This window comes from Winogradskya consettensis (assembly GCF_018332715.1).
GTDB lineage: Bacteria > Actinomycetota > Actinomycetes > Mycobacteriales > Micromonosporaceae > Actinoplanes > Actinoplanes consettensis.
The window spans coordinates 54,100-110,060 of record NZ_BOQP01000006.1 but is presented as its reverse complement, the minus strand read 5'-3'; the positions used below and the strand labels follow the sequence as shown (position 1 = coordinate 110,060).

Sequence of the window (55,961 nt, the reverse complement as noted above, 5' to 3'; positions counted from 1 at the left end):
GCTCGTCGGCCGAGGCGGAAGCGGTGGCGGCGGCGGAAGGCTTCGGCAGATTGGGTGGCTCGCCCGCCACATCGGGGTCCGGCGGGCCGAAGCTGCACGCGGTGGTCAGGAACAGCACGGAGCCGAGAGCAACGGCACACGTGCGGGCGCGGCGACTGCGCACGATCACACGACCTCCTCGTTCACCAGACCAGGGTAGCCGCGCCCGCTGGGAAGCCCTGGCCGGACTAGTTTGTAGGGCGTGAAGGTGTGGATCGCACATGAGAAGGGCCGCGGGCTGCTCGGCGAGCTGCCCGCCGGCGTCGAGGTCGAGGTCTGCGAGGACGCCGGCACCTGGCCGTCCGATCCCGGGGAGGTCGACTTCTGGGTGCCGCCCTTCCTCTCGACGGCACGGGCGGCCGATCAGCTGCCCAAACTCGGCGCGCTCAAGGTCGTCCAGTTGCTGTCCGCGGGTGCGGACGCCTGGGTCGGGCAGGTGCCCCCGGGGGTGACTCTGTGCGATGCCCGAGGCGTGCATGACAAACCCGTCGCTGAGTGGGTGGTTGGTGCGGCGATCGCTGCGCTGCGTCAATTCCCTGATTTTGTACGCGCACAGCAGCGCGAGGAGTGGTCATTCAGCTCCTTCACCCCCACGCGCGAACTGACCGGCAAACGGGTCCTGATCGTCGGCGCGGGGTCCATCGGCCTGGCCGTCGAGGAGCACCTGGCGCCGTTCGGCGTGACGATCACCCGCGTCGCCCGGACAGCGCGGCCCGCCGAGGGTGTGCACAGCGTCGACGAGCTGCCCACCCTGCTCCCGGACGCCGAGATCGTGGTGCTCCTGGTGCCGCTGACCGAGCAGACGCGGGGCTTGGTCGACGCCGCGTTCCTGGCCGCGATGCCCGACGGGGCGCTGCTGATCAACGCCGCCCGGGGCCCGGTCGCCGACACCGCGGCGCTGCTCACCGAGGTCGCCACGGGCCGCATCTCCGCCGCGCTCGACGTGACCGACCCGGAGCCGCTGCCCGAGGGGCACCCGCTCTGGAAGCTGCCGAACGTCTTCATCACGCCACACACCGGCGGCTCGGTGGTCGGGTTGCTGCCGAGGGCGTATGCGCTGGCCGGCGATCAGGTGCGCCGCTTCGCTGCGGGGGAGCCGCTGATCAATCAGGTGTCGGGGGGCTACTGACTTCCTGGCTCCCGGTGTTCAGTTCCTGACCACCCGCGGCCAGGACCTCGGGGAGGTTACCTTCGGTGACCCCGGTCAGCGCCAGGACCTTACCGTCGGTGAGCAGCGCCGAGATCCGGCCGCGCCGGTCGGGCCCGAGCTCGGCGACGCGGGACCAGGGCACCTCGGTGCTGCCGAAGAGCGCCCGCACCCGCAACCCCTCGGTGGTGACATCGGTGCCGGCCCGGAACGCCCAGATCAGCACGAAGAGCGGGATCAGCAGCAACGGCGCCAGCACCCACTTGCCCCCGGCGAACGGCACGGCGCTGACGAACGCGATGAAGGCGGCGAGGACCAGGGCGCCAGATCGGCGTACGCGGAAAACGGGCTTCTTGCTGCTCACGTTCCCCATCCTCCCATCGGGTATCAGCCGGATTTTTGTCGGACCCCGGGCGGATACTCCCAGCCATGACCGCGACGCTCGCCATCGGCACCAGCAAGGGCCTCTTCCTGGCCTCCAGCGACGACGACCGGCGGAGCTGGCGACTCAGCTCCGCGCATTTCCCGGGCACGGCTGTCTACGCCGTGGCCTTCGACACCAGCAGACCCGTGCCGCGCCTCCTGGCCGGCATCGACAGCTCCCACTTCGGCCCGACGGTGACCGTCAGCGACGACTACGGCGCGACCTGGCAGGAGCCCGACCACGCGCCGCTGGCCTTCCCCGGTGACACGGGGGCGGCAGTCGAGCGCGTGTGGCAGATCACCCCGGCCGGGCCCGTCGTGTGGGCGGGCACCCAGCCCTCGGCGCTGTGGCGCTCCACGGACGGCGGGCTCACCTATGAGCTGGTCCGCGGCCTGTGGGACCACCCGCACCGCCCCGACTGGGGAGCCGGCTTCGGTGGCCAGGCGATCCACACGATCCTCCCGCACCCCCACGACAGCCGGAAGGTCCTGGTCGCGATGTCCACGGGCGGTGTCTACCGCACCTCGGACGGCGGCGAGACCTGGGCACCCGCCAACCGGGGTATCAAGGCCTACTTCCTGCCCGACCCGTGGCCCGAGTTCGGCCAGTGCGTGCACAAGGTCGCCCGGGACGCCGCCGATCCGGACAGCTACTACGCCCAGAACCACCACGGCGTCTACCGCACCACGGACGGCGGCGACTCGTGGCAGTCCATCGCGGCCACGCTGCCCGCCGACTTCGGCTTCACCATGGTCACCCACCCGGCCCGCGGCGGCACGATCTGGAGCTTCCCCCTGGTCAGCGATGGCCGGCGCGAGCCGGTGGACCTGCGCTGCCAGGTCTTCCGCTCCACCGACGCCGGCGATACCTGGCAAGCCCAGCACCAAGGCCTTCCCGACGACCCGTATTACCCGGTGGTCCTGCGCGACGCCATGTGCACCGACAACGCGACGACGGCCGGGGTCTACTTCGGCAGCCGCGCCGGCGACGTCTACGCGAGCCGCGACGAGGGGGAGACCTGGTCCACCGTGGCCGCCCACCTGCCGGATGTGCTCTGCGTGCGCGCGGTGACGTCGGGAGGGGTGGGTCACTGATGCCGGTCGTGCTGGTTCCGGGCGCGCTGCGGGCCGAGGCCGGGGGTGAGGGGCGGCTGAACGTCGAGGCCGACGGGTCGCTGCGGGCGGTGCTGGACGAGATCGGGCAGCGATGGCCGCGGCTCGAGCGCCGGTTGCGTGACGAGACCGGGGTGCTCCGGCGGTATGTGAACGTCTATGTGGACGGTGAGGACTGCCGGCGGTCGGGTGGGCTGGACACCCCGGTGCCCGCCGCGGCCGAGATCCAGGTGCTGCCCTCGGTCGCCGGCGGCTGAGGTCTGAGCGCTGCGGGCTGAGGACTGCGGGCTGAGGGCGGGGGCTGCGGGCTGAGGGCGGGGGGCTGGCGGGTGCAACGCCTGGTCAGGCGGGCCGCGCGGAGTGCGTACCGAGAAAAGCAGGATGATCGGCTTGTCCATAACAGACGTTCCGCGAGTGCGAAGGGGGTCGGGCCGCACGTAACCTGTCCGGGGGATGGTCGTTACCCGCAGTGGGAGCCTCCCCTCAGCGCCCGCAAGCCCCTCGAGCTTTCAAGGATCCCGACCACCGTGGCAGTGTCGCCCCTCGCGCGCCCCACCTCGCGGGTCAGCACCCGTGTGGCGTTTTTGCTCGCCCCCGTCGTGGCTGCCGGTGTGCTCGTTGCCGGGTTGGCCGGGTTGCTGCCCGTGCTCGTCTCGCTTGCCGCCGGTGTCGGCATCGCCGCGGTCTTCGCGACCGGGGTGCTGTGGCGCACCGCGCTGGCCATCCATCACGACGAGCGGGGTTTCGCGGCGTGCCGGGGTGCGGGGCTGATCGGGGTCGCCGCGTTGCTGACGGCCGTGACCTGCGGTGTGCTGGCGCTCGACGATCCTGGCGCCGACTGGTTCGTCTCGGTGGGCGTCGCGGGCGTGGCGACGTTCTTCGTGCTCGGCACCATGCTGCTACCCGGTGCCGCCGCGACCGTCGCCGTGCGGTTGCGGCGGATGTTCGACGGGTTGGGGCTGGGTATCAGCCTGGGGTTCGCCGCATACCTCGTCACGACGATGCGGGAAACCCCGTATGCCGCGCTGGCCTGCACGCTGTGCGCCGCTTCCGGCATCTCGATGGTCACGGTGATCGTGTTGCGGGCGCGGATCCACCGGCCGGCGGCGTTGCGGTGTGGTGCGGGGGCGATCGTGCTGTTGATCGCGCTCAGCACCGTGGCGAACTTCGTGCTGTCCGACATCGGCGGGTGGGGGATCTCGCTGTGCGGGCTGGCGATCGTGGGCGGTCTGACGCTGACCGCCGAGGGTGGCTCGCGCCGGCACCTGCCCGAGCGGATCACGCCACGCGAGCCCGACCAGTATCTGTCGAGCTATCCGTTGCTCGCGGTCCCGGCCGGGGTCGGCGTGGTCGCCGCGCTCTACCACCTGATCTTCGTGGGGGACTTCGACACCGTCGGGGTGGTCCTCGGCATTCTGATGGTCGCCGTGCTGACCATGCGGGAGCTGCTGGTCGTCAGCGACATCCGGTCCTACACCGGGCAGCTGGCCACGAAGGAAGCCCACTTCCGCTCCCTGGTCGCCGGTGCCACCGACCTCACCCTGGTGCTCGACGACAAGCTGACCGTCCGCTGGCAGTCGCCGGCCGCCGCGCGGCTGTTCGGGCTCGCGGACTCCGAGGTGATCGGGCGGACCTTCCTCGACCTGATCCATCCCGAGGACGTCCGCGGGGCACAGGCCGGCATCGAGGCGCTGCTCGCCGGCGAACACGGCGACGGGCCGCCCGCGCTGCTCAACGCCCGGCTCTGCGACGGGCACGGCGTCTGGCGCGACACCGAGTCCACCGTGGCCGACCAGCGGTCCGTGCCGGAGGTCGCCGCGCTCGTCGTCCATGTGCGGGACGTCGGGGAACGGCGACATCTGGAACGTACGCTGCACAAGCTCTCCTACACCGACCAGCTCACCGGCCTGGCGAACCGCCGCGCCCTGATGCGGGACCTCCTGGAGTTCCGTCGCCGCGCGGGCCAGCAGGGCACCCTGCTCGTGATCGATCTGCACGGCCTCGCCGAGATCAACGACACCCGGGGCCGCGAGACCGGGGACGCCGTCCTCATCGAGGTCGCCCGTCGCATCCGCGCGCTGCTCGGCCCGGACGACGTCCCGGCGCGGCTCGGCGGCGACGAGTTCGCGGTGCTGACCACGGACGGGGCAGTCCTCGCGTACGCCCTGGCCACCCGCATCGTCACCGCCGTGGTCGAGCCCTACCAGCTCCCCGGCGTGATCGTCGAGCTGCGCACCAGCATCGGCCTCGCGGAACTCTCCGGCGGCAAGGACTCCGACGAGGTCGTCCGGCACGCCGACCTGGCCCGCAGCCGCGCCTTCCAGCTCGGCAGGGACCGCGTCGAGTGGTACGACACCGACGTCGAGATCCAGCTCCACCGCCGCATGGACCTCGAACGGGAGCTCCTCGGCGCCCCCGACCGCGGCGAACTCGACCTCGTCTTCCAGCCGGTCCTCAACCTCGCCGACGACCAGCCGGTCGGCGTCGAAGCCCTCCTGCGCTGGCGCCACCCCACCCTCGGCACCATCCTCCCCGCCGAGCTCCTCCCCATCGCCCGGGCCGTGGGCTGCGCCGCCGAACTCGACGAATGGGTCCTCGAAGCCGCCTGCCGCCACCTGGCAGGCTGGTCAACCGGCGACACCGACTTCTGGCTCTCGGTCAACATCGCCCCCCGCGAGCTCCTCACCGCCCGCTTCCCGGAACACGTCGCCGAAATCCTCGCCCGCTACGCCATCGCCCCCGAACGCCTCGTCATCGACGTCCAGGAAACCTGGATCGCCGAAGACGTCCCCGCCATCGTCGCGGCCCTCTCCGGCCTGCGGAAACTAGGCGTCCGAGCCGCCCTCGACGACTTCGGCGCCGGCCAGGCCTCTCTGGCCCACCTGCGCCGTCTCCCGGTCGACATCCTCAAACTCGACCAGTCCCTCATCACCCAGCAACTCCCGCACCCCACCACCCCCGCGGTCATCGACGTCGTGGTCAGCCTCGGCCGCCGCCTCGGCCTCCAGATCGTCGCCAAAGGCCTCGAGACCCCCGAGCAGATCGACCGCGCCCGCCAGGCCGGCTGCCACTTCGGCCAGGGCTTCAAACTCGGCCGCCCGGCTCCGGCCGAGCGCATGGAAGCCTATTTGGAAACCCACCGAGGATAGGTACGCCCACAGTGCCGCACGCAGGCCATCGGCTGACGGTTCAGTCGCTGTAACGGAGGCCGGGGGTGTCGATGACGCAGCAGGTGCCGTTCAGGATTTCGAGGAGTTCGTCGCGGGTGCGGGCGATCTCGTCCTCCGGGATGTCGAGCTGGAGTTCGTGCAGCGTCGGGAAGCCCAGCTCCGTCGCCGCGCGCTCGCCGTATTCGAAGGTGAGATCGCCGCCGCGGAGCGTCCACGATCGGATCGGGCCGAAGACCACGGTCCCGGCGCCGTGACCACCTCTTCCGCCCCGCGGTCCTCGAGCCAGCGGATCTGGAGGATGGGTACGCCGGCCGCGGAGAGGGAGACCAGGGAGTCCTGGACGTGTACGCCGTCGATCTGGGTCACGTACCGATTCTCCTCGTGATCCGGGCGTTTTCCAGGCGCGGTAGCGTGGGAGTCTGTGCTCTGGGAGGCCTGCAGTGAAACGCCCCACTATCGCCGACATCGCGCGGCGTGCCGGCGTGTCCAAGGGTGCGGTCTCGTACGCGCTCAATGGTCAGCCCGGTGTTTCCGATGCCACGCGGGAGCGCATCGTCGCCATCGCGCGGGAGATCGGCTTCAACCCCAACAGCGCGGCGCGGGCCCTTTCCGGTGCGAGTTCCCGGGCGATCGGGCTGACACTGTGCCGGCCGGCGCGGATGCTCAGTGTCGAGCCGTTCTTCATGGGCCTGATCAGCGGGTTCGAGCAGGTGCTGGCCGCCCGGTCGTACGCGCTGATGTTGCAGGTCGTCCCCGACCCGGAGACCGAGATCGAGGTCTACCGCCGCTGGTGGGGTGAGCGCCGGGTCGACGGCGTGCTCGTCACGGATCTGCGCGAGAACGACATTCGCATCCCCGTCCTCGACGAGCTGCAGTTGCCGGCGGTGGTCATCGGGGGTCCGGGTGACACGGGCCGCCTGACGCAGGTCCGCTCCGATGACGCCGGCCCGATCCGGGAGGCGATGGCCCATCTGATCGGGCTCGGTCACCGCCGGATCGCCCGGGTGGGTGGGCCTCCGGAAATGCTGCACACGCGTACGCGTACCCGGGCATTCGACGAGGCCTGCCAGACGCTCGGCCTGCCGGAAGCAGTGACGGTCTCCTCCGACTACACCGGTGAGGAGGGCAGCCGCGCGACCCGTGACCTGCTCGCCCGCCCGGACCGCCCCACCGCGATCATCTATGACAACGACGTCATGGCAGTCGCCGGGCTCGCGGTCGCCCAGGAGATCGGCCTCTCCGTCCCCGCGGACCTCTCCATCGTGGCCTGGGACGACTCACCGCTCTGCTCACTGGTCCACCCGCCCCTGACCGCCCTGACCCGCGACGTCCCGGCCTACGGAGCCCACGCCGCCCGCCAGCTCCTGGCCGCCATCGCCGGCGAACCGGTCTCCGACGCGGAGGAGCAGTCCGCGCACCTCACCCCGCGAGGGAGCACGGCCTCACCCGCTGCGCGCGTGTAGTCCGGCGAGTGCCGCGTCGAGGATCGGCTGCCGGTATTCCGGGGTGCCGGGGATCTTCGCGATCGCCATCACGAGGTCGAGGATCTGGTCGAGGTCGAGCTCGCCGGCGATCTGATGGGCTTCCTGGGCGGCGGTGAGCAGCGGCCGCCCGGCGGTGAGCATGCGGCCCCGGGTGTCGAAGACGGGATCGGTCCTGTCGGTGTGCTCGAGCAGCCCGATGACGACCGGCCGCTTGGTGGTGACGTACTGGAAGAACCGGCGCAACCAGGCGGTGAGCCGGTCCCTCGGGGTGTCGCCCTCGACCGTCGCGGCGGCGGCGCAGACCTCATCGACCTCGTCGACGAGCAGTGCCTCCAGGAGCTCGTGGCGGGTCGCGAAGTTGCGGTAGAGCGTCGCCGGGCCGACCCCGGATCTCCGGGCGATCTCGGCCATGGACGTCTCGGTGCCGGTGGCGGCGAAAGCGGTGCGGGCCGCGTCGAGGATCCGCTGGCGGTTGCGGGCGGCGTCGGCTCTCCTGGCGGGCGGATGGTCAGGCATGCGATCGTCCTTGCATAAGTGGATAGGGTCTCCGTATGGTGATGTGAACACCCTCTCCGTTTCATCGGAGACTCTACCGACCCGTCCGAGGATCCGCCATGAGTGCACCGACAACCACCCCTGTTCACCGCCGGCTGGTGCTGGCGATCTGCTGTCTCAGCGTGGGCGTGACCGGCATCGACCTCACGATCGTCAACGTCGCGCTGCCGTCGATCGGCAGGGACCTGCACGCTTCCGTCAGCGCCCTGCAATGGACGGTCGACGCGTACTCGCTGGTCATGGCATGTCTGCTGTTGCTGTCCGGCTCGATGGCCGACCGCTTCGGCCGTAAGCGGATCTTCCAGCTCGGGCTGGCCCTGTTCTCGCTCAGCTCCGTGGTGTGCGCCCTGGCACCCAGCGTCGGGTGGCTGATCGCCTTCCGCAGCCTGCAGGCGGTGGGTGGCTCGATGCTCAACCCGGTTGCGATGTCGATCATCGTCAGCGTGTTCACCGACAGGCGGGAACGGGCGCGAGCGGTCGGCGTGTGGGCATCGGTCATCGGGATCACCATCGCGGCTGGCCCCGTACTCGGCGGCGTGCTGGTCAGCGGGATCGCGTGGCAGTCGGTGTTCTGGGTCAACGTCCCGATCGGGATCGCCGCCATCGCGCTCACCCAGCGGTTCGTCCCCGAGTCCCGGGCGGCCCGGGCCCGCGCGTTCGACCCGGTCGGCCAGGCGCTGATCATCGTCCTGTTCGCGTCGATCATCGCCGCGACGATCGAGGGCCCCCGTCTCGGCTGGACGGACCCCCGGATCGCCGGGCTGGTCGCCCTCGCCGTCCTCGCCCTCACCGGGATCCTCGTCGTCGAGCCCCGTCGCTCCGAGCCCCTGATCGACCTGCGGTTCTTCCGTAGCCCGCCGTTCTCCGGCGCGAACACGATCTCCGTGGCGATGTCGGCCTGTCTCGGCGGGTTCTTCTTCCTCACGACCCTCTACCTCCAGGACGTCCGCCACTTCAGCCCGCTGCGCGCCGGACTGATGATCATTCCGCTGGCCGTGGGGCAGGCCGTCGCCGCCAATCTCTCCGGGCGGCTGGTCGCTTCCCGGGGTGCCCGCCTGCCCCTCACGCTGGGCGGCGCGCTCCTCGCCACCGGCGCCTTCCTGCTCGTACCCGTGACCGGGCACACGGGGAGCGGCTATCTCCTGGCCGCCTACGCGATCTTCGGTCTCGGCGCGGGCCTGGTCAGCCCGCCGGTCACCACCACCGCCGTCTCCGGGCTGCCGCCCGACCAGGTCGGTGTCGCCGGCGCGCTCGCCGCCAGCGCCCGCCAGTTCGGCATCTCCATCGGCGTCGCCGTCACCGGCTCGATCGTGGGGAGCGCCGACTTCATCGCCGCCGGCCACGTCGCCTGGGCCATCCTCGGGGCCTGCGGACTCGTCGCGCTCACACTCGGCTTCATCTCCACCAGCTCGTGGGCCAGGGCCGCCGCCGCTCGCAACGGTGAGCGGCTGGCCGTCGCGCCGATCGCTGAATCTGAGGGGCTGCGGAGCCCGGTTCGGCCGATGGGTGGCTAATGTCGGTTGGTGACTGGTGAGGGGTGGCTTTCCGATCGGGCTACGGCTGCTGAGCTGGAGACCGGGACGACGTTCGACCTGGCGGAGTGTGTCCGGGAGCCGATTCACCGGCTCGGGGGTGTGCAGTCTTACGGCGCGCTGGTTGCTCTCGAGGGTGATCGGGTGGTGGTGGCGAGTGCGAATGCCGCGGGGATGCTCGGGGTCGGGTCGCTTGTCGGGGCGCCGGTGGGGTTGTTGCTGAGCACCGAGCAGGTGGGTGCGCTGACCGGGCTCGCTGACGCGGACACCGGGCAGACGGCGATGATGCCGATCGAGCTGGCGACCGGCGACGGGCCCCGGCGGTTCGATGTGACCGTGCATCGTTCCGACGGGATGCTGGTGCTGGAGTTCGAGCCGCCGGCCCGGGAGCCGGCCAACGAGTTCATGGCGTTCTATGCGCCGATCCGGGCGGCGCTGGTGCGGCTGCAGCGGGCCGTGACCGTCACCGAGGCGTGCCAGGCCGCTGTGCAGGAGATCCGGGCGATTACGGGGTACGACCGGGTGGTCGCCTATCGCTTCGAGTCCGCCGACGGGCCGGGTGAGGTGATCGCGGAGGAGGTCGTGGGGGACTGGGAGCCGTGGCGGGGGTTGTGGTTCCCGGCGACCGACATCCCGCCGCAGGCCCGGCTGCTCTACGAGCGCAACTGGATCCGGGTCATCGCGGACGTCGAGGACACCACCGCGCAGTTGGTGCCGCCGGTCCTGCCCGGGAGCGGTGAGCCGTTGGATCTGTCGCTGTCGGTTCTGCGTACGGTCTCGCCGTTTCATCTCGAGTATCTGCGCAACATCGGTGTGACCTCGTCGATGTCAGTTTCTCTGCTGGCCGGCGGCCGGTTGTGGGGGCTGATCGCGTGTCACGGCCGCGGGGTGCAGCCGCTGAGCCCGCAGCTCCGGGCGGCGTGCGAGTTCTTCGGGGTGGCGCTGTCACTGCACCTGGCCGCGTTGCGGGAACGCGACGACACGGCTGCGCGCGAACGGTCCCGCACGGTCATCGCCCGGCTGATGGAGCGCGTCGCCGCGGACCTGCCGACCGGGTGGGCGAGCGGGCCGGGTGGCCTTGAGCAGGTCGTGGAGAACGATGCGGTTGTCGTACGCACGAACGGCCGCACGATAGTGCACGGCACCGACCCGGGACCCGAGGCGATCACGGCGCTGCTCGCCGAGCTTCCAGAACTGGCGGCCGGGCAGCTCTGGCACAGTGACCGGCTCGCGGAGGAGGTGCCGGCGCTCGCCGCGTTCTCGGGCGTTCTCGACGGCGCTCTGGTGCTGCCGCTCAGTGCCACGGGCGACTGCATCATCTGGGTACGCCGCGAGCGTACGGTGCAGAGACGCTGGGCGATCGATCCCAGCGCACCCGTCGTCCTGGGCCCGCACGGCACCCGGCTGACCCCACGCGGCTCGACCGCGGTCTTCCTCGCCTCGGTGCGCGGCCGCAGCGTGCCGTGGTCGCCGACCGACCTCGCCATGGTCGCCGAGCTGGGCCGCGCGATCATGGAGATCGCGGTGGCGCACGCCCGTCAGCTGGCTGTCCTCAACGCGGAGCTGAGCCGTAGCAACGTCGACCTGGACTCGTTCGCCCACGCCGCCGCGCACGACCTCAAGGAGCCGTTGCGCGGCATCGCGAACACCGCGACGTTCATCGCGGAGGACGCCGCCGACACCCTGGACCCGCAGACCACCCAGCGCCTCGAATCGATCCAGCGCCTCGCCGTACGCATGGACGAGCTGCTCAACGCCCTGCTCTACTACTCCCGCCTCGGCCGCACCGACCTGCGCCGCGAACCGGTCAACCTGCGTGCGGCAACCCTGCGTGCCCTGGAGGTGGCCGGCCCGCGACTCGAAGCGGCCGAGGTCGAGGTGGAGCTGCCCGACCCGGCGGCCATGCTCGCCGCGGATCCGGTGCTCTTCGACGAGATCCTGGTCAACCTCCTCGTCAACGCCGCGAAATACGCCCACCCCACGGGCCCGCGCCGGGTGAGCGTCTTCGCGGAGCCGGCCGGCACCCTCAACGTCCGCGACAACGGCGTGGGCATGCCGCCTCACCTGCGCGAACAGGCCTTCCAGCTGTTCCGCCGCCTGCATCCCAAGTCCGCACCCCGCGACGGGTCGGGGGCGGGCCTGGCGATCGTGCGCCGCATCGTCGAACGCCACGGCGGCCAGGTCTGGGCCGAGGACGCCCCGGGTGGCGGCACGACGATGCGGGCGACTTTTCCTAGCTGACGTCCGGGAAATCGGGCTGCTCCGGGCCATGGGGAATGTCGATGCGGGCCTCGCCCGTGCGCAGGGCGCGGAGGATGACGCGGCCGACGTACTCGGAGGACTGCGGGACCAGACCGCCCGGCCGGACCACCGTGCGGTCCTGGAACATGCCGCCGCCGAACTCCGTCGCGGTGATCGACGGCAGCAGCAGCGTCACCTGGATGTTGTCGTCGGCGAGCTCCAGCCGGGCCACGTCGCTGAGCATGTTGACCGCGCACTTGGTCGCGGCGTAGCTGCCGACGCCCGGGGTGACCGCGCGGGTGCTGCCCGAGCTGACGTTGACGATCCGCCCGCCGCCGGCCGCGCGCAGATGCGGCAGGACGGCCTGGATGCCGTTGACCACGCTCACGACGTTCAGGTTGAGCAGGCCGAGGTATTCCGCCGGGTCGATCTCCTCGATCCGCCGGTGGTAGCCCGCGCCGGCGTTGTTGACCAGCGCGTCCACGCGGCCGTGCCGGTCGGCGGCGGCGGTCGCCAGCGCGTGCACCTGGGCCGGGTCGGTGACATCGGTCGTCACCGCGAGGGCACCGCCCAGCTCCTTGCTCAGCGTCTCGAGACGGTCGGAGCGGCGGGCGGCCAGCACCGGATGGGCGCCGGCTTCGTGCAGCAGCCGGGCGGTGGCCTCGCCGATCCCCGACGACGCTCCGGTGACGATGACGACCTTGCCGGTCAGTGAATCGGTCATTGGTGGCTCCTGAACCAGTCGAGCATGGGATCGGGGCGGCGCTGGAATTCAAGGTAACCGTCCCAGCGCGCGGTGCTGCCCTCGATCCACTGGAGCTTCTTGTCGGTGAGGGGGATCGCGTCGTACATGGCCCGCACGTCCGACGGGTCGGTCAGCACGTCACCGCGTACCTGATAGAGAAACGTGGGGACGCGGACGTGCCGGGCCCATTCCACGGGTACGCGCTGGGCGATGCCGAGACTCGCTCCGGCCCGCTCGACGACGAGCTCCTCGAGCCGCCCGAAGTGCTCACCCAGCTCCAGCGCGGCCAGTCGCCGGCCCATGATGACGCTCGCGGTCACCGGCTGCGGGGCTACCAGCGCGGACACCCCGTCGAAGGCTTCGGGAAACTGCGCCATCGCCGCGAACGTGGAACTCGCCCCCATGCACCGGCTGAACAACCCGATCGTCATGTCCCGGGTGTCGGGGCGGTGCCGCGCGTACGCCAGTGCCCCGGCCACGTCCCGCGCCTCGAGGATGCCCCCGGACACCACGCCGCCGTGGGCCGCGCCGCTGAGTCCGTGATTGCGCAGGTCGTAGGCGAGCACGGCGTACCCTGCGTCGTGCAGGATCCGGTAGTCCGGGATGAAGTTCACCTCGAAACCGTTGCCGCTGCCCACCCACGCCGAGTGCCACGGCTCCAGGTGCGTCGGCATCCCGGAGCGGGTGAAACCCATCGGATGGTTGGCGATGATCAGTTTGTCGGCGCCCGGCGCGGGGATGAACCACCCTTCGAGGGGTACGCCGTCCCGCGCCGAAAACGTCACGTCCTCGTATTCGAGCCCCGCCTCGGACGGCAGGTGCAGAACCGGGGAGCGCGGCGTGAACACGAACCCGTCGGCGAACCGGGCCAGCGTCTGCTCGACGTCAGGCATCGACGGCCGGCTTCAGGATCTCGGTGCACCACTCGCGGAACGTTGTCGGGGTGCCGGCTTCGGGCGTACGCGTAACGCCCTGGTCGAGGCCGTTGTTCTTCGCCACGGCCATGTCGAGCAGACCCTGGGCCATCGCCTCGGACATCCCGTTGCCCATCATCCTCGCCTTGAACGCGTCGCCGGGGATCTGCTGGTAGCGCACCTCGCGGCCGAGCACGTCGGAGATGATCGCGGCCATCCGGTCGAAGCTCAGATCCTCCGGTCCGAGCACCGGGACCTCGTCGAAACCGGTCCAGGTGCCGTCGAGCAGCAGCCGCACGGCGACGGCTGCGATGTCCCGGGTGGCGACCGTCGGCACGGCCAGGCCGGGCAGCGAGGGGCCGTAGAAAACGCCCTGCGCCTTGATCGGACCGGCCTGCCGCAGCGTGTTGTCCATGAAGGACGGCATGGTCAGAGCCCGGTACGGTACGCCCGAAGCCGCGATCAGGTCGTCCATGGCCAGCGTCGCGGTGACATACCCGGCCTGCCCCGAGACCGCGGTGCCACGACCCAGCGCGGAGACCCCGACCACCCGCCCGACGCCCTGCTCACGGAACGCCTCGATGCCCGGCCGCGCGAATCCGGAGTACGCCGCGTCGACACTCGGCGCGGCATGGCCGGCAGGCACGAGCCAGAAGACCGCGTCGGCACCCGCGAACGCCTCGGCCACGACCGCCGGGTCACTGTGGGAGCCCCGGACCACCTCGACGCGCTCGGCGACGCCCGCTGCGAGCCGAGCCGGATCCCGGACCACGACACGGACCGGCGCACCGGCATTGAGCAGGCCCGCAACGACCTGGGACCCGATGTTCCCGGTAGGGGAAGTAACAACAATCATGCAATGAGTCAACGTCCGCAGCACCGAGAAGGGAAAGACCGGCTCCCTCTCGGTTGATACCGCACGGATATCAATAACCCCTAGGTCAGCCGGAGGACGCTCGCCGCGGTCGGCGTGAAGCCGCAACGCTCCAGGTAGAAATCAACCTCGAACGCTATCTGTCACCTTTGCCGCGGCCGGCTCGTCAGGTTCGTGACGGAGTTCGCTCGGGGAAGGTGGCGACATGACCGGGACGGCCTCGGAGCTGGCGGAGGCTTTTGAACTGCAGCGGGGGCGACTGGTCGGGGTCGCATACCGGGTGCTCGGGTCGCGGGTGGACGCCGAGGACGCCGTGCAGGAGGCGTGGCTGCGGCTGGCTCGGCAGGACGCGGACGGCGTCGACAATCTGGCGGGGTGGCTGACGACCGTTGTCGGGCGGATCTGCATCGACATGCTGCGGTCACGGAAGGCCAGACCCGAGGTTTCGTACGAGGACCGGCTGCCCGAGTTCGTGGTGACCGAGGATCACGGCTTGGACCCCGGGGAGGAGTCGGTGCTCGCCGAGTCTGTGGGGCTGGCGCTGCTGGTGGTGCTCGACACGCTCAGCCCGGTCGAGCGGCTGGCGTTCGTGTTGCACGACATGTTCGCGGTGCCGTTCGACGAGATCGGAGCGGTGCTCGGCAGGTCCACCGATGCCACGAAGATGCTGGCAAGCCGGGCCCGCCGCAAGGTGCAGGACCCGCGCGGTCCCGCTGAGGAGTCGCGGCAGCAACGCGCCGTCGTCGACGCGTTTCTCGCGGCGGCCCGGGAGGGGGATTTCGACGCTCTGGTGCGGCTGCTGGACCCCGAGGTGACGTGGCGGTCGTACACCGCGCGCCGGATGATCTCACTGCGCGGAGCCGAGGAGGTGGCCGACCGTGCCCTGCGTGGGGCCCGGGCCACGGCGACGTCGCGGCGGGTGCTGGTCGACGGCAAGCCCGGGGTCGTGTCGACGAGTGCCAAGGGCAAGCTGCTGGGCGTGCTCGCGTGCACCGTGGCCGACGGCCGGATCGTCGAGATCGTGTCGACGACCGACCCCGCGCGGATCGCGCCGTTACGTTCCTGACTGCCGTCTCGTCGTAGTCGTAACAGACCCTCGATGAAGGAGTACGTCATGCAGGCTCGGCTCAACCCGTTCGGTACGGACCTCGCGCCGAAGATCGTGAAGGCCCTCGTGTCGGCGAACAAAATGCTGGTCGACTCGACGCTGCCGACGGCGACCCAGGAGTTGGTGAAGATCCGGGTCAGCCAGATCAACGGCTGCGGGTGGTGCCTCGACATGCACACCAAGGACGCCGCAGCGGCGGGGGAGACGTCGGTGCGGTTGAACCTGGTAGGGGCGTGGCGGGAGGCGCCGGTCTTTACGGATGCGGAGCGGGCCGCCCTGGAACTCGCCGAGCAGGGCACCCGGCTCGCTGACGGTGCCGGGGTCGGCGACGACGTGTGGGCGAACGCCGCCAAGCATTACGACGAGGAGCAGCTGATGGCCCTCGTCGCCTCGATCGCCCTGATCAACGCGTTCAACCGGATCAACGTCATCACCCGGCAGCCGGCGGGGGACTACCGGCCGGGTCAGTACGCATGACCAACAGATCCAGGTGATCGATGACCGGGCCGGTCGTGGTCTCGGCCGCTGCGCGCAGCCGTTCGAGGCCGGTGGCGTACTCCTCGTCGGTGATCAGTTGAAGTGGGGTGTGTGCCTCGCGGCGCAGCGTCGCGACGATCTCCTGCAGCGAGGACGCGGTGTGCTGCGGGACCTTGGAGAGTTTGACGGTACGGAACCCCGCAAACGCCTCCTCGATGTCGGCGACGCTGGGGTAGGTGTCCAGCACCCGCACAGCCTCGGTGAAGTACCGGAACTGCGTGATCCCCTCGGGCCGGCCCGCGAACGCCGACCGGATCAGCACCACAGCGCCGGGCCGCAGCACCCGGCGCAGCTCGGCGGCGGCCGCGGCCAGGTCAGGCACGTGGTGGATCACGGTGGAGATCCACACCGCGTCCACACTGGAATCCGGTAGCGGGATCGCGGCGGCGTCACCGGCCAGGATCGGCTGGAACACCGACAGGTCCCGCATCGCGGCCGACGGCTCGACCGCGACCACCTCGACACCGGGAAACCACTCGGTGAACGTCCTCGACCAGCTGCCCGTGCCGGCGCCGAGGTCCAGCAATCGGCTGCCCGGCTTCGGATCGAAGTGCTCGACGATCGCGGCACGCCAGGACGAGGCGTCGCCGAGGTGCCGGGTCGCCGCGAAAGCCTGGGCATCCGTGTGGTTGTAAGCGATGCGCGCCATGCTGACAGAATTGCCGACGTGATCAACGTACGTCAATTCCAATGGACCGACTTCGATGCGGTGACGGCGGTGTGGGAAGCGGCGGGCCGCGACGTCGTGACCCGCCCCGAGCTCGAGGCCAAGCTGACCCGCGATCCCGAGCTCTTCCTGGTGGCAGCGTCCGATGACGAGGTGGCCGGGGTCGTGCTCGGCACCTACGACGGTCGCCGGGGCTGGATCCTCCGGCTGGCCGTCCACCCCGGACACCGCCGCAAAGCCATCGCGAGTCAGCTGGTGAAGGAGCTCGAGGACCGCTTCGAACGCATCGGCTGCCCCCGGGTGAACCTCCTGGTCATGCCCGACAACGAGAGCGGCCTGCGGTTCTGGCAGGCCCTCGGCTACATCCCGTATCCCGACGTGCTCTGCTCAAAGCCCCTGCGCTCCGGCGTCTAGGAAACCGCCGGACTGACGGGCCCACAATGTCGCGTAGAGGCCACCCTGATCGAGCAGCTCGCGGTGGGTGCCCTGCGCGACGATCCGGCCCGCGTCCAGCACGACGATGCGGTCCATCCGCGCGATCGTGGAGAGCCGGTGCGCAACCGCGAGGACCGTGCGACCCGCCATTACGCGGTCCAGTGACTCCTGGATGACCGCCTCCGCCTCGGAGTCGAGCGCCGACGTCGCCTCGTCCAGGACCAGGATCGGGGCGTCGCGGTGCAGGGCCCGGGCCAGCGCTATCCGTTGCCGCTGACCGCCGGAGAGCCGTACGCCGCGTTCGCCGACCTGGGTCGCGTACCCGTGGTCAAGGTCTTTGATGAAGTCGTCGGCTGCCGCTGATCGGGCGGCGGCCGCGATGGTCGCGTCGTCGCCGGAGCCGATGTTCTCCCGGATCGAGCGGTGCAGCAGCATCGCCTCCTGGCTGACCATGGCGATGCGCCGGCGCAGGCTCTGCTGGGTGACCCCGGTGATGTCCTGCCCGTCGATCTCGATCGTGCCCGCCTCCGCGTCGTAGAAGCGCAGCAGCAGGTTGACCAGGGTGGACTTTCCCGCCCCGGACCGACCGACCAGACCGACCCGCTCGCCAGGCCCGATCCGCAGGGACAGCCGGTCGAGACCGCCGGCGCCGCGACCGTAATGGTGGCTGACCGCCGTGAACGTGATCGAGCCGCCGGACACTGCAAGCTCCTTGGCGTCCGGGCGGTCCGCGACGGCGAGCGGCTGGGCGATCGTGACGAGTGCGCGGCGCAGCGCACCGATCGAGCCGAACAATGCCGACACGGCGTCCAGCAGCCACTCGGCGAGCGAGGTAATGCGGAAACTGAGTGCTAGTGCGGCGGCGACGAGGCCGATCGGGGCGGCACCGGAACGCCACAGCACGATGCCGTACCCGACCAGGCCCGCCAGCAGGATGCCGCTGAGTGCGGTCATGGCGCCGTTCATGGTGACTTCCAGCCGCTGTACGCCGAGCTGAGCCCGCCGTGCGTCAGCGAAGACCCGGCGGTCGGTGCGTTCCTCGGCGTCCCGGTCGGCGAGCAGTGCCAGCGTGTCGGCGTTCGCGTACGAGTCGACGAGCAGCCCGGTCAGCGCGGAGTTCGCCTCCTGGTGCGTGGCGGAGGCGCGACGGTAGCGGGGAATCACGTATCCCATGAGGGCGGCGTAACAGGCGAGCCAGATGCCGAGCGGGAGCAGCAGCCGCGGGTCGGTGGCCGCCATCAGCCAGGCCGAGCCCACTATGTACGCCGCGATGAAAGCCAGCGCGTGCACGGTGTTGTAGACGCAACTGGTCGCCGCGGCACCACCGTCGCGTACCCAGGTGGCGGTCCGTCCGGCCAGATCCCGGCGGAACCAGCCGACCGGTTGCAAAGAGACGTACCGGTGGGCGCGCCACGTTGCCCGGGTCAGCGCGTTCGGCTTGAGGACGAGGTCGTCGATCGCCTCCCGGACCAGGTGGACCAGCGGCCGGGCGATCAGGACCAGCGCCGCGGCGCCGAGCAGCTCCCGGCCGTGGTCGCGCCACAGGTTGCCGGGGTCGGTCGCGCCGAGCAGATCGACGAGGCGGCCTGCGTACGCGATCAGCCAGACCTCGATGCCGGCACTGATCGCCGCGAGCACAACACTGGCCGCGATCACGCCGCGCAGGGGTTTGACCTCATGCCACAGGTACGCGCCGACGGTGGCCGGCGGGGTAGCTGTTACATCCTCGGGAAACGGGTCGATGCGGAACAGGGGAATCCTCCAGGCTGGATCGAAACGGGGGCCGGCGTCGCGATCTGCCTCATGATTCGATCTCCTTCGAGTCCCGGGTCAACGCCTGGACCGTAGCGCCTCCGGGGGTGGCACGAAACCGTGATTTCCGGGGGGCGGTGAGTCTCTAGATTTCTTCTCAGGAGCCGGGCCCTGGTGGTCCAGCCGGTCGAGGGGAACAGAACGATGCGCGTACGAGTGCTGGTTGTGACCGCGGTGGCGGTTGTGTCCGCGGTGGCCGGCAGTGCGCTGGCGCTGCACAACCCCTCCAAGGCCGAGGCTGCGGCCCTGGGGCCATGCGCCATCGGGAACCTGTCGACGACGGCCACCGATGAGGAGATGTTCGAGAAGGGCGGCGAGTTCTTCGAGAACGTGCGGCTCACCTACACGAACAAGTCGGCTGCCACGTGCATCCTCTCGGGCAACCCCGTGGTCGCGCTGACCGGCCCGACGACCGGTGGCTGGAAGCAGACCGTCAACCTGCCCGGCACCGGGAAAGCGACGACGCTGACGCTGGCGCACGGTGAGTCGGCGCACTCGACGATCCGCGTGCGGCTGCTGCCGGAGGAGGAGCACATGTGGCAGCCGGCGGCGCTGCGGGTCCGGTTGCAGGGCACCGCGGCCGCGGCGAGTGTGGCGTGGCCCGAGGGGCTGACCATCCGTCAGGAGAACAAGACGCTGCCCGGGCTCGGCCTGCCGAACAGCATCGGGGCACCGGTTCTCGGCGCCTGATCCGCTGTCAACCGCGGGAGCGCCAGTAGTCCAGCGTCTGGTGCAGGACCGTACGGAACAGTGCGAAGTTGATCGGCTTGAAGATGTAGCTGTCCGCGCCGGCCGCGTAGCAGGCGTCCGCCTCGGCCTGGTCCTCCGATGACGTGAACACGACGAGGATCAGGGCGCTCACGGCGGGTTCGGCGCGGATCCGTTTGATCACGTCGAGTCCGCCCTCGCCGGGCATGTTCAGGTCGAGCAGGACCATGCCGGGCAGGGTCGCACCGGCGGCTGTCAGCCGGGGCATGACCTCGGCGCCGGAGCGCAGGAATTCCAGTCTCACCTGGGGGTGGGAGCGCCCGATGGCCCGCCCGATCGCCTCGACATCCTCGTCCGAGTCCTCGACGACCAGCACCAGGTCCCGGTCGGTTTCACCCATCGTGATGCTCCTCAGCGCGTACGGCCAGCACGGCGATGTCGTCGGCCACCGCGCCGCCGAAGATGGCGGAGGCCTGGCTCAACTCGTGGACGAGCGTCTCGACGGGGGCGTCGCGCAGCCGGTCGAGAGCCTGCCACAGCGCCGCGTGGTCGAACATGACGCCGTCGGCGTCGCGGGCCTCGGTCAGCCCGTCGGTGAACATCAGCAGGGCGTCGCCCGGGGCGAGCAGCAGCCTGGACCGTCCGATGGTGGCCTGCGGGAGCACCCCGAGCGGGATGCCACCGCCCCGGGCCGCCTGCGCGGAACGGCCGCGGCGCAGCACGATCGGGGCGGGGTGACCGGCGGAGTTCCACTGCACGGCGAGGCCTTTCGCGGCCGGGCGCAGCATGGCGACCCCGGCCGTGACGAACCGCCAGGAGCCGTCGCGGCGCAGGCCGGTGTTGAGCCGCCCGAGCGCCCGCGCGGGCGAGACGCCCTCGGTCAGCAGGGTGCCCAGGGTGTGCCGGGCCATGCCGGTCAGGGCCGCAGCCTCGGGCCCGCGCCCGCAGACATCACCGACCAGGGCCGCGACCACGCCATCCGTACGCGTCACCACGTCGTAGAAGTCGCCGCCCACCTCGGTGACCCGGTCACCGACCGCATACGAGGCGGCGATCGCGATGCCCGGCACGACCGGCAGCCGGCTGGGGAGCAGATGCTGCTGCATGGTCACCACGTCACGCCGCCGCTGCTCGTAGAGCTCGCCGTTGTCAATGGCCAGCGCCGCCCGGTAGGCGAGGTCGCGCAGGAAGTCCGGCGGCGGGATCCGGTCGTCGCCGCGGTCGAAGAGGAAGAGCAGCACGCCGAGCACCCGGCCGCGGGCGCGCAGGAGCTGCGGGTGAATGGTCCGGGTGCCGGCGCTGTCGGTATCGCCCGAGTGCACCCGCTCGGCGTTGCCCGCCACGGCCCTGCTCGCCAGGTCGGACAGGCATGCGGCGTACGCGGGGTTCGCCAGCGCCGTGTCGAGGCGGCGCATGTCGACGTGCACGGCGCTGCGCAGGAGCAGTTTGTCATCCTCGAGGACGTAGACGAGGCAGCCCTCGGCGATGGCCGGCACCGCCATCCGGGCCGCCCGGTGCATCGTCTGCGTGGTGTCCAGCACAGCGTCCATCTGCAGCGACGCCTCCGCGAGCAGGGCGTCGCGCATCTGCTGCTCGTCCTCGGTACGCCCGGCCAGGAGCCGGCGGATCGCCTCCCTGGTCACGTCGACGATCTGCGCCAGGCAGGCCTGCAACCGGGGCAGATCGGCATCGGCGCCGGCCACGACGAGCATGCTGCCGGCTTCCGCGCCGGGAACGTCGAGCCGGGCGGAGAGCACCTGCCGGGCGCCCTGGGCCCGCAGACTCTCCAGCTCCGGACCGATGGGGGCCACCGGCAGCTCCCGGGCCGCGATCTTTTCCGCCTCGGCGCGATCTTCCTGCCGCAACGGCAGACCAGCCCATCGGTACGCCGAAATGCCGCCGGCCGGATCGTGCCGCAACCCCCACACGGCGAGCACCCCGGGCTCGGTGAGCAGCGGCGGTAACACCAGATCGGCAAGTTGATCACGCGCAGTGATAACGGTGACCGAGCTCCAGAGCCGATGCAGCGTCGCCGCCCACCCGAGTTCGACCCCGACCACAGCCACCTCCCGAACGACCACCTACGCAGCGTAACGGTGCTGCGGGCCCGGGCAAGTATTCACTGATCGTTGCACTACGGCAAGTATCGACCCGCCGCATACTTCCTGACGTGCGCAGATCCATTCTCATCGTGCTCGCCGCGGGCCTCGCCGGGCTGGCGGCAGGTCTCATCGCCCCGGGAAACGGGCTCAGCGGCGGTGGGCAGCTCGCGCTGCCTCAGCGGATCTCCACGCCCTATCCGTGGACGCCCGGCCTGGACCAGGCGCCGCTGCGGTCGGCCTCGGTGCTGGTCGACACCGGCGACATCGACAACGCTGGCAACGCGGGCAACAGCGGCAACGCCGGCAACACCGTGGGCGTCGTCGGCGACTCGTACCGGCGGCTGTCGTTCGCTGGGCCGCCCGGTGAAGGAGCGCTGCTGTCGCCGGACGGCACCCGCATCGCCTACCGGGTGCTCGGCGCCCTCGTCATCCGAGCGATCGACGGCACCTCGACGCGGGTGTTCCCTGACGGCAGCGGGGGCGGCGGGCCCCGGGGGTGGTCCGCCGACGGCACGCTGCTCGCCGTTGACCGCGGCACGCAGCTGGGGCTCCTTGAACCGGGCAGCGGTCAGGTCCGGGCGGTGGGGACGGTGCCCGCGGAATGGGACGGGCCGGTCGCGTTCACCCGGGCCGGCGATCGGTTGGCGTATCAGGTCGGGCAGCGGATGGTGATCGCCGGCACCGATGGTGCTCAGGAATCCGAGTTCGCGGTGCCGGCGGGGATGGTGCTTTCAGGGAAGGGCGCTTGGACGCCGGACGGCGCGTCGCTGCTGGTCGGCGGCTTGGCGGGGGACGGCTGGCAGTTCCGGACGTTACGGGCGTCGGACGGGTCGGTGGATCCTGCTCCGGCGCTCGGCGTGTTGCGTCACGCCGTTGCTGGGCGGGCTCTGGGGTGGCGGCCTGACGGGACGCTGGTCGCCGTGGCTTACGAACCCGCCGCGGCGTTCCCCGGTGCGGGACCGCTGGTTTCCGGATCGGGCAGCGTGTCGTCCGGGACGGTGGCGGGGGTCCGCGTGGTGGGGCTGGTCCGTGGGGATGCGGCGGAGCGTTTGCTGATGGAGGTGCCGGAGGGGGTCAGCGGCGTCGACGTCGCGGGGCAGGCTGTGGTGCGGTCAGGGCCGGCCGTGGGGGTGGCGGTATGGCCGGTCGCGCGGTGGTGGCTTGCCGGGGTTGTTTTTGTGGTGCTCGCGGTGGCCGGGTTGTGGCGGTTGCACGGGCGTGGCCTGCCAGAACGCCTACGGCGCGCGCTGGGGACGCGGGCGGCGCGGCGGGCCGGCAAGAAGCGTGGGCCGGGGGACGGTGGGGAGGTGCGGGTGAGTGGAGGGGAGAACCCGGCGGATGCGCGACCGGCCGGGCCACGCACGGAGATCCGCGAGTGACTCGGCCGGTCGGTGGTGCGGTTGTTGCGCGCCGTCGGGCGTAATTACAGCGACGTGAAGTAGGTCGTTGCGAAAGTGACTGACGGCCACCGGCACTGACCAGCTGGGTTTATTCGGGGACCTTGCGGTAGGCGCCGTCGCTGGCGCTGGTGGCCATGGAGGCGTAGGCGCGCAGGGCGGCGGAGACCGGGCGGGTGCGGTCGGCCGGGGTGTAGGGCTTGGGGCGGCGTTCCTGCTCGTGGCGGCGCTGGGCGAGGTCCTCGTCGGTGACGTTGAGGGAGATGGTGCGGCCGGGGATGTCGATGGTGATCTCGTCGCCGGTTTCGACCAGGGCGATGAGGCCGCCCGAGGCTGCCTCCGGGGAGACGTGGCCGATGGAGAGGCCGCTGGTGCCGCCGGAGAAGCGGCCGTCGGTGATCAGGGCGCAGGCCTTGCCGAGGCCGCGGCCCTTGAGGAAGCTCGTGGGGTAGAGCATTTCCTGCATACCGGGGCCGCCGCGGGGGCCCTCGTAGCGGATGATCACGACGTCGCCGGCCACGACCTGTTTGCCGAGGATGCCGGTGACCGCGTCGTCCTGGCTCTCGAAGACGCGGGCCGGGCCGGTGAATTTCCACAGGGTCTCGTCGACGCCGGCGGTCTTGACGACGCAGCCGTCCGGGGCGAGGTTGCCGAAGAGGATCGCCAGGCCGCCGTCGGCGGTGTAAGCGTGCTCGAACGAGCGGATGCAGCCGGCCTCGGCGTCGGTGTCGAGCTTGGCCCACCTGTTCTCGGTGCTGAACGGGAGCACGGTGCGCACGCCGCCGGGGGCCGCGTGGAAGAGCTCCAGCGCCTGGTCGGTGGGCTGACCGCTGCGGATGTCCCAGTCGTTGAGCCACGAGGTGAGGTCGGGGGAGTGCACCGAGCGGACGTTGGTCTTCAGGGCGCCGCCGCGGTTCAGCTCGCCGAGCAGGGCGGGGATGCCGCCGGCGCGGTGGACGTCCTCCATGTGGTACTTCGGGCTGTTCGGGGCGACCTTGGCCAGGCAGGGCACGCGGCGGGAGATGGCGTCGATGTCGGCGACGCTGAAGTCGAGCTCGGCCTCGCGGGCCGCCGCCAGCAGGTGGAGCACCGTGTTGGTGGAGCCGCCCATCGCGACGTCCAGGGCGACGGCGTTCTCGAAGGCGTCGCGGTTGGCGATGCTGCGCGGCAGGACGCTCTCGTCGTCGTTCTCGTAATACTGCTTCGCGATGTCGACGATCAGCTCGCCGGCCTTCTCGAAGAGCGCCTTGCGGGAGGCGTGGGTGGCCAGCGTCGAGCCGTTGCCGGGCAGCGCCAGGCCGATCGCCTCGGTGAGGCAGTTCATCGAGTTGGCGGTGAACATGCCGGAACACGAGCCGCAGGTCGGGCACGCCGAGCGCTCGATCGTGTCGAGCTGCTCGTCGGTGACGTTCTCGTTGGCGCTGGCCGACATGGCGTCGACGAGGTCGAGCTTCTCGTGCACGATGCCCTCGATGGCGACCGTCTTGCCGGCCTCCATCGGGCCGCCGGAGACGAAGACCGTCGGGATGTTGAGCCGAAGCGCGGCGATCAGCATGCCGGGAGTGATCTTGTCGCAGTTCGAGATGCAGACCAGGGCGTCGGCGCAGTGCGCGTTGACCATGTATTCGACCGCGTCGGCGATCAGCTCGCGGCTGGGCAGCGAGTAGAGCATGCCGCCGTGGCCCATGGCGATGCCGTCGTCGACCGCGATCGTGTTGAACTCGCGGCCGATCCCGCCCGCCTCGAAGATGGAGTCGGCGACGAGGCCACCGAGATCCTTGAGGTGGACGTGCCCCGGTACGAACTGGGTGAAACTGTTGGCAATCGCCACGATGGGCTTGCCGAAGTCGTCGTCGGTCATGCCGGTGGCGCGCCAGAGGGCGCGGGCGCCGGCCATCGTCCGACCGTGTGTAGAGGTCCGGGAACGCAGCTCAGGCATGAGCCCATAGTGCCACCGCCGGTAAGGACCGGCCCCGTGTCAGGCACCACTAAGTCCATAGGTCGGGACACCCAACCCTCGATTAAAAGATCCGAATGCGGCAGAGTGTTCCCGTGCACTCACCGTCCGGCGTGGAGCTGGCCGGGCTGGCGAGCCTCGTGGTCGCGGTCCCGGCCGTCGCTCTGCTGGCCAACTCGGGGCGCAGGCACACCGGTGCCGCCCGCCGAGCCCACCTCCTGCTCGCCGCCGGTGCCGCCGTCGCGACCGCGGCCGCGCTGGCCGGGGCGCTGAGCGCGATCTCGTACGGCTCCAGCCGCACCCTCGGCCAGGCGGTGGCCGCCGCGACGGCACTGGGCACGCTCACCCTGCTGATCGGGACGCTGATGCTGCCGGGCGCCGCGGAGAACCGCCGCGCCGGGCTGCGTCACCTGCTCGACGGGCTGATCATCGCCGCGGCCCTGTGGTTCGTCGGCTGGGTGCTCGTCGCCGAGCCGACCCGGATCCTCGGCGGCCGTACCCCCGTGCAGTGCCTGTCGATCCTGCTCCCGGCCGGGGTCGTCGCCATCGCCGTAGGGGTGACCGCGATGCTCGCCATGCACGCGCACCGGCCCCGGCACGTCACGGTCCGGGTCGCTGCCGGGGTGACGGTCGTCGCACTGGCCGCCACCGCGCTGTCCAGCGGGATCTGCCAGGGCAAAGCGGACGTCGTGCTGGTCGGCGCGCTGCTGCTGCCGGCCGGGCTGCTCGTGGTCGCCCACGCTGTGAAGATCGCCGACCGCCCGGTCACGGTCACCGGGGACATCACCCAGCGCGGCTCCGGGTACGCGTTCGTCCCGATGGCCGCCATGATCATCGCTGGGACGTACCACATCCTGGCCGGTGGCGAGTTCACCGGACTCGGCTTCCTCGGCGTCAGCGTGGAGGGGTTCGCGCTGGTCAGCCGGCAGTATCTCGCGCTGGGCGACGTGCGGAACTACACGCTGCAGCTGCGGCACCGCGAGGCGCACTTCCGCGAGCTCGCGCACACCGACCCGCTGACCGGGCTCGCCAACCGCCGTGGCCTGGTCCGGGCGCTGCGCGAGCGGTCGGCGACGAACCGCACCCTGGTCAGCCTCGATCTGGACGGCTTCAAGAACGTCAACGACATGCGCGGGCACGACGTCGGCGACGCGGTGCTGGCCGAGGTGGGCGATCGGCTGCGCGTGAACCTGCGCGACGGCGACGTGGCCGCGCGGCTGGGCGGTGACGAGTTCGCGGTGCTGATGGCCGCCTCGCCCGAGGAGGCGCTCGCGGTCGGGCAGCGGCTGCTGACGGTGCTGTGCGAGCCGTACGGCACCGGCGACGGCCCCGTCTTCCTCTCCGCGAGCATCGGCGTCGCGGGCTCACCCTCACCCGGCGACACCGGCGAACTGATGCGCGACGCCGACCTCGCCCTGCGCTACGCGAAGCAGCGCGGCAAGAACCGGGTCGAGAGCTACCAGAAGCGCTACGACGAGCTGCTGCGCCGGCACAGCGTGCTGGAGAACGAGCTGCGGCACGCCATCGACCGCGATCAGCTGAGACTGGTCTTCCAACCGGTGGTGGCCCTTCCCTCGGTGCGCCCGGTAGGCGCCGAGGCACTGCTCCGCTGGACCCACCCGGAGCTCGGCTCGGTCCGGCCCGACGAGTTCATCCCGGTCGCCGAGGAGTCCGACCTCATCTGCGTGCTCGGCACCTGGGTGCTCGACCAGGCCTGCGCGCAGCTCGCCAAGTGGCTGACCGCGGGGCACGACGTGTGGGTGTCGGTGAACCTGTCACCCAAGGAGCTGCACGCCGCCGACTACGCGGGACGGGTCGCGGCGGTGCTGCGCAAGTACGGCGTGCCGCCACAGCGGCTCGTGCTGGAGGTCACCGAGCACGCCGTCGCCACCGACATGGACGAGCTGATCCGCCGGCTGGTCGAGCTCCGGTCGACCGGGGTCCGGATCGCGCTGGACGACTTCGGCGCCGGCTACTCCTCACTCGGGCAGCTCCGCAACCTCCCGGTGGACATCCTCAAGATCGACCGTGCGCTGGTGGCCGAGCCGGAGTCGCGGACCGGGATGGCCGCGCCGCTGGTCGACGTGGTGGCACGGCTCGGGCACAGGCTGGGGCTGGAGGTGCTCGCCGAGGGCATCGGCACCCCGGCGCAGCGCGAGGTGGTCGAGGAGGCCGGGTGCCGGCTGGGGCAGGGCTCGCTGTTCGGCTGGGGCGTGCCGGCCGAACATCTGGAGACCCAGTTGCGTACGGCCCGGCAGTCCGGGGCCCGTCCGGTGCCCGCGGCGCGGAGCCGTCCCACGGTTACGAACAGCGCACCGGCGCGCAGTCAGATCATCATGCTCGGACCCGGGATGCGCCAGGTCAGAGCGGTTCTGCCGACCGACCCCGCCTTTTCGAGTGACCAAGATGTGAGATCAGTTGACGCACCACGTGAGATGGGGCAGTCTTAGCCGCATGTGTTCGACGTTTCTCGTAGTACTTAGTTGAGCGCGCTGCCTCACCAGATTCTCTGAGGGCAGTGCGCTAGGTCCCGTGCGAAAGCACGCGGGCCTTTTTTGTTGCTCGGGAACGCCACAGCTGATCCCACCCGCAGCGGAAAACTGAACACAAAACCTCGAAACGAAGGCCTGAACTGCCATGACGAAACCCACCCCCGAGACCCTCGCGAACCGCGCAAACCCGGCCACCGTCGCGGCGGCCGCCGTCGCCCCAGCCGTAATCACGGTCCCGCCGACCCCCGCCACCGGGGCCGGCTCGCTCGTGCGGTCGCTCGAGGCGCTCGGCGTCGAGGTGGTCTTCGGCATCCCCGGCGGCACGATCCTGCCGGCCTACGACCCGCTCTACGACTCGTCCATCCGGCACATCCTCGTCCGCCACGAGCAGGGCGCGGGTCACGCCGCCACCGGATACGCCCAGGCCACCGGCAAGGTCGGCGTGTGCATTGCCACCTCCGGGCCGGGCGCCACCAACCTGGTCACCGCGATCGCCGACGCCTACATGGACTCGGTGCCGATCGTGGCGATCACCGGGCAGGTGTCGCGTCCCTCGATCGGGACGGACGCCTTCCAGGAGGCGGACATCCAGGGCATCACCCTGCCCATCACGAAGCACAACTTCCTGATCCAGACGCCTGAGGAGATCCCTGAGGTGCTGGCGGAGGCATTCCACCTGGCGTCGACCGGACGCCCGGGTCCCGTGCTCGTGGACATCCCCAAGGACGTGCAGCAGGCGCAGACCACGTTCGCGTGGCCGCCGGTGCTCGACCTGCCGGGTTACCGCCCGACGCTGCACCCGCACGGCAAGCAGATCCGCGAGGCGGCCCGGCTGATCGCCGCCGCCAAGCGCCCGGTCCTCTACGTGGGCGGCGGCGTGCTCAAGGCCGGCGCCACCGACGGGCTGCGCAAGCTGGCCGAGCTCACCGGCATCCCGGTGGTCACTACGCTGATGGCGCTCGGCGCGTTCCCCGACTCGCACCAGCAGCACCTGGGCATGCCCGGCATGCACGGCACGGTCCCCGCGGTCTACGCGCTGCAGAAGTCCGACCTGCTGATCGTGCTCGGCGCGCGCTTCGACGACCGGGTGACCGGCAAGCTCGACTCGTTCGCCCCGGACGCCAAGGTCGTGCACGCCGACATCGACCCGGCGGAGATCGGCAAGAACCGGCACGCCGACGTCCCGATCGTGGGCGACGCGCGGCACGTCATCGACGAGCTGATCGCCGCGATCAGTGGCACGGCGAGCGGCGCCTCCTCGTACGAGCCGTGGTGGTCCACCCTCAACGACCTGCGCACCCGTTACCCGCTCGGCTACGACGAGCCGACCGACGGCACGCTCGCCCCGCAGTACGTCATCCAGCGGATCGGCGAGCTGGTCGGCCCGGACGCCGTCTACGTCGCCGGCGTCGGGCAGCACCAGATGTGGGCGTCGCAGTTCATCAACTACGAGAAGCCGGGCACCTGGCTCAACTCGGGCGGCGCGGGCACCATGGGCTACGCGGTGCCCGCCGCGATGGGCGCCAAGGTCGGCCTGCCGGACACCGCGGTGTGGGCGATCGACGGCGACGGCTGCTTCCAGATGACCAACCAGGAGCTCGCCACCTGCGCGCTGGAGGGCATCCCGGTCAAGATCGCCGTCATCAACAACGGCAACCTCGGCATGGTCCGGCAGTGGCAGACCCTGTTCTACGAGGGCCGCTACTCCAACACCGAGCTGGGCACCCACAAGCACCGGATCCCTGACTTCGTGAAGCTGGCCGACGCGCTGGGCTGCGTCGGGCTGCGCTGCGAGTCGAAGGACGACGTGGACGCCACCATCAAGGCGGCCATGGAGATCAACGACCGGCCGGTGGTCATCGACTTCACGGTCGGCAAGGACGCCATGGTCTGGCCGATGGTGGCGGCCGGTACCAGCAACGACGAGATCATGTTCGCCCGGGACGTGCGCCCCGCCTTCGAAGAGGACGACCTGTGAGCACCCAGAACAAGCACACGCTCTCCGTGCTGGTCGAGAACAAGCCCGGCGTCCTCGCCCGGGTGAGCGGACTGTTCTCCCGGCGCAGCTTCAACATCGACAGCCTGGCGGTCGGCGAGACGGAGAACCCGGACGTCAGCCGCATCACGATCGTGGTCAACGCCGACTCCTCACCCCTGGAGCAGGTGACCAAGCAGCTCAACAAGCTGGTGAACGTCCTGAAGATCGTCGAGCTGGACCCGCAGCAGTCGGTTCAGCGCGAGCTCCTGCTGGTCAAGGTGCGCGCCGAGCGCGCCGTGCGCGGCCAGGTGCTCGAGACCGTCGAGCTCTTCAGGGCCAAGGTGATCGACGTCGCACCGGACACCCTCACGATCGAGGCGACCGGCAACCCCGACAAGCTGGACGCGTTGCTGCGCGACCTCGAGCCGTTCGGCATCAAGGAGATGGTGCAGTCCGGTCTCGTGGCCATCGGCCGCGGTTCCCGTTCCATCACCACGGGCCCCGCGTTGCGCGCGGCCTGATCAGCATTCATTTTTGAAAGGGAAGTCATGACCGCGGAAACGTTCTACGACGACGACGCCGACCTGTCCATCATCCAGGGGCGCAAGGTCGCCGTCATCGGGTACGGCAGCCAGGGCCACGCCCACTCGCTGTCGCTGCGCGACTCGGGCGTCGACGTGGTGATCGGTCTGAAGGAGGGCTCCAAGAGCCGTGCCAAGGCCGAGGAGCAGGGCCTGAAGGTGCTCACCCCGGCCGAGGCCTCCGCCTGGGCCGACGTGATCATGGTGCTGGCGCCGGACACCGCGCAGCGCAAGATCTACACGGAGTCGATCGAGCCCAACCTGACCGCGGGTAAGGCGCTCTTCTTCGGGCACGGCCTGAACATCCGCTTCGAGCTGATCAAGCCCCCGGCGGACGTCGACGTGGCGATGGTCGCCCCCAAGGGCCCGGGTCACCTGGTCCGCCGCCAGTACGTCGACGGCAAGGGCGTGCCCGCCCTGATCGCCGTGGAGCAGGACCCGACCGGTGGCGCCCAGGCGCTCGCCCTGTCGTACGCGAAGGCGATCGGTGGCACCCGCGCCGGCGTCATCAAGACGACGTTCAAGGAAGAGACCGAGACCGACCTCTTCGGCGAGCAGGCGGTGCTCTGCGGTGGCACGGCGGCGCTGGTGCAGACCGGCTTCGAGGTGCTCACCGAGGCCGGTTACGCCCCGGAGATCGCCTACTTCGAGTGTCTGCACGAGCTGAAGCTGATCGTCGACCTCATGTACGAGGGTGGCATCCAGCGGATGCGTTACAGCATCTCGGACACCGCGGAGTTCGGTGACTACACCCGCGGCCCGCGCGTGATCAACGCCGGGGTCAAGGAGGAGATGAAGAAGATCCTCTCCGAGATCCAGTCCGGCCAGTTCACCAAGGAACTGATCGAGGATGACGAGAACGGTGGCCCGCTGCTCAAGAAGTACCGCGAGCAGGGTGCGGCGCACCCGATCGAGATCACCGGTAACAAGCTGCGCGGCATGATGAGCTGGGTGGACCGCCCGATCACCGAGACCGCCTGATTATCGATGACTACTACGGGTCATGAGGTCTCCGGACCTCATGACCCGTGATGTTAATCGGAAACGTGGCCGTTACGTGCTGCTTACCTGTCCGGCGTCGTCATCGAATTGTGCACTGTTCAAGCACTGGTGAGTGGCATTGAACAGGTAGCCTCGCCGCATGCGACTGGCTGATTCTTTCCGGAGTGAGCGCTTCGGCGCGGTCCGGATTCATGAGCTCCAGAGGGTGATCGAGCTCGACTCGGGCGCCGTGCACGACACCGGTCAGGCGAGTCTTTCGGCTGGTAGCCGCGTCGTCCCGCCGGATGCAATGCGCGCCGTCGAATCGCAAATGGTAATCGTCGTTCCCTGCATGAATGAGACACGAAGCGTCATCGAAGGCGTGCTCTCCGGAATTCCCCATGACTGTCTCATTGTGCTCGTCTCGAACAGCGACAGGCTTCCGGTAGACCGGTACGAGATTGAGGCGCAGACCCTCGAACAGTTCTGCCGGCTCGCCGGGAGATCCGCGATCTCGATCCACCAGAAAGACCCCGGGCTGGCCGCGGCATTCAAGGCCGCCGGCATGGAAGAGCTCATCGGCGACGATGGACTGATCCGTAACGGCAAGGGCGAGGCCATGCTTGTCGGCATGGCGGTGGCGGCTATGTCCGGTCGCCGATACCTCGGCTATGTCGACGCCGACAATTACGTCCCCGGCGCCGTCAACGAGTACTGCAAGGCGTATGCGGCGGGGCTGCACCTCGCCGACAGCCCGTACTCCATGGTCCGCATCTCGTGGCACTCCAAGCCCAAGCTGCGTGACGGCCGGCTGTTCTTCAGCCGCAAGGGCCGCAGCTCACAGATCACCAACGAGTGGCTCAACAGATTCCTGGCGGAGTATTCGGGCTTCGGCACCGAGGTGATCGCCACGGGCAACGCCGGGGAGCACGCGATGAGCCTCGACCTGGGTCTGCGGCTGCGCCTGGCGGGCGGTTTCGCGGTCGAGCCGTACGAATACATGGATCTGTTCGAGCAGTTCGGCGGGGTGCTCGAGAGCAGCGACCGGGACGTCATGGCGGGCTCGGTGCCGATTCTGCAGATCGAGACCCGCAATCCGCATTTCCACGACAACAAGGGCGAGGAGCACGTGCAGGGCATGCGCATGCAGGCCCTCAACGTCATCTACCACTCGCCGGTGACCCTGCCGTCCGTGCGGAAGGCCATCGTCGACTTCATGGTCGCCCAGGGCGCGCTCGAGCCGGGCCAGGAGCCGCCGAAGGAGCGGGTCTACCCGCCCGTGGGCAGTCTCGACCTGGAGCTTCTCTACGACGGACTGGACGCGGAAGCGCTGACCTTCCGCCAGTTCGACGGCCGGGCGTCAGCGGGCCTGCCGCCGTCGCCACCGATCGCGCGCGCCTCGATCCCGCGCCAGAAGGTCTGATCACCGCAACCGGTCGGCGTGGCGGCGCCCACCGGTTCTCTCACTTCTGCAGAGCTCACTTCTGCAGGGCCCGCAGATATCGCCCGGTCATGTAGTCCTGAACCATGGTCGCCACCGGCCCGCCGACCTTGGTGAGCAGCGTCGCCGGCCGCGAGAACGCCCTGATCCTGGCGCGCACCGCACCCTCGGCGGTGCGGTAGACCTCGAAGGCTTCCTCACCCTGTTCGGGATGGCCGGCGAGCGTTCCGTACGCGAACCCGCGCCGATCCGGCTCGTCGAGCACATAGACCACCCGGCACGGAATCCTGACCACGAGCAGGTGCAGCGTCACTTCCACGCCGGGCGCCGCCCGATCGGCACCCGCGGCGACCCGCAGCCCGGCGTCCCGGTGCATCTGCCAGGTCATCAGTCGTTCCGCTGCCTGATCCAACGATCCATCGACCGCGACGTCACGGTCGACATGGCGATATCCGGCCGGCATCTCGGCATCACGAGTGGCACCGACATTGACGTACGTAAACGGCTGCATGCGATTTCGTTTCACCTATGAGTCGGCTGTAACCGTATGATGACATCCCGTAGTTGGGATGGAGACGTATGACGCCCGTCGTGCTGATCGCTGAGGAACTCGCCCCCGCCGCCCTCGACGTCCTCGCTTACGACTTCGATGTGCGCCACGTCGACGGCACCGATCGCGCTGCCCTGCTCGCGGCGCTGACAGAAGCCGACGCCCTGATCGTACGCAGCGCCACGCACGTCGACGTCGAAGCCGTAGCCGCCGCGCCCCGGCTCAAGGTCGTCGCCCGCGCCGGGGTCGGACTCGACAACGTGGACGTGGCCGCTGCCACCGCGCACGGCGTCATGGTCGTCAACGCGCCCACCTCCAACATCGTCTCCGCCGCCGAACAGGCCATCGCACTGCTGCTCAGCGTCGCCCGTAACACCGCCAGCGCGAGTGCGGCACTGAAACGCGGCGAGTGGAAGCGGTCGCGTTACACCGGGGTCGAGGTGCAGGGCAAGATCGTGGGCGTGGTCGGGCTCGGCCGCATCGGGGTGCTGTTCGCCCAGCGCATGGCGGCCTTCGGGACCCGGCTGATCGCGTACGACCCGTACATCCAGCCCGCTCGGGCGGCGCAGCTGGGCGTACGCCTGGTCGGCCTCGACGAGCTGCTGCGGGAGAGCGACTTCATCTCGGTGCACCTTCCGCGCACCCCGGAGACCCTGGGCCTGATCGGGGAGAAGGAGCTGGCGACCGTCAAGCCGGGCGTACGCATCATCAACGCCGCCCGTGGTGGCCTCGTCGACGAGCAGGCCCTCGCCGACGCTCTGACCGAGGGCCGGGTGGCCGGTGCCGGGCTGGACGTCTTCGTCACCGAGCCCGCGACCTCCTCGCCGCTGTTCGGCTTCGACAACGTCGTGGTGACGCCGCACCTGGGGGCCTCGACGTCAGAAGCACAGGACAAGGCCGGGCTCGCCGTGGCCCGCAGCGTCAAACTCGCCCTGCAGGGTGAGTTCGTGCCCGACGCGGTGAACGTGCAGGCCGGCGGCGTGGTCGACGAGGACGTGCGGCCCCTGCTCGGGCTCACGGAACGGCTCGGCAAGGTCTTCACCGCGCTGGCGGGCGGGATCGCGGCCAACGTCACCGTCGAGGTGCGCGGCCAGATCGTGTCGCACGACGTGGCCGTGCTCAAGCTCGCCGCCACCAAGGGGCTCTTCGCCTCCGTGGTGGAGGAGCGGGTCACCTACGTGAACGCGCCGCAGCTCGCCGCGGACCGGGGCGTCGAGGTCGAGCTGGTGGTGAACCGCGAGGTGTCCGACCATGACAACCTGGTCACCGTACGCGGCGTGCTGCCGGACGGGCGCAGCGTGAGCGTCGCCGGGTCGGTCGCCGTCGTACGCGGCCGCGAGCTGCGCAAACTCACCCGGCTGGACGAGTTCGAGCTGGAGCTGGACGCGGGCGGGGTGCTGCTGTTCTTCCGCTACTCGGACCGGCCCGGCGTGGTCGGCCGGATCGGCTCGATCCTGGGCGAGTCCGGTGTCAACATCGCAGCGATGCAGGTGGCTCGCCGGGAGGCCGGGGGTGAGGCGCTGATGGCGCTGACCGTGGACTCGTCGGTCGACGCGGATCTGCTGTCCACGGTCGCCGCGGAGATCGGGTCCGCGCGGGGCAGCATCGTCGATCTGCGCGAGGAATGATCAGCGGGCCCGAACCGGCGGCGGGTAGACCGTGCCGTCCTGCAGATCCAGCAGATCGAGGTTCAGCTCACCGGCGAGTCGCTCGATCGTCTCCAGCACCGCGTCGGGGCAGTTCTCGTCGAGCCGCATCGTGATGTGGTCCGCGGCCGCGTGCAGCGGTGCGGCCGCCCAGGGTGAACCGGTCAGCGTCGCGCGGGGACCGCGGTCCGGGTATGTGCTGGTCAGGGAGTTGTAGAAGGCGACTACGCGGGGGTCTGCGGGGCGTTGCGCGTGCTCGCCACGGGCACAACGCGCATTAGCGGCCCGCACGTCGTCCGGCCGGTCGGCGTTGTCCATGGCCCACACCACGAGGTCGAAACTCACCGGCGCATGGTGCCATAAAGGTGGCCGCTACATCCCATTGTCGCGCCGACACGCGGGGGATGCGTCTTGCGCGACATTAGTCCGCATCGCTAGCGTTGGTCCTTGCCACGCGGGCGTGGCGGATTTGTCTTCGGGTGACGACTCCGTTGCTGTCCCGTGTGGTGGTTGCACCCCCGGCGGGCGCGAAGCCACGCGTTTTCGTCGTGACGGCCCCCGTGAGATCGTTGCCGCGATCCCGCGGGGGCTGTTCGCTGCCTGAACGCCTCCCATCCACAATCTGAGACCGCCGTACCGAAGATCGGGACAGCGAGATACGGTGGGCCTGGTCTTGTCTAGGTGAGGGAGTGCTCGTGAGCGTGGCGCGGATCGCGGTGGTGGCCGGCGACGGCATCGGGACCGAAGTGACCGCACAGGCTCGCAAGGTCATTGAGGCCGTCCTCCCCGGCGCTGAGTACAACGAGTACGACCTCGGCGCCCGCCTCTACAACCGCACCGGTGAGGTCCTCCCGCAGGCGGTCCAGGACGAGCTGGCCGGTCACGACGCCATCCTGCTCGGCGCCATCGGCGACCCCAGCGTGCCGCCGGGCGTGCTCGAGCGCGGCCTGCTGCTCAAGCTGCGCTTCGACTTCGACCAGTATGTGAACCTGCGGCCGTCACGGCTCTGGCCCGGGACGGTCAGCCCGCTCGCCGGCATCAAGCCCGGTGAGATCGACATGGTGGTCGTCCGCGAGGGCACCGAGGGCCTCTACGTCGGCGCCGGCGGCGTCCTGCACAAGGACACCCCCGCCGAGATCGCCACCGAGGAGAGCCTCAACACCCGCTACGGCGTCGAGCGGGTCATCCGCGACGCCTTCGCGCGGGCGCAGAGCCGTGAGCGCCGCCACCTGACGCTCGTGCACAAGACCAATGTGCTCACCCACGCGGGCGGGCTCTGGGCGCGCACCTTCAAGGCCGTCGCCGCCGAGTTCCCCCAGGTCACGACGGAATACCAGCACATCGACGCCGCGAGCATGTTCATGGTGAGCAACCCGCAGCGCTACGACGTCGTGGTGACCGACAACCTCTTCGGTGACATCCTCACCGACATCGCCGCTGCCGTCACCGGCGGCATCGGCATGGCAGCCAGCGGCTCCGTCAACCCGGAGCGCAAATACCCGTCGACGTTCGAGCCGGTGCACGGCTCCGCGCCCGACATCGCGGGTCAGGGCATCGCCGACCCCGCCGCCGCCATCCTCTCCGCCGCGCTGCTCCTCGAGCACCTCGGCCACCCGGACGAGGCCCGCCGAGTATCCGAGGCGGTCGCGGCCGAGGTCGCTTCCCGTGCCCCGGGAGCCTCGCTGCGCACCGCCGAAGTCGGGGACCGGGTCGCCGCCACCGCGGCCGCCTGATCCACTCGTCGCCCTATCGGGCGTTCTCTCCACCCCGAATCCCCTCGCCTGAGCGGGGGGACGGTCAAGCCTGACATCGGCTTTGAACGACCGTTCGGGGTAAGTTCATGGGGCCCTACGGGTGCTACCGCATGTCTTGAATCAGTCTTTTCGACAGAAAGCAGGTCTCTGCCATGAGTGGTGGTGACAACCTCGATTTCGAGATCCGTCCGAACCCCGCGCCCGTAGGCGACGCGGACCGGTCGGCACTGCTGACCAACCCCGGTTTCGGCAAGATCTTCACCGACCACATGGTCACCATCCGGTACGCGGAGGGTAAGGGCTGGTACGAGCCCCGCGTCGAGGCCCGCGCCCCGATCCCGATGGACCCGGCCGCCGCTGTTCTGCACTACGCCCAGGAGATCTTCGAGGGGCTGAAGGCTTACACGCTGCCCGACGGCGGCGTCGCGATGTTCCGCCCGGATGCCAACGCCACGAGGTTCGCCCAGTCGGCGCAGCGGATGGCGATGCCGTCGCTGCCCGTCGACACGTTCATCGAGTCGCTGCACCAGATGATCAAGATCGACCGGTCGTGGATCCCGCCGAGCGAGGACGGCTCGCTCTACCTGCGCCCGTTCGCGTATGCGTCCGAGGTCTTCCTCGGGGTGCGGCCGGCCATGGAATACCTCTACCTGGTCATCGCGTCCCCGGCCGGCGCCTACTTCAGCGGCGGCGTCAAGCCGGTGACGGTGTGGGTGACCCCGGACTACACCCGGGCCGCGCCCGGTGGCACCGGCGCCGCGAAGTGCGGCGGCAACTACGCGGCCGGTCTCTCGGCTCAGGCCGAGGCGATCGAGCACGGCTGCGACCAGGTGGTCTATCTCGACGCGGTCGAGCGCAAGTACATCGACGAGCTCGGCGGCATGAACATCATCTTCGTGATGGACGACGGCAGCCTGGTCACGCCGCCGCTGACCGGCACGATCCTGCCGGGCATCACCCGTGACTCGGTGCTCAAGCTGGCCGAGCGGGCCGGCCGCAAGGTCGAGGAGCGCCCGGTCAGCATCGACGAGTGGCGTGAGGGCGCCCGCTCCGGCCGCATCCGGGAGACGTTCGCGTGCGGCACGGCCGCGGTGATCACGCCGATCGGCACGGTCCGCTCGACCGAGGGTGAGTTCACCGTGGCGGACGGCGGCTCCGGCGAGGTCACGATGGGCCTGCGCGAGGAGCTCACCGCCATCCAGCGGGGCCGCGCCGAGGACCCGTTCGGCTGGGTCCACAGGGTTCTCTAGCGCTGTTCGAGCAGGTGGTCGCGCATCGTGGCCACCTGCTCGTCGCTGATCCCGATCTCCTTCACGTACGCCTCGACCGAGCCGTGCCGCGCCCGCAGGTCGCCGAGGAACAGCAGCATGGCGTCCTTCGGGCAGTTGTACATGTGGTACTTGTCCTGGACCATCTCCGGCCTGGTCCTGGCCAGATATTCGGTAAGCGACGCTATGGACGCCTCGGTGAGCGCGTAGTCCTCGGCGATGTCGGTGTCCGAGACCCCGAGCAGTTCCAGCGTCAACGCGCAGACCACACCGGTGCGGTCCTTGCCCGCCATGCAGTGCACGACCGCAGGGGCGGCGTCCGGGTCCGCGATCAATGACAGCGCCGCGCTCAGCCCGGCGCGGCCGTCCTCGGCGAAGTTCAGGTAGCGGTCGGCGAGCCACCGCTCGTGCGGCATGTCCGCGGGCTCCGGCGCGGTCGACCAGTCCACGTGCTCGATCACCAGGTTGTGATAGTCGAGCCCCGCCAGCTCCGGCACCCTGCCGTTCCTCTCGACCTCGTGCGACCGGCGCAGGTCGATCACGCTGCGGATCCCCAGCTCGTCCCAGGTGACCAGGTCGTCGCCTTTGAGCCGGTGAAGCGAATCCGAGCGGAACAGGCGCCGCCAGCGGACCGTCCGGCCATCGAGCCCGGCATATCCCCCGACGTCCCGGAAGTTGTAGTTCGTGGTGAAGGCAAGGCTCCGCGAGGTCATGGACCCAACTTAATATCTCCCGCCTCGCGTCCCGGAGTCTGGACTTCTGTCCCACAAAGCGGCGAGCAGTGGCATGCTTCCGTACGTGACCCACCACTACGTGCTGATTATTCGCACCTTGCGCGCCGGCTGACGCTCCCCGCCGACGCGCAGACCTCCCGCATCCGCGGGGGGTCTTTTGTTTTGGGTCTAAACAGTCCTCCGAAAGGAAGCTCGGCATGGTCTACCAGGTGTTCGACACGACGCTGCGAGACGGCGGTCAACGCGAGGGCATCAGCTACTCGGTCGTCGACAAACTGGCCGTCGCGCGGCTGCTGGACGAGTTCGGCGTGGGCTTCATCGAGGGCGGCTGGCCGGGTGCGATGCCCAAGGACACCGAGTTCTTCGAGCGGGCCAAGACCGAGCTGGACCTCAAGAACGCGCTGCTCGTCGCGTTCGGCGCGACCCGCAAGGCCGGCGTCGACGTGGCCACGGACCCGCAGGTCAAGGCGCTGCTCGACGCCGAGACCCCGGTGGTCTGCGTGGTCGCCAAGTCCGACATCCGCCACGTCGAGCGGGCCCTGCGCACGACCGGCGAGGAGAACCTCGCCATGGTCCGCGACACCGTCGCCCATCTGGTCGCCAACGGCCGCCGAGCGTTCGTCGACTGCGAGCACTTCTTCGACGGCTTCCGCTACGACCCCGAATACGCCGCCTCCGTGGTCCGCGCGGCCTTCGACGCCGGCGCCGAGCGCGTCGTCATGTGCGACACCAACGGCGGCATGCTCCCGTCGATGATCACCGCGGCGATCAACGAGGTGGTCGAGCGCGCCGGGGTCAACCCCGACCAGCTCGGCATCCATTGCCAGAACGACACCTCCTGCGCTGTGGCGAACACCATCGCCGCCGTCGAGGCGGGCGTCGAGCACTTCCAGTGCACGGCAAACGGCTACGGCGAGCGGCCCGGCAACGCCGACCTCTTCGCCGTCGTCAGCAACCTGCAACTCAAGCTCGGGCTGAAGGTCCTACCGGACGGATGCCTCGAGAAGGCGACGCGGGTGTCCACCGCGCTCGCCGAGATCGCCAACATCGCCCCCGACACCCACCAGGCCTATGTCGGGGCCGCTGCCTTCGCTCACAAGGCGGGGCTGCACGCGAGCGCGATCAAGGTGGATCCGCTGCTCTACAACCACGTCGACCCGTCGGTTGTCGGCAATGACATGCGGATCCTGGTGACCGAGATGGCCGGCCGCGCCAGCATCGAGCTCAAGAGTCGCGAGCTCGGCCTGGACCTGGCCGGCCATCCGGAAACCCTCACCGAGGTGACCCGCAAGGTCAAGGATCTCGAGGCGGGCGGGTGGTCCTTCGAGGCCGCCGACGCCTCCTTCGAACTGCTGGTCCGCGACGTTCTGCCGGGCGCGGCCCTGGTGCGGCCGTTCACCCTGGAGTCCTACCGGGCGCAGGTCGAGCACCGCGAGGACGGCACGGTCGTGTCGGAAGCGACGGTCAAGGTACGCGTACGAGGTGAGCGCGTGATCGCCACCGCCGAGGGCAACGGCCCGGTCAACGCCCTCGACGAGGCCCTGCGCGTAGCCCTCTCCCAGCACTACCCGGAGCTCAAGGACTTCCAGCTCGCCGACTACAAGGTCCGCATCCTCGAGGGCTCTCACGGCTCCAACGCCATCACCCGCGTCCTCGTCGAAACCAGCGACGGCGCGCGCGACTGGACCACGGTCGGCGTACACGAGAACGTCGTCGAAGCCAGCTGGCGCGCCCTCACCGACGCCCTCACCTACGGCCTCGCCCCGGCGAAGGCGAAAGCGAAGGTCTGAGCGTCAGTCCCGCCTGGTCATCACTCGCAGGGTGATGGCCAGGCCCGCGACGCACCACACGCCGAGCACGACGAAGGACAGCCCTGGAGCGCCGCCGGCCGGGGAGGTCAGGGTGTCGCGGACGGCGTTGGCCATGTGCTCGAAGGGCAGGAAGTGGTGGATCGCCTGGAGCCAGCCCGGCAGGCGGTCGGCCGGGAAGTTGATCGGCGAGAACATCAGCGAGATGAAGATGAGGGCCTGACTGACCAGGTTGGTGATGGCCGGGGGCAGCGCGTAGGCCAGGGCGAAGCCAACCGTCGTGGCGGTGAGCGCGACCAGCAGCATCGCGGGGGCCACGAGCCAGCTGACGTGCAGGTGCAGGTCGAAGCGGAACACCGCGGTCACCAGCCCGAGGACCAGACCGGGCAGACCGGTGACCAGCCACGTCGTCAGGTCGGCGGCGAGCACCGCGGTCCGGGGCACCGGTAGCGTCCGGTTGTAGGCGAAGGTTCCTTCGGACTTGGCCTCCGCCACGAGCTGCGGGGCCATGACCATGCCGATGGTGATCAGGCCGAGGGTGGGTGCTCCGGTGGAGAGGTACAGCGCGGTCGCCGGGTCCACCTCGGGCATCAGGTAGGCGAAGCCGATGACGATGCCCACGGCGAGGAACGTCTGGATGATCAGGAAGAGCGGGAGCAGGAAGCGCATTCTGAGCGCGGTCCAGCGTACGAGCAGCAGGTAGCTACGGAACCAGGACCGCATCGTGATCCCCTTCGGTGAGGCCGACGTAGACGTCTTCGAGGCTTGCGGGGTTGAGCGAGTAGCGGTCGCAGTGCTGCCCGGCCCAGGTCACGGCCGCTGCGGCGTCGGCGGCAGCGAGGGTGACGGTCAGCCGGTCGCCTTCGCGGTGCGGGGTGTGCGCCCAGGCGGGGAGCGCCGGATCGACCGGTGTGGACAGCGACAGGTGCATCTCGCGACCGGCGGCCAGCGCGCCCGGGGTGCCGGTGGCCACCACTCTGCCGTGGTCGAGGACGACGACGTGGTCGATGGTGCGTTCGGCCTCGGCGATGTTGTGGGTGACCAGGACAACGGCGTGGCCGGTCGCGGCCAGCGCGCGGACCTGCTCCCACAGCAGGCGCCGGCGCACCGGGTCGACGTCGTTGGTCGGCTCGTCGAGCATCACGAGCCGACCGGGCACGACCACCGCCATGCAGAACGCCGTCAGCCGGCGGACCCCACCGGAGAGACGCTCGGCGGGGGAGTCCGCCCACTCCTCGATGTCCAGGGCGGCGAGCAGTTCCTTCGTACGCCCGCGCACCTGTTTGCGGCCGCCCCCGCGCAGCCGCCCGACGATCTCGATGGCCTGTCGCGCGGTGACGCCGGTCAGGGGTGCCTGGGCCTGGGGTTGGAACGAGCACACGGTCCGGGCCCAGGCGGCCTCGGCCACCGGGTCGCGACCGAGCAGCGTGATGCGCCCCGAGGTCGGGCGGACCAGGCCGACAACCTGGCTGAGCAGCGTGGTCTTGCCCGCGCCGTTGTGCCCGAGCAGCCCGATCACCTGTCCCTCGCCGACGCCGAAGCTGATGCCGTCGTTGGCCCGCACGCCCCGCCGGTAGGTCTTGGTCAGATTCTCGATAGTCAGCATTCACATACTCCCGGGTATTAGGATACCAATCAGTATCTGGATACCCGGCAGAATGTCAACGGGTATGCTGGCCACGTGACAGAGCGACTGACCCGGGCTGAGCAGCAGGCGCGCACCCGCGAGAAGCTGCTGGACAGCGCGGAGACGCTCTTCGGCGACAAGGGGATCCACCAGACGACGCTCGACGAGATCGCCGCGGCGGCCGGGCTCACCAAGGGCGCGATCTACGCGAACTTCGGCGGCAAGAGGGACCTGATCGCCGGGATCATGGCGCGCAAACTCGCCGAGGACGTGCCGATGCGACCGCCGGCCTCGACGCAGGAGTGGATCCGCCGGCTCGGCGACGACTGGGAGACCAACGCGCCCACGCCGGAGGTCCGCCGGTTCGCGATGGCGTTCCTGGAGCTGCTGCTGCACGGCCTGCGCGACCAGGACAGCCAGGACACGCTGCGGCAATGGCTACAGACCGTGCGGGACTTCCACGTGCGTGACCTCTCGGCCTTCGACCTGCCACTGCCGCCGGAGCAGACCGCCGCGCTGCTGGTCGCCCTCGACATCGGCGTCGCCGTGCAGCACCTGGTCGACCCGGACCGGGTTCCGGTCCAGACCTACACGCGCGGTGTCGAGGCGGTGCTGAAGGAGGTCAGGCCGCGGGAATGACGACGGTGGCGATGACCGCGCGGTGGTCGCTGTGCCGGGTGGTGTGCACGGAGACGTCGCTCACGCCGAGCCGCTTGTCGACCAGGACGTGGTCGATGGTCACCGGCGGGATCGGATCACCGTCGTACGGTCCCCACGTCCCGATCAGCCCCTCGCCGGTCGCCGCGGCCGCATCGCGGTAGCCGTCCCCGATCAGGTCCCGCAGCGGCTTGTGGTCCAGCGTCGAGTTGAAGTCACCGAGCACGATCCGCGCCGTGCCGTTCGCGTCGGGCCGAGGCTCGGCGGCCAGATCGGCACGCCAGTTGTCCTCCGCCGAGAGCGCGGACGGCGCTGCCGGGTGCGCGGACTCGACGATGAACGCGCGGCCGCCGGGCGGCTGGACTGTGCCGTGCGCCTGGTTGAAGCCGCCGGCCACGTTGCGCTTGACGCCCGGGTCGGTGATCGGGAACCGCGAGTAGAGCCCCGACCCGCTCGCCCCCCACTCCGCGCCTAGCACCGAATAGGGCAGCAGGTCACCGAGCCCGGCCGCGGCCAGCGAGTCCACCGCCCCGGGGCTGAACTCCTGCAGCGCCAGCACGGACACGTCGTTGTCGCGGACGTAGGACACGATCTCCGCCGCATCCGCCGTACCGAAAAGCATGTTCTGTGTCATGACGTGCAGCTTCACGCCGCTCTGCGGCCCGCGGTCACCGTCGGCGATCGCCCGCGGCAGCACGGACAGTGCGAACAACGCCGCCGTCACGACCGCGACAGCCCCCACAAGCCACCGCCGGGTCGCCAGCGCAAGCACGGCCGGCAACACCGACCAAGCCGCAATGTACGGCGTGAACGCGAACAACTGCACCAGCGGCCCCCGCTCCCACCCGCCCAGCCGGACCGCCACCCAACCCGCCCCGGGCAGCACCAGCACCCACAGCACCACGAGCCAGAGCGTCCGCCGAACCCGCGCCGGCCTGGCCACAGGATCCGAACTGGTGATGGTCATGGCGGCGACGGTATCCGCCCAGGGCCACCGTCACCGAGTAATCACGGCACAGGTCACATCACCGGTACGGGTTGAAGTCCTGGGCCGCCATCAGGAACCAGGCTGTTGTGCCGACGTGCTGGCGGGGGAAATAGCCGAAGGCGAAGCCGGTGTCGAGGGGGCTCGTGGCCGCGACGATTCCGCCGTTGGTGGGCAGTGGGGTGCCGGTCCAGGAGCCGCCCTCGCCCGGCTGGGAGAGCTTGCCGTCCCGGGGGTCGCTGGTGCGGCCGACGGTCTGCCCCGCGCCGAGGGATTCCTGGGCCCGGACGGTCTCGCGCAGCAGGTTGCGGGCACGGGCGGCATCTCCCGGCTTGTCGCGCTGACGCAGGGCCAGGGCGGCGTGCGCATTTCCTTCGAGCCAGACCGCGTCGGACTCTGCGCGGGCGTGGCTGCTGTAGGTGACGCCTGAGATGCCGCGGTCGGTGGTCCAGAGGTTGCCGATCGACCAGTCGACGGCCGTGTCGAAGCGGGGGTCGCCGAGGCCGAGGAGCTCCCAGGCCTGCACGTCCTCGGGGACGTTGCCGGTGTTGACCTCGTTCGGGTCCTCGGCGTCGAGGCCGCCGAGGGTGCCGGACCAGAAGTGGCCGGCGCTGCGGTTCCACATGGTGCGGACGAAGGTGGCGGCGACCTCACGGCGTACGGCCCAGGTCTTGTCCTTGGTGAGCTTCAGGAGCAGATCGAAGAGGGCGTACGCGTCGATGTTGTGCTCCGTCGACGCCCAGCGCTGCACCGTCTCGCCGTCGGGTTGCACGCCGCCGTGGTAGCCGCCGCAGCGGTACGGCGAGCGCTGCTCCGCGATCCACAGGCCCAGGGCGATCGCGCCGTCGAGGTACTTGGCGATCCGGGTGTCGACGTAGAGCTGGGCCAGCGCCAGCCCGGCCCAGGCCTGGTCGCCGGTGGAGGAGCCGCTGAACCCGAACGGCCACAGGTGTGCCGCCTTGCCGTCCGCGCGTTTGAGGCCGGGGAAGTACGCGCCGTCGTCGCCGTAGAAACGCATCGGGCCGGCGGCGTACGCCTGGCGCAGCCGCCCGTCCGCGTACGTTTCGTCATGATCCTGTGCCCACAGCAGCGCGTCGCCGACCAGCCGGGCCCGGCGCACGTTGGCGACCGCGGGGTTGGCGAGGTAGGCGAGCACCGTCAGCGCGTTGTCGTAGACGAACGCGGTGGTCAGCAGCTCGGATTCGTTGTTGTAGCTCTGCAGCAGCCGCGGCTCGCCACCCTTGACGTAGGCGTCCTGCACGACGTCGAGGTAGTGGTACGCCCGCCCGACCGGCTCGGTCAGCGCGGCGTCGGTGACGTTGCGGGGGGCGTACGCGTTGAGCGTCGCGGCCTCCGGGGCCAGCCTGGGTGCCGCTGCGGCCCGGGGAGCGGGGAGTGCGCGGCGGTCGAACGTGGCGGCGGAGGCGGTGAGATTCGTGGGCATGAGGCCGTCCCAAAACTGCCGGGGCCACCGCCGATCCCGACGGTGGCCCCGCAGCTTAACCCACCTGGTCCTACACCTCGGAGGTGATGATCTCGCCCAGCTTCGCGGCCGCGAGCTCGTCGCGGATCAATGCGGCGTCGCCCTCGACGACCAGCGTCAGGGCGTCCGGGTGCAGGTGCTGTGCGGCGGCTGCCGACACCTCCTCGGCGGTCGTCTCCAGCAGCCGCTTGCGCAGCGTCGGGTAGTAGTCGTCGGGCAGGCCGTGGATGACCAGGGTGGCGAGCGCCCCGGCGATCGAGCCCGGCGTCTGCATGTCGACCGAGAGCGAACCGGCCCGCCAGGTACGCGCGACCGACAACTCCTCCTCGGTGACCCCGTCGAGCTGGGTCCGGGCGATCTCGCCGACGGTGTCGGTCAGCGCCGGCGCCGTCACCGCGGTCTGCACCGAGGAGCTGACGCCGAACCGGCCGAACCGGCGGGTCATCGCGAAGTCAGCGCGGATGCCGTACGTGTAGCCCTTGACCTCGCGGATCAGGTGATTGAGCCGGGACGTGAACGCCCCGCCCAGCACTGTCGCCGCCAGTGTGATCGGCACGTAGTCGGGGTGGGCGCGTTCCGGTGCCCGGTGCCCGAGCCGCAGCGTCGACTGCACCGAGCCGGGCCGGTCGACGAGCAGCAACCGGCGCGCGCCCGCGACCGGTACGCCGAGCGGGCCCTCGACCGGCAGCGGGTCGCCGCCGGAGCCCGCGAACGCGGCCGCGCCGAGCTCCTCGAGGTCGAGCCGGTCGAGGTCACCCGCGACCAGCAGCACCCCGGGGCGCTTGAGCCAGGACTCGTGGAACGTCGTCACGTCCTCGACGGTCACCGCCGCGGTGGACACAGGGTCGCCGCTCAGCGGGCGGCCGTAACGCTCCCCGGCACCGAACAGGTCGGCGCGCAGGGCGGCATCCGCTCGCGGGCCGGGCTGCGCCCAGTCCATCCGCAGCGCGGTCGCCTCGTCGTCGCGGACCCGTTCGACGTCGGCAGGGTCCAGCCGCGGTGTCCGGGCCGCCTCGGCCATCAGTGCCACCGCGCGGGACAGGACCCCGACGGGCACCGACAGGCCGACCCGGAACGAGTCCCAGTCGACCGAGGTGCTCAGCTCGGCGCCCAGACCTTCGAGCGCCAGGGCGTACGCCGCGGAGTTCCGGGTCGTCGTGCCCTCCTCCAGGCACTTGGCGAGCACACCGGCCGTGCCCTCCCGGCCGGCGGTCTCCCGGGCAGCACCCGCGTCGAGCAGCAGCGACGCGGAGGCGAGCAGGTGCCCGGGCAGGTGCGCGGCGACGATCTCGCCGCCGGCCACACTCGCGCGGCGGATCTCCGGGAACGCGTACGGCCGGGCTTCGCCGGGTTCGGGCCGCGTAGCGACGAGGCTCATGCTTCGGGTCCTTCCGGGAGGTAAGTGAGTGTTACCCGGGATTCCGGGTTCAGGGTGCGGGCGGCGTCGGCGATGTCCTCGGAGGTGACGGACTGCCACTGCGGCAGGCGGTAGGCGGCGCTTGCCGGGTCGCCGAACTGGGTCGTGTAGCGGCTCAGGGTGTCGGCGCGGCCGGCGACCGTGGACATCTGCCGCCACCACGCGGTGGTCAGCAGCGCCTTGGCCCGTTCCAGCTCGGCCTCGGTGACGGGTTCGGTGGCCATCGAGGCGACCACTTCGGCGACGCCCTCGGTCAGGGTGGCGATGTCGACGCCGTCCTTGGCCGTGGCGGTGATGATCAGCGGCGCGGGTGCGTGCGCCAGGTCGACGCCGTACGAGCCGATGTAGTCCGGCTGCGCGATCCGGGCACCGTCGGCGAGCCGCTGGTAGAGCCGCGAGCCACGGCCACTGCCCAGCACCGTGGCGAGCACGGTGATCGCGTCGTACCCGGCTGTTCCGAACGGGTGTGTGCGGTGCGCGAGGTAGACGCGCGGCGCGGGCACGGTGCCGGTGACGGTCTCGCTGACCGGGCTGGTCGCCGGGCCGGGGAGGTGTCCCGAGGGCGCGGCCGGGATGTTGGCGACCGTCTCGATCGCCCCGAAGTACTTCTCCGCGAGCGCGAAGACCTCGCCCGGGGTCACGTCGCCGGCCACGGTCAGCACCGCGTTGTTGGGCGCGTAGTACTTCGCGTGGAACGCCTGGAACGTCTCGAGCCCCGCCGCGTTCAGGTCCTCCATCGACCCGATCGTCGCGTGGTGGTACGGATGCCCCGCCGGATACAGCAGCTCCAGCATCCGCAGCCAGGCATCGCCGTACGGCACGTTGTCGTACCGCTGCCGCCGCTCGTTCTTCACCACCTCGCGCTGGTTGTCCAGCGTCTCCTGGGTGAGCGCGGGCACCAGGCCACCCATCCGGTCCGCCTCGAGCCAGAGCGCGAGCTCGAGGTGCTCGGCCGGCAGCGTCTCGAAATAGTTGGTCCGGTCGGGGTTGGTGGTCGCGTTGAGGGAACCGCCGGCGCCCTGCACGTACCGCATGTGCTCGGTCTTGGCGACGTTCTGCGAGCCCTCGAACATCAGGTGCTCGAAGAGATGCGCGAATCCGGTCTGACCGGCCGGTTCGTGCCTTGATCCGACGTCGTACCAAAGGTTGACCGCCACCACCGGAGCGGTGCGGTCCTCACTGACGACGACCCGCAGCCCGTTGTCCAGGCGTGCGGTTTCGATTGGCCACGGATAACCGGTCTCGGCGACCGGCGCGGGCTGAGCAGACACGCAACCTCCCTTGTCGGTCTCCAGTATCCCGTCTACCGGACCTTCGGCAGGTTTTCGGTGCGGGTTGCATAGTCGAAGGATGCGGTTGCTGGTGGTGGAGGACGAGGAAGACCTGGCCGAGGGGCTGCGGGTCGGGCTTTCCCGAGCGGGGTACGCCGTGGACGTCGCGGGTACCTGCGCGCGGGCCGGTGACCTGCTGGCGGTCAACGAGTACGACCTGATGCTGCTCGACATCAACCTGCCGGACGGTGACGGCTTCGCGCTGTGCCGTGCTCTGCGTGACGGGTCGCTCGTGACGCCGGGTGACAACGATGTGCGCGTGTTGATGCTCACCGCCCGGGGCCGGGTGGACGACCGGGTCCGCGGTCTCGACGAGGGAGCCGACGACTACCTGGTCAAGCCGTTCGCGCTCGCCGAGCTCCAGGCCCGGATCAGGGCGTTGCTGCGCCGCGACACCAACGGCGGATCGGCCGTCCTGCGCGTCGGTGACGTCGTGCTCGACCAGCCCCGCCACACCGCCACCCGGGCCGGGGCGCGGCTCCCGCTGACGCCGAAGGAGTTCGGCGTCCTGGAATATCTGATGCTGCGGCCCGAGCACGTCGTGTCCAGCGAGGAGCTGCTCGAACACGTCTGGGACGCCAACGCCGACCCGTTCACCCAGACCGTACGCGTCACGGTGGGCACGCTGCGCCGCAAGCTCGGCGAGGGCTCGATCGAGACCGTCGTCGGCCGGGGATACCGGTTGCGGGTGCCGGCGTGAAGCCGCCACGGGTGCTGCGGTCGATCCGGTTCCGGCTCACGGTGCTCTACTCGACGCTGCTCTTCGCGCTGGCCGGGGCGGCGCTCGCGATCACGTACTTCGCCGTCGCGCAGACCACCGAGGCGCGGCCGCTGACGACCCGGGACGCGAAGCTCTACGAGGGTCACTCGTTCGTCCGGCGGGTCAGCTACGCCGATATCTCGGACATCGAGGCGGCGGTCAACTACGACACGCTGCAGTATCTGCGTACGTACTCTTTGATCGCGCTCGGCGGACTCTTCGTCGCCAGCCTCGGCATCGGCTGGGTGCTCTCCGGGCGCGCGCTGCGGCCGGTCGGTGCGATCGCGCGGACCGCCCGGGAGATCCAGGCGACCGACCTCACCCGGCGGATCCGGCTCGAGGGACCGCGCGACGAGCTGCGCGACCTGGCGGACACCATCGACTCGATGCTGGACCGTCTCGACCGCGCCTTTCAGGGGCAGCGGCAGCTCATCGACGACGCGTCGCACGAACTGCGGAGTCCGCTCGCGATCATCCGTACCAATATCGACGCGTCCTTGAACGCCCCTGAGGCCACGGCCGAGGAGCGCGAGCGGGCGGTCGCCGTGGTCGACCGAGCCACCACACGGATGTCGCGGCTGGTCGAGGACCTGCTCGCCACGGCCCGCCGCGACGCCAGCGAGCTGACCGACGCCGATGTGGACCTGTCAGCGCTCGCCCGCGAGGCCGGCGAGGAGTCGTTCCTGCCCGACCGGCCGCTGCACCTGCGCTTCGTCACGGACGAGGACCTGCAGCTCATCGGGGATGCGGACGCGTTGCGGAGGGCGGTGGGGAATCTGCTGTCGAACGCCGTACGTCTCGCGCCCGTGTCCTCGACCGTGACCGTCGCGACCGGCCGGAGCGGATCGTGGTTGTGGCTCGCGGTCGCCGACGAGGGCCCCGGCATCGCCCCGGACGATCTGCCCCGGGTCTTCGACCGTTTCTGGCGCGGGTCGTCCCCGTCGAAGGAGCGCCGCACGGGGCTGGGGCTGGCCATCGTGCGTCAGATCGTGGAGTCGCACGGGGGACAGGTCGCCGCCTATTCCGAACTGGGCGTCGGCAGCACCTTCGTGCTGTGGCTGCCGGCGCTGGACCGTTCCGACGACAGCCCGCCGCCCACGGAAGACCCCTACCCGCGCACCTGATCCTGCAACGCCTTGCGGAACGCGCGGATGGCGGGCTGCTCGGCCGATCCGCTGCGCACCGCGGTGAAGAGCCGGCGTCGCGGTCGTCCCGGCAGCGGATGCAGCTCCACCCTGCCGTGGGCGCGGTCGGTCCAGAGCAGATCGGGCAGGAACGCCACGGCGTGCCCGGTCTCCACGAGCCGCACCTGGAGCAGCAGGTCACCGCTGACGAACCGTACGTCGGGCTCGAACCCGGCGGAACGGCACTGGGTCCGCGCCCACTGGCCGGGCTCGATGTCGCCGGGATCGAAGACGAACGGCGCCCCGTTCAGCTCGGCGAGGTCGCCCTGGTGCCACGGTCCGTCGACGGGCACTGCCATCCGGATCTCGTCGTGGACCAGGTCCTCCTCGTCCACGCCGGGATTGCGGGGCTGGGCGAGACCGGGGTATTCCTCGCCGAGCACCACGTCGAACTCGTGCGCGAGCAGTCCCGCGAACGCGGGCCCGGCCTCCAGCTGGGTGACCCGGATCCGCAGCCCGGGATGCGCCGCTACGAGGCCGGACAGGGCGCCGGGGACGAGCGCCAGCAGCACCGACTGGAACGACGCGACCCTTATCGTGCCGGTGACTTCCGTCATGCTCGTGGCCAGTTCCGCCTCGGCGAGCTCCAGACGCTCCAGGATCGCGTCGGCGTGGCGAACCAGGATCCTGGCCTGCGGGGTGAGCCGGACCCCGCGCCCCACATGCTCGAGCAGGGTCGCCCCGGTCTCCGTCTCCAGCAGGCTGAGCTGCTGCGATATCGCCGAGGGGCTGTAGTTGAGGGCCTTGGCGACGGCGGCCAGGGTGCCGCGCCGGTCGAGCTCGCGCAGCAGTCGTAAACGATGAACGTCCAACATCGCTAATGATTATCGCTCAGAAACGTTCGCTGGACGAAATGATCGTCGGTCGGCGATGGTCGGGTCATGAACCGCCCCGCCGTCTTCATGGTCCTCGGCTCCTGCGCATCCCTGCAGGTCGGAGCCGCCCTCGCCGCCGGGCTGTTCCCCGTCGCGGGCAGCTCGGGCGCCACCGCGCTACGCCTCGGCCTGGCAGCGATCGTCCTGGTCCTGCTCGCCCGCCCCGCACTGCGGACCTGGAACAGCGGCCAATGGCGCGCGGCCGCCCTGCTCGGCCTGGCGATGGCGGGCATGAACTCCTTCTTCTACGCCGCGATCGCCCGCATCCCGCTCGGCCCGGCCGTCACGATCGAATTCCTCGGCCCGCTCGTGCTCGCCGCCGTCCTCTCCCGGCGCCTGCGCGACATCGCCTGGGTGCTGCTCGCAGGCATCGGCGTCGCGATCCTCGGCTTCGGCGACGGCGCCACGGCCCTCGACCCGCTGGGTGTTCTATTCGTCCTGGTGGCTGCGGGCTTCTGGGCGCTCTACATCCTGGCCGGCAAGCGGGCAGGCGCGGCCATCCCCGGTCTGGGCGGGCTGGCGGTGGCGCTCTCCGTGGCCGCACTCGCCGTGCTTCCGTTCGGCATCACCGGCGCCGCCCAGGCGGTCGTGTCCCCGCACCTGCTGCTCGTCGCGGTGGGCACGGCCGTGCTGGCCTCGGTGATCCCGTACTCGCTGGAGCTCTCCGCCCTGCGCCGCCTCCCGCACGGCGTCTTCAGCATCCTGCTCAGCCTCGAACCAGCGGTCGCGGCCGTCGCCGGCTGGCTCCTGCTGTCCCAGGCCCTCTCCTGGACCACCGCGCTGGCCATCGTCGTGGTCATCCTGGCCAGCATCGGCTCGACAACCACAGCCCCGGCCCCGGCCGCTGAGGATGCCGTGTCGATCACAACTGGATAGCGACGAGGCGCCGGTGATGGAATGCTGTCGTCCGTGGCCGAAAGGGGGATCTCATGGCCGATGTAGTCGTCCGGCCGGGGATGGTCATCCCGGAGGCCGAGTTGACCTGGCGTTTCTCGCGCTCCAGCGGCCCCGGCGGCCAGGGCGTCAACACGACCGACTCACGGGTCGAGCTGTCGTGGAACCTGCTCGCGTCCGGCCTGCTGTCACCTGCTCTCAAGGAACGCGCGGTCGAGCGGCTCGGCAGCCGCCTGATCGACGGCGTCATCACCATCGCGGCCTCCGAGCACCGTTCCCAGCTCCGCAACCGCGAGGCCGCCGAAGCCCGCCTCGCCATGCGGGTCGGCGAGGCCATCGCCGCCCCACCCCGCCAGCGCCGCGCGACCAAACCGACCCGCGGCTCGGTCGAACGCCGCATCGGCGAGAAGAAGCGCCGGGCCCAGATCAAACGCAACCGCCGCAGCGACGAGGATTGACGCTTAACCAATTTCAGGCTGAGTGCCTCGTTTATAACTTTCCGTCAGTTTTATTTGCTTATCCAATTGACGCATACGAGCTTAGGCGTTTGAGGAAATACGCTCTTTTGCGTCGATTCAATTAACCTTGCCCTCTGTTCTCGTGGCTGAGAAATCCGTGGAAGCCTGAAGGATTGTCCAGGGGTAGGCAGAAGTACCGGCCCGCCTGCATCCCCTGCCAGCGAATTTCTGAGCGGGCAGAGGAGCGTGCGTCAGAGTCCGCGAGGGCGCCCCTGAAGGGCTGCAAGTCAACGATATTGTGCCAGCGCCATGAGCAGTAAGCGCGCCGAACCGCTGCATTTGACGGGTGCGCTAGGAGCGGCGCTTGCCGCTCGCAGCGACGGGGATAAGGCCGGAACCGATGCACGCCCGGAGTGCTACGCGCTGGCGTTGGCCTCGCCCTCAAATGCATCGACTTCTGGCACCCCGGGAAATTTGGCCAGCTTGGCACGAAGAAGGCGCAGGCGCTCAGAAACCCGCGAGCTCCCGGCCTTCCCCGAGAGGCGAAGCGCTCGCGTAGCCGCTTCCGCCGCGCGTTCGACTTCGTTCGCCTGCAGTAGGGACTCGGCAAGCCAGGTCATATAGAGCGCGGTCTCCCGCCCGGTCTCGTCGCTGTATCCGGCGGTCGCCCTCTCCAGGATGGGGACCGCTCGCAGCGGGCGTTGTAACTGAGTCCAGACTCGTCCGGCCATGATGTCGATCTCGCCCTCGTCGAGCCAATAGACCCAGATCGGATCATCGGCTGGCTGGCGATGTTCGTACTGCTCCTCGACTGTGCCGAGAGCACGTTCTGCGGCAGTCGCGTCGCCTATCTGGGCCTCGGCCCAGGCCACTCGCTCCGCGAGGAGCGCCTTCGTGGTGGCGGTAGCCGCGCTGCGCGCACCAGCGTAGGCCGACTTCGCGAGGGTCACGGCCTCTCGCGCGTCACCGACGTTCGCGACCTGGTAGGCGAGCGACGAGAGGTTGTTCGCCGCGCCCGCGACGTCTCCGCCCGCGTGAGCTGCCCGCATCCCAACGAGATAGTAGCGCTCGGCCTCGGCATGATGGCCAGCGTCGCTGGTGACCCATCCGGCTACCTGGGCCAACTCGCCGATGGCGGCGAGGAGCCGTTTGCCGATCTCCTCGGTGTAGGCGGCATCACGGAGCAAAGCGGTCGTTGCCGCTAGCTCCGTGGTGACCATCGCGTGTGTGTCCTGTCCACCGACGTAGTCGTCGAGCTTGCGGAGCTGGTGGACACGCTTCTCGACCTCCTGGACCTGGGCGACGCCGATACGTCGGCCGGCACGAGTAGCGGTCACCTGCGGCGGCTCAGCGATCAACCATTGGTGCGCCAGGGTGAGGGCGTTTTCCGCTTTAGGCGTCGTTGTGAGCACCGCGGCTGCGAGCAACTCGGAGTCCTTCGGCCGCCAGATCCCGTGGTCCAGCTCCCACGGCTCGCCGTGCGCTTCGACCAGCGAAAACAGTTCCCCGCCTGCTTCGTATACGCCATCGAGCGCCTGGGCGATGAGTGGCGTGGGCGGGCGCTTGTCCGCTTCGACTCGGGACAAGTGCCCGGAGTCGAGGTGTGCGCGCCGAGCGGCCTCGCGGAGTGACATGCCACCGCGCAGCCGCCGAGCGGCTTGCCCGAACGTTTCCACGGTGCCCCTCCGTGTTGCCAGGGTGCTGCCAATGCTGCCAGGTCCACAGAGTGCCTGATGGCAGCACGTGAATGCCACTCCTTCCGTCCTGATCGTCCTAGCGTCAGGCCAACGGGTTCGGTTCCCGCAATGGGGGAGGCGCAATGCAGCATCGGGAGGAAAAGCGCGCATGGTGGCGTCGCGTTTTGGTCTTGCGTCGGCGACGGTACACCTGCGGCCTGCCCTGGCCCTGCATCGAGGCATGGATGGCAAAGGGCAAAGAAAGCGGGGAATTCCGCGCATTGACGGCCCTCAGCGACTCCGGTAAGAGCGGCGATAGCCACCGCCCCGACGTCCCGAGCTGGCAGACAAACACCATGCCGTTGTTCCAGATCGGTCGCACGGGCGCGCTGACTCCGGCGCAGAAGCGGCGTTCGCGAGGAGGCGCGTGATGCTGATACCTCGTACGGAACACCAAGGCGGGCGCCCTACGTGGGACTGCCGGGTCTGCGGCCAGCCGTGGCCGTGCGCTACCGCCAAGGTCGAGCTGGCCGAGCAATACCAGCGATTTCCGCACGGCCTGTCGGTCGTCGTTGGGTCCTTTCTGATCGAAGCGATCGATGACTGGGCCGCCGGCTCAGGGATGCCGCCGCCCGATCTCTACGAGCGATTTCTTGGCTGGGCCGAACCGCCGGGGCTTGCGGCATGACAACCGAAGAACCGCCGAAAGGAATCCCCGGTCTGCTCGGCCTTCTGCTCGACGCGTTCGATGCGCCGCCCGTGGTGAGGGTCGGGACAACCCTGGTCCGCGTTGCGTGGATTCACATGCAGGAGGGCCGCGCCGTTATCGAGCTGGAGACCGATGACATGGCGGTTGCTGCCGAACAGCTCGTGCTCGACATCGTCACGGCAGCGAAGGCTAGGGCCGCTCGATCGGAAGCAGGGCAGACCGCCCGGACGTAATTACTCCCCACACCCCCGGAGGTTGGAATGTCCCTATCGATGTTGTTCGACGAGGGCACGGTCAGCGAGATGATGGACGCTTGGCCGGCGAAGCCTGCGCTTCACACACCGCCTGATGGCAGCCGCCTGCCCGGCGTCGTCAACGTGGATCTCATCAACGGTTACCTCGACACCGGTACCGCGCCCGCAGAGCAGCTCGTCGTGATCAAAGACGGAGCGGCGCTGCACTCCCGGGCATACACGACAGACGGCTACCTGGATCCCGGCAAGGTCGCGAAGTGGCGCGGTCGGGGCTACACGATCCAACTGCGCAATCTGCACCGCTGGTGCCCGGAGGTGCACGCGATCTGCGCGGCAATGCAGAACGAGACCGGATACGGCACGTACGCCACGGGCTTCGTCACCCCGGCAGGCGGGCAGGGTCTGCATCACCACTGGGATCAGAACATGGGGTTCGTCTACCAGCTCGCCGGGCGCAAGACCTGGCAGATCTGGGAGCCCGGGGTCGAGGAGCCGCACCGAGAGCAGTTCGCGTCCAACACCCCGCCCGGCAGCGACGTGCTCGACCGCATGAAGTCGATGCGACCCGACTTCGAGTTCGACCTCGGTCCCGGTCAGATTTTGGTGCTGCCGCGCGGCTGGATGCACAACCCGCACGCGCGGAGCCAGACCGAGGAGAGCGTCCACGTGACGTTCGTGGCCCGCGAGCGCACCGGCTATTGGATCGCCGGGAACCTGGCTGAGGCCGCGCTCACCTCGACCCCGTTGCGGCGCGTCATCTCGCCCGCCAGCGTCGTCAGCCCCGCCGCCTTCGCCGAGCAGGTCGCAGAGGCGCGCGACCTGCTGACGGACTGGCTTACCGGCGCCGACACCGAAGCGCTGGCCGCCGAGCTGCTTCAGGCGGCGCGCACCGAACCGAACGTCGACTACGTCTCCCACGCGCCGAGTCAGATCGGCCAGCACCAATCGACCCGTTGATCCGGGATTTCACCGGCGCATCAGGCGTCGGCGATCCATAAACCCCCAAGGAGGAGTCGTGACGCTCACGACCGCACTGCCGGTTCAGGCCGACAGGGACCCGCAAGCCCTCGTCGACCCCGAGACCTTCGACAAGCTCACCGAGTTCTTCGCCGCCCGCCAGGAGGTCACCAAGATCTACGCCCGGCGGGCCGTCGGGCAGATGCTGCTCATGCTCAAGGCCCACGCCAACTCGCAGCACGACCCCGACTTCGGCCGACTGCTGCCCGACGGTCGCTCGTACCGCGTCGTACCCACCGAACCGGTCGACGCGGCCTGGCACGCCTCGTTGCAACACACCGAGGCGTACGCCGCCGCCTGCGAGCAAATCGCGGGAGGCTTCGTGCACCACGTGCCGATCCTGACCGAGGGCATGGCGGACGGCTCCTCGCTGGAGTACACCCGCCAGGCTCTCAAGGCGACCGGCTACTACATCGACCCCGAGTTCTGGGACGGCGAGGC

General features: G+C 70.0%; 53 protein-coding genes (2 of these 53 only partly in view). 30 read left to right on the top strand and 23 right to left on the bottom strand.

The window, feature by feature from the left end; genetic code table 11:
* Positions 1-262 carry the 5' end (the start) of a PQQ-dependent sugar dehydrogenase gene (locus tag Aco04nite_RS06245; protein WP_212996219.1) on the bottom strand. Its footprint begins 1,013 nt before the window's first position, so the window shows 262 of its 1,275 coding nt (coding positions 1-262); the start codon lies at positions 260-262; the stop codon falls past the left edge of the window.
* Here Aco04nite_RS06245 and Aco04nite_RS06240 point away from each other — a divergent pair.
* Positions 242-1,168, top strand: coding sequence for a 2-hydroxyacid dehydrogenase (locus tag Aco04nite_RS06240; protein WP_212996218.1), 927 nt, complete (start codon positions 242-244; stop codon positions 1,166-1,168). The genes Aco04nite_RS06245 and Aco04nite_RS06240 overlap by 21 nt on opposite strands.
* Here Aco04nite_RS06240 and Aco04nite_RS06235 read toward each other — a convergent pair.
* Positions 1,143-1,550, bottom strand: coding sequence for a PH domain-containing protein (locus Aco04nite_RS06235; RefSeq protein WP_244875777.1), 408 nt, complete (start codon positions 1,548-1,550; stop codon positions 1,143-1,145). The two genes, Aco04nite_RS06240 and Aco04nite_RS06235, sit on opposite strands and share 26 nt — an antisense overlap.
* A gap of 65 nt (positions 1,551-1,615) precedes the next feature.
* Between Aco04nite_RS06235 and Aco04nite_RS06230 the strand changes: the two genes are divergently transcribed.
* The 3 genes from Aco04nite_RS06230 to Aco04nite_RS06220 all read left to right on the top strand — a co-directional run bounded on the left by Aco04nite_RS06230 (position 1,616) and on the right by Aco04nite_RS06220 (position 5,871).
* The gene (locus Aco04nite_RS06230; protein WP_212996216.1) at positions 1,616-2,704 is read left to right on the top strand and encodes a WD40/YVTN/BNR-like repeat-containing protein; all 1,089 of its coding nucleotides are present in this window, start codon (positions 1,616-1,618) and stop codon (positions 2,702-2,704) included.
* Complete coding sequence (locus tag Aco04nite_RS06225) at positions 2,704-2,979, top strand: MoaD/ThiS family protein (RefSeq protein ID WP_212996215.1); 276 nt, start codon at positions 2,704-2,706, stop codon at positions 2,977-2,979. The genes Aco04nite_RS06230 and Aco04nite_RS06225 overlap by 1 nt, the downstream gene beginning before the upstream one ends.
* 270 nt (positions 2,980-3,249) lie before the next feature.
* Positions 3,250-5,871: a putative bifunctional diguanylate cyclase/phosphodiesterase gene (locus Aco04nite_RS06220; RefSeq protein ID WP_244875776.1), complete on the top strand. Its 2,622-nt coding sequence runs from the start codon at positions 3,250-3,252 to the stop codon at positions 5,869-5,871.
* A gap of 40 nt (positions 5,872-5,911) precedes the next feature.
* On the opposite strand, the gene Aco04nite_RS06215 is transcribed toward Aco04nite_RS06220, so the two are convergent.
* The gene (locus Aco04nite_RS06215; protein ID WP_212996214.1) at positions 5,912-6,130 is read right to left on the bottom strand and encodes a hypothetical protein; all 219 of its coding nucleotides are present in this window, start codon (positions 6,128-6,130) and stop codon (positions 5,912-5,914) included.
* Positions 6,131-6,332: 202 nt separating this feature from the next.
* On the opposite strand from Aco04nite_RS06215, the gene Aco04nite_RS06210 reads away from it, so the two are divergent.
* Positions 6,333-7,355: a LacI family DNA-binding transcriptional regulator gene (locus Aco04nite_RS06210; RefSeq protein WP_212996213.1), complete on the top strand. Its 1,023-nt coding sequence runs from the start codon at positions 6,333-6,335 to the stop codon at positions 7,353-7,355.
* Here the strand turns inward: Aco04nite_RS06210 and Aco04nite_RS06205 are convergent.
* The gene (locus Aco04nite_RS06205) at positions 7,335-7,892 is read right to left on the bottom strand and encodes a TetR/AcrR family transcriptional regulator (protein ID WP_212996212.1); all 558 of its coding nucleotides are present in this window, start codon (positions 7,890-7,892) and stop codon (positions 7,335-7,337) included. The genes Aco04nite_RS06210 and Aco04nite_RS06205 overlap by 21 nt on opposite strands.
* Before the next feature lie 98 nt (positions 7,893-7,990).
* Here Aco04nite_RS06205 and Aco04nite_RS06200 point away from each other — a divergent pair, with 98 nt between their 5' ends.
* Both Aco04nite_RS06200 and Aco04nite_RS06195 read left to right on the top strand, forming a co-directional pair.
* On the top strand, positions 7,991-9,445 hold the full coding sequence (locus Aco04nite_RS06200) for an MFS transporter (RefSeq protein WP_212996211.1): 1,455 nt from the start codon (positions 7,991-7,993) through the stop codon (positions 9,443-9,445).
* A 9-nt stretch (positions 9,446-9,454) separates the two neighbouring features.
* The gene (locus Aco04nite_RS06195; RefSeq protein WP_212996210.1) at positions 9,455-11,704 is read left to right on the top strand and encodes an ATP-binding protein; all 2,250 of its coding nucleotides are present in this window, start codon (positions 9,455-9,457) and stop codon (positions 11,702-11,704) included.
* Here the strand turns inward: Aco04nite_RS06195 and Aco04nite_RS06190 are convergent.
* Genes Aco04nite_RS06190 through Aco04nite_RS06180 form a run of 3 tightly spaced genes read right to left on the bottom strand, consistent with a single transcriptional unit; the run spans position 11,697 to position 14,219 of the window.
* On the bottom strand, positions 11,697-12,428 hold the full coding sequence (locus Aco04nite_RS06190) for an SDR family oxidoreductase (RefSeq protein WP_212996209.1): 732 nt from the start codon (positions 12,426-12,428) through the stop codon (positions 11,697-11,699). The two genes, Aco04nite_RS06195 and Aco04nite_RS06190, sit on opposite strands and share 8 nt — an antisense overlap.
* Complete coding sequence (locus Aco04nite_RS06185) at positions 12,425-13,342, bottom strand: alpha/beta hydrolase (RefSeq protein ID WP_212996208.1); 918 nt, start codon at positions 13,340-13,342, stop codon at positions 12,425-12,427. The genes Aco04nite_RS06190 and Aco04nite_RS06185 overlap by 4 nt, the downstream gene beginning before the upstream one ends.
* The gene (locus Aco04nite_RS06180) at positions 13,335-14,219 is read right to left on the bottom strand and encodes an NAD(P)H-binding protein (RefSeq protein WP_212996207.1); all 885 of its coding nucleotides are present in this window, start codon (positions 14,217-14,219) and stop codon (positions 13,335-13,337) included. The genes Aco04nite_RS06185 and Aco04nite_RS06180 overlap by 8 nt, the downstream gene beginning before the upstream one ends.
* Before the next feature lie 223 nt (positions 14,220-14,442).
* Between Aco04nite_RS06180 and Aco04nite_RS06175 the strand changes: the two genes are divergently transcribed.
* A complete protein-coding gene (locus tag Aco04nite_RS06175) occupies positions 14,443-15,303 on the top strand; it encodes a sigma-70 family RNA polymerase sigma factor (protein WP_212996206.1) in 861 nt (286 codons plus the stop codon).
* Positions 15,304-15,351: 48 nt separating this feature from the next.
* Positions 15,352-15,822 carry a carboxymuconolactone decarboxylase family protein gene (locus Aco04nite_RS06170; protein WP_212996205.1) on the top strand — a complete coding sequence of 157 codons (471 nt, stop codon included), beginning with the start codon at positions 15,352-15,354 and terminating at the stop codon, positions 15,820-15,822.
* Here the strand turns inward: Aco04nite_RS06170 and Aco04nite_RS06165 are convergent.
* Positions 15,776-16,531, bottom strand: coding sequence for a class I SAM-dependent methyltransferase (locus Aco04nite_RS06165; protein ID WP_212996204.1), 756 nt, complete (start codon positions 16,529-16,531; stop codon positions 15,776-15,778). The two genes, Aco04nite_RS06170 and Aco04nite_RS06165, sit on opposite strands and share 47 nt — an antisense overlap.
* Positions 16,532-16,549: 18 nt before the next feature.
* Here Aco04nite_RS06165 and Aco04nite_RS06160 point away from each other — a divergent pair, with 18 nt between their 5' ends.
* Positions 16,550-16,963, top strand: coding sequence for a GNAT family N-acetyltransferase (locus tag Aco04nite_RS06160; protein WP_212996203.1), 414 nt, complete (start codon positions 16,550-16,552; stop codon positions 16,961-16,963).
* Here the strand turns inward: Aco04nite_RS06160 and Aco04nite_RS06155 are convergent.
* Positions 16,937-18,736: an ABC transporter ATP-binding protein gene (locus Aco04nite_RS06155; protein ID WP_438874902.1), complete on the bottom strand. Its 1,800-nt coding sequence runs from the start codon at positions 18,734-18,736 to the stop codon at positions 16,937-16,939. The genes Aco04nite_RS06160 and Aco04nite_RS06155 overlap by 27 nt on opposite strands.
* Before the next feature lie 204 nt (positions 18,737-18,940).
* Between Aco04nite_RS06155 and Aco04nite_RS06150 the strand changes: the two genes are divergently transcribed.
* A complete protein-coding gene (locus Aco04nite_RS06150) occupies positions 18,941-19,486 on the top strand; it encodes a DUF4232 domain-containing protein (protein ID WP_212996202.1) in 546 nt (181 codons plus the stop codon).
* 7 nt (positions 19,487-19,493) lie between these two features.
* On the opposite strand, the gene Aco04nite_RS06145 is transcribed toward Aco04nite_RS06150, so the two are convergent.
* Complete coding sequence (locus Aco04nite_RS06145; protein WP_212996201.1) at positions 19,494-19,904, bottom strand: response regulator; 411 nt, start codon at positions 19,902-19,904, stop codon at positions 19,494-19,496.
* Positions 19,897-21,585 (bottom strand): PP2C family protein-serine/threonine phosphatase, encoded by a 1,689-nt coding sequence (locus tag Aco04nite_RS06140; protein ID WP_212996200.1) that lies wholly within the window; start codon positions 21,583-21,585, stop codon positions 19,897-19,899. The genes Aco04nite_RS06145 and Aco04nite_RS06140 overlap by 8 nt, the downstream gene beginning before the upstream one ends.
* 89 nt (positions 21,586-21,674) lie before the next feature.
* Between Aco04nite_RS06140 and Aco04nite_RS06135 the strand changes: the two genes are divergently transcribed.
* The gene (locus tag Aco04nite_RS06135) at positions 21,675-22,985 is read left to right on the top strand and encodes a TolB-like translocation protein (RefSeq protein ID WP_212996199.1); all 1,311 of its coding nucleotides are present in this window, start codon (positions 21,675-21,677) and stop codon (positions 22,983-22,985) included.
* A 109-nt stretch (positions 22,986-23,094) separates the two neighbouring features.
* On the opposite strand, the gene ilvD is transcribed toward Aco04nite_RS06135, so the two are convergent.
* Positions 23,095-24,942: a dihydroxy-acid dehydratase gene (gene ilvD, locus Aco04nite_RS06130; protein ID WP_212996198.1), complete on the bottom strand. Its 1,848-nt coding sequence runs from the start codon at positions 24,940-24,942 to the stop codon at positions 23,095-23,097.
* A gap of 113 nt (positions 24,943-25,055) precedes the next feature.
* Here ilvD and Aco04nite_RS06125 point away from each other — a divergent pair, with 113 nt between their 5' ends.
* From Aco04nite_RS06125 to mpgS, 5 genes are all read left to right on the top strand, one after another.
* Complete coding sequence (locus tag Aco04nite_RS06125; RefSeq protein WP_438874895.1) at positions 25,056-27,410, top strand: putative bifunctional diguanylate cyclase/phosphodiesterase; 2,355 nt, start codon at positions 25,056-25,058, stop codon at positions 27,408-27,410.
* 187 nt (positions 27,411-27,597) lie between these two features.
* The gene (locus Aco04nite_RS06120) at positions 27,598-29,430 is read left to right on the top strand and encodes an acetolactate synthase large subunit (protein WP_212996196.1); all 1,833 of its coding nucleotides are present in this window, start codon (positions 27,598-27,600) and stop codon (positions 29,428-29,430) included.
* Positions 29,427-29,951 carry an acetolactate synthase small subunit gene (ilvN, locus tag Aco04nite_RS06115; protein ID WP_203838514.1) on the top strand — a complete coding sequence of 175 codons (525 nt, stop codon included), beginning with the start codon at positions 29,427-29,429 and terminating at the stop codon, positions 29,949-29,951. Before Aco04nite_RS06120 ends, ilvN begins: the two co-directional genes overlap by 4 nt.
* Before the next feature lie 27 nt (positions 29,952-29,978).
* A complete protein-coding gene (gene ilvC / locus Aco04nite_RS06110) occupies positions 29,979-30,992 on the top strand; it encodes a ketol-acid reductoisomerase (RefSeq protein ID WP_212996195.1) in 1,014 nt (337 codons plus the stop codon).
* A gap of 160 nt (positions 30,993-31,152) precedes the next feature.
* On the top strand, positions 31,153-32,415 hold the full coding sequence (mpgS, locus tag Aco04nite_RS06105; RefSeq protein ID WP_212996194.1) for a mannosyl-3-phosphoglycerate synthase: 1,263 nt from the start codon (positions 31,153-31,155) through the stop codon (positions 32,413-32,415).
* A 55-nt stretch (positions 32,416-32,470) separates the two neighbouring features.
* Here the strand turns inward: mpgS and Aco04nite_RS06100 are convergent, their stop codons facing one another.
* Complete coding sequence (locus Aco04nite_RS06100; RefSeq protein WP_212996193.1) at positions 32,471-32,944, bottom strand: DUF1990 domain-containing protein; 474 nt, start codon at positions 32,942-32,944, stop codon at positions 32,471-32,473.
* Positions 32,945-33,012: 68 nt separating this feature from the next.
* Between Aco04nite_RS06100 and serA the strand changes: the two genes are divergently transcribed.
* Complete coding sequence (serA, locus tag Aco04nite_RS06095; protein ID WP_212996192.1) at positions 33,013-34,611, top strand: phosphoglycerate dehydrogenase; 1,599 nt, start codon at positions 33,013-33,015, stop codon at positions 34,609-34,611.
* Here the strand turns inward: serA and Aco04nite_RS06090 are convergent, their stop codons facing one another.
* On the bottom strand, positions 34,612-34,947 hold the full coding sequence (locus Aco04nite_RS06090; protein WP_438874901.1) for a hypothetical protein: 336 nt from the start codon (positions 34,945-34,947) through the stop codon (positions 34,612-34,614).
* A gap of 383 nt (positions 34,948-35,330) precedes the next feature.
* On the opposite strand from Aco04nite_RS06090, the gene Aco04nite_RS06085 reads away from it, so the two are divergent.
* Positions 35,331-36,362 (top strand): 3-isopropylmalate dehydrogenase, encoded by a 1,032-nt coding sequence (locus tag Aco04nite_RS06085; protein WP_212996446.1) that lies wholly within the window; start codon positions 35,331-35,333, stop codon positions 36,360-36,362.
* 173 nt (positions 36,363-36,535) lie between these two features.
* Positions 36,536-37,633 (top strand): branched-chain amino acid aminotransferase, encoded by a 1,098-nt coding sequence (locus Aco04nite_RS06080; protein ID WP_212996190.1) that lies wholly within the window; start codon positions 36,536-36,538, stop codon positions 37,631-37,633.
* On the opposite strand, the gene Aco04nite_RS06075 is transcribed toward Aco04nite_RS06080, so the two are convergent.
* Positions 37,630-38,364, bottom strand: a complete 735-nt coding sequence (locus Aco04nite_RS06075) for a tyrosine-protein phosphatase (protein WP_212996189.1) — start codon at positions 38,362-38,364, stop codon at positions 37,630-37,632. The genes Aco04nite_RS06080 and Aco04nite_RS06075 overlap by 4 nt on opposite strands.
* Before the next feature lie 218 nt (positions 38,365-38,582).
* On the opposite strand from Aco04nite_RS06075, the gene cimA reads away from it, so the two are divergent.
* Positions 38,583-40,175, top strand: coding sequence for a citramalate synthase (gene cimA, locus Aco04nite_RS06070; RefSeq protein WP_212996188.1), 1,593 nt, complete (start codon positions 38,583-38,585; stop codon positions 40,173-40,175).
* A gap of 3 nt (positions 40,176-40,178) precedes the next feature.
* On the opposite strand, the gene Aco04nite_RS06065 is transcribed toward cimA, so the two are convergent.
* Positions 40,179-40,916, bottom strand: a complete 738-nt coding sequence (locus Aco04nite_RS06065; protein ID WP_212996187.1) for an ABC transporter permease — start codon at positions 40,914-40,916, stop codon at positions 40,179-40,181.
* Positions 40,897-41,799 (bottom strand): ABC transporter ATP-binding protein, encoded by a 903-nt coding sequence (locus Aco04nite_RS06060; protein WP_212996186.1) that lies wholly within the window; start codon positions 41,797-41,799, stop codon positions 40,897-40,899. The genes Aco04nite_RS06065 and Aco04nite_RS06060 overlap by 20 nt, the downstream gene beginning before the upstream one ends.
* 75 nt (positions 41,800-41,874) lie before the next feature.
* On the opposite strand from Aco04nite_RS06060, the gene Aco04nite_RS06055 reads away from it, so the two are divergent.
* Positions 41,875-42,459 carry a TetR/AcrR family transcriptional regulator gene (locus Aco04nite_RS06055; protein WP_212996185.1) on the top strand — a complete coding sequence of 195 codons (585 nt, stop codon included), beginning with the start codon at positions 41,875-41,877 and terminating at the stop codon, positions 42,457-42,459.
* On the opposite strand, the gene Aco04nite_RS06050 is transcribed toward Aco04nite_RS06055, so the two are convergent.
* The 4 genes from Aco04nite_RS06050 to Aco04nite_RS06035 all read right to left on the bottom strand — a co-directional run bounded on the left by Aco04nite_RS06050 (position 42,443) and on the right by Aco04nite_RS06035 (position 47,633).
* The gene (locus Aco04nite_RS06050) at positions 42,443-43,444 is read right to left on the bottom strand and encodes an endonuclease/exonuclease/phosphatase family protein (RefSeq protein WP_212996184.1); all 1,002 of its coding nucleotides are present in this window, start codon (positions 43,442-43,444) and stop codon (positions 42,443-42,445) included. The two genes, Aco04nite_RS06055 and Aco04nite_RS06050, sit on opposite strands and share 17 nt — an antisense overlap.
* A gap of 58 nt (positions 43,445-43,502) precedes the next feature.
* Positions 43,503-44,906 carry a hypothetical protein gene (locus Aco04nite_RS06045; protein ID WP_212996183.1) on the bottom strand — a complete coding sequence of 468 codons (1,404 nt, stop codon included), beginning with the start codon at positions 44,904-44,906 and terminating at the stop codon, positions 43,503-43,505.
* A gap of 70 nt (positions 44,907-44,976) precedes the next feature.
* On the bottom strand, positions 44,977-46,323 hold the full coding sequence (locus tag Aco04nite_RS06040) for a M16 family metallopeptidase (RefSeq protein WP_212996182.1): 1,347 nt from the start codon (positions 46,321-46,323) through the stop codon (positions 44,977-44,979).
* On the bottom strand, positions 46,320-47,633 hold the full coding sequence (locus Aco04nite_RS06035; protein WP_212996181.1) for a M16 family metallopeptidase: 1,314 nt from the start codon (positions 47,631-47,633) through the stop codon (positions 46,320-46,322). Before Aco04nite_RS06035 ends, Aco04nite_RS06040 begins: the two co-directional genes overlap by 4 nt.
* A 79-nt stretch (positions 47,634-47,712) precedes the next feature.
* Here Aco04nite_RS06035 and Aco04nite_RS06030 point away from each other — a divergent pair, with 79 nt between their 5' ends.
* Positions 47,713-48,393 (top strand): response regulator transcription factor, encoded by a 681-nt coding sequence (locus Aco04nite_RS06030; protein ID WP_212996180.1) that lies wholly within the window; start codon positions 47,713-47,715, stop codon positions 48,391-48,393.
* Positions 48,390-49,577: a sensor histidine kinase gene (locus Aco04nite_RS06025; RefSeq protein WP_212996179.1), complete on the top strand. Its 1,188-nt coding sequence runs from the start codon at positions 48,390-48,392 to the stop codon at positions 49,575-49,577. The genes Aco04nite_RS06030 and Aco04nite_RS06025 overlap by 4 nt, the downstream gene beginning before the upstream one ends.
* Here the strand turns inward: Aco04nite_RS06025 and Aco04nite_RS06020 are convergent.
* Positions 49,562-50,452 (bottom strand): LysR family transcriptional regulator, encoded by an 891-nt coding sequence (locus Aco04nite_RS06020; RefSeq protein ID WP_212996178.1) that lies wholly within the window; start codon positions 50,450-50,452, stop codon positions 49,562-49,564. The two genes, Aco04nite_RS06025 and Aco04nite_RS06020, sit on opposite strands and share 16 nt — an antisense overlap.
* A gap of 66 nt (positions 50,453-50,518) precedes the next feature.
* Between Aco04nite_RS06020 and Aco04nite_RS06015 the strand changes: the two genes are divergently transcribed.
* Both Aco04nite_RS06015 and arfB read left to right on the top strand, forming a co-directional pair.
* Positions 50,519-51,388 (top strand): EamA family transporter, encoded by an 870-nt coding sequence (locus Aco04nite_RS06015; protein WP_244875774.1) that lies wholly within the window; start codon positions 50,519-50,521, stop codon positions 51,386-51,388.
* Positions 51,389-51,441: 53 nt separating this feature from the next.
* Positions 51,442-51,864, top strand: coding sequence for an alternative ribosome rescue aminoacyl-tRNA hydrolase ArfB (arfB, locus tag Aco04nite_RS06010; RefSeq protein ID WP_212996177.1), 423 nt, complete (start codon positions 51,442-51,444; stop codon positions 51,862-51,864).
* Positions 51,865-52,280: 416 nt separating this feature from the next.
* Here the strand turns inward: arfB and Aco04nite_RS06005 are convergent, their stop codons facing one another.
* On the bottom strand, positions 52,281-53,540 hold the full coding sequence (locus Aco04nite_RS06005; protein ID WP_212996176.1) for a helix-turn-helix domain-containing protein: 1,260 nt from the start codon (positions 53,538-53,540) through the stop codon (positions 52,281-52,283).
* A 430-nt stretch (positions 53,541-53,970) separates the two neighbouring features.
* On the opposite strand from Aco04nite_RS06005, the gene Aco04nite_RS06000 reads away from it, so the two are divergent.
* The 4 genes in view from Aco04nite_RS06000 to Aco04nite_RS05985 are tightly spaced (at most 58 nt apart) and all read left to right on the top strand, a layout consistent with a single transcriptional unit that may run on beyond the window.
* Complete coding sequence (locus tag Aco04nite_RS06000; protein ID WP_212996175.1) at positions 53,971-54,228, top strand: hypothetical protein; 258 nt, start codon at positions 53,971-53,973, stop codon at positions 54,226-54,228.
* The gene (locus Aco04nite_RS05995) at positions 54,225-54,482 is read left to right on the top strand and encodes a hypothetical protein (RefSeq protein ID WP_212996174.1); all 258 of its coding nucleotides are present in this window, start codon (positions 54,225-54,227) and stop codon (positions 54,480-54,482) included. The genes Aco04nite_RS06000 and Aco04nite_RS05995 overlap by 4 nt, the downstream gene beginning before the upstream one ends.
* Positions 54,483-54,509: 27 nt before the next feature.
* Positions 54,510-55,460: a JmjC domain-containing protein gene (locus tag Aco04nite_RS05990; RefSeq protein WP_212996173.1), complete on the top strand. Its 951-nt coding sequence runs from the start codon at positions 54,510-54,512 to the stop codon at positions 55,458-55,460.
* A 58-nt stretch (positions 55,461-55,518) separates the two neighbouring features.
* Positions 55,519-55,961, top strand: partial view of a glycine-rich domain-containing protein gene (locus Aco04nite_RS05985; protein ID WP_212996172.1) — the 5' portion only. The gene runs 34 nt beyond the window's last position; only the first 443 of its 477 coding nucleotides appear in the window; it begins with the start codon at positions 55,519-55,521; its stop codon lies beyond the right edge, outside the window.

Bases quoted from the DNA above. Each gene is read 5' to 3' on its own strand.
- Aco04nite_RS06230 (WP_212996216.1), top strand. From the start codon at position 1,616: ATGACCGCGACGCTCGCCATCGGCACCAGCAAGGGCCTCTTCCTGGCC.
- Aco04nite_RS06225 (WP_212996215.1), top strand. From the start codon at position 2,704: ATGCCGGTCGTGCTGGTTCCGGGCGCGCTGCGGGCCGAGGCCGGGGGT.
- Aco04nite_RS06205 (WP_212996212.1), bottom strand. From the start codon at position 7,892: ATGCCTGACCATCCGCCCGCCAGGAGAGCCGACGCCGCCCGCAACCGC.
- Aco04nite_RS06200 (WP_212996211.1), top strand. From the start codon at position 7,991: ATGAGTGCACCGACAACCACCCCTGTTCACCGCCGGCTGGTGCTGGCG.
- Aco04nite_RS06190 (WP_212996209.1), bottom strand. From the start codon at position 12,428: ATGACCGATTCACTGACCGGCAAGGTCGTCATCGTCACCGGAGCGTCG.
- Aco04nite_RS06185 (WP_212996208.1), bottom strand. From the start codon at position 13,342: ATGCCTGACGTCGAGCAGACGCTGGCCCGGTTCGCCGACGGGTTCGTG.
- Aco04nite_RS06180 (WP_212996207.1), bottom strand. From the start codon at position 14,219: ATGATTGTTGTTACTTCCCCTACCGGGAACATCGGGTCCCAGGTCGTT.
- Aco04nite_RS06175 (WP_212996206.1), top strand. From the start codon at position 14,443: ATGACCGGGACGGCCTCGGAGCTGGCGGAGGCTTTTGAACTGCAGCGG.
- Aco04nite_RS06170 (WP_212996205.1), top strand. From the start codon at position 15,352: ATGCAGGCTCGGCTCAACCCGTTCGGTACGGACCTCGCGCCGAAGATC.
- Aco04nite_RS06165 (WP_212996204.1), bottom strand. From the start codon at position 16,531: ATGGCGCGCATCGCTTACAACCACACGGATGCCCAGGCTTTCGCGGCG.
- Aco04nite_RS06150 (WP_212996202.1), top strand. From the start codon at position 18,941: ATGCGCGTACGAGTGCTGGTTGTGACCGCGGTGGCGGTTGTGTCCGCG.
- Aco04nite_RS06145 (WP_212996201.1), bottom strand. From the start codon at position 19,904: ATGGGTGAAACCGACCGGGACCTGGTGCTGGTCGTCGAGGACTCGGAC.
- ilvD (WP_212996198.1), bottom strand. From the start codon at position 24,942: ATGCCTGAGCTGCGTTCCCGGACCTCTACACACGGTCGGACGATGGCC.
- Aco04nite_RS06120 (WP_212996196.1), top strand. From the start codon at position 27,598: ATGACGAAACCCACCCCCGAGACCCTCGCGAACCGCGCAAACCCGGCC.
- ilvC (WP_212996195.1), top strand. From the start codon at position 29,979: ATGACCGCGGAAACGTTCTACGACGACGACGCCGACCTGTCCATCATC.
- mpgS (WP_212996194.1), top strand. From the start codon at position 31,153: ATGCGACTGGCTGATTCTTTCCGGAGTGAGCGCTTCGGCGCGGTCCGG.
- Aco04nite_RS06100 (WP_212996193.1), bottom strand. From the start codon at position 32,944: ATGCAGCCGTTTACGTACGTCAATGTCGGTGCCACTCGTGATGCCGAG.
- serA (WP_212996192.1), top strand. From the start codon at position 33,013: ATGACGCCCGTCGTGCTGATCGCTGAGGAACTCGCCCCCGCCGCCCTC.
- Aco04nite_RS06090 (WP_438874901.1), bottom strand. From the start codon at position 34,947: ATGGACAACGCCGACCGGCCGGACGACGTGCGGGCCGCTAATGCGCGT.
- Aco04nite_RS06080 (WP_212996190.1), top strand. From the start codon at position 36,536: ATGAGTGGTGGTGACAACCTCGATTTCGAGATCCGTCCGAACCCCGCG.
- Aco04nite_RS06075 (WP_212996189.1), bottom strand. From the start codon at position 38,364: ATGACCTCGCGGAGCCTTGCCTTCACCACGAACTACAACTTCCGGGAC.
- cimA (WP_212996188.1), top strand. From the start codon at position 38,583: ATGGTCTACCAGGTGTTCGACACGACGCTGCGAGACGGCGGTCAACGC.
- Aco04nite_RS06065 (WP_212996187.1), bottom strand. From the start codon at position 40,916: ATGCGGTCCTGGTTCCGTAGCTACCTGCTGCTCGTACGCTGGACCGCG.
- Aco04nite_RS06060 (WP_212996186.1), bottom strand. From the start codon at position 41,799: ATGCTGACTATCGAGAATCTGACCAAGACCTACCGGCGGGGCGTGCGG.
- Aco04nite_RS06050 (WP_212996184.1), bottom strand. From the start codon at position 43,444: ATGACCATCACCAGTTCGGATCCTGTGGCCAGGCCGGCGCGGGTTCGG.
- Aco04nite_RS06045 (WP_212996183.1), bottom strand. From the start codon at position 44,906: ATGCCCACGAATCTCACCGCCTCCGCCGCCACGTTCGACCGCCGCGCA.
- Aco04nite_RS06040 (WP_212996182.1), bottom strand. From the start codon at position 46,323: ATGAGCCTCGTCGCTACGCGGCCCGAACCCGGCGAAGCCCGGCCGTAC.
- Aco04nite_RS06030 (WP_212996180.1), top strand. From the start codon at position 47,713: ATGCGGTTGCTGGTGGTGGAGGACGAGGAAGACCTGGCCGAGGGGCTG.
- Aco04nite_RS06020 (WP_212996178.1), bottom strand. From the start codon at position 50,452: ATGTTGGACGTTCATCGTTTACGACTGCTGCGCGAGCTCGACCGGCGC.
- Aco04nite_RS06015 (WP_244875774.1), top strand. From the start codon at position 50,519: ATGAACCGCCCCGCCGTCTTCATGGTCCTCGGCTCCTGCGCATCCCTG.
- arfB (WP_212996177.1), top strand. From the start codon at position 51,442: ATGGCCGATGTAGTCGTCCGGCCGGGGATGGTCATCCCGGAGGCCGAG.
- Aco04nite_RS06000 (WP_212996175.1), top strand. From the start codon at position 53,971: ATGCTGATACCTCGTACGGAACACCAAGGCGGGCGCCCTACGTGGGAC.
- Aco04nite_RS05995 (WP_212996174.1), top strand. From the start codon at position 54,225: ATGACAACCGAAGAACCGCCGAAAGGAATCCCCGGTCTGCTCGGCCTT.
- Aco04nite_RS05990 (WP_212996173.1), top strand. From the start codon at position 54,510: ATGTCCCTATCGATGTTGTTCGACGAGGGCACGGTCAGCGAGATGATG.